Annotated in this window: 43 protein-coding genes, 2 tRNA genes and 1 pseudogene; 30 read left to right on the top strand and 16 right to left on the bottom strand. The window is 69.9% G+C overall.

Translation table 11 applies throughout. From position 1 onward, the window contains the following. Positions 1–654, bottom strand: a 654-nt coding sequence (locus tag Q0480_RS03550; RefSeq protein ID WP_299130894.1) for a hypothetical protein, incomplete at its 3' end; no start/stop codon positions are given. A 127-nt stretch (positions 655–781) separates the two neighbouring features. Then, positions 782–1,093 (bottom strand): annotated as a pseudogene (locus Q0480_RS03555) (hypothetical protein); the annotation flags it as partial. 406 nt (positions 1,094–1,499) lie between these two features. On the opposite strand from Q0480_RS03555, the gene Q0480_RS03560 reads away from it, so the two are divergent. The 4 genes from Q0480_RS03560 (at position 1,500) to Q0480_RS03575 (ending at position 4,639) form a co-directional block, all read left to right on the top strand. Beyond that, positions 1,500–2,807 carry an AAA family ATPase gene (locus tag Q0480_RS03560; protein WP_299130791.1) on the top strand — a complete coding sequence of 436 codons (1,308 nt, stop codon included), beginning with the start codon at positions 1,500–1,502 and terminating at the stop codon, positions 2,805–2,807. Then, a complete protein-coding gene (locus Q0480_RS03565; protein ID WP_299130794.1) occupies positions 2,804–3,949 on the top strand; it encodes a ParB N-terminal domain-containing protein in 1,146 nt (381 codons plus the stop codon). Before Q0480_RS03560 ends, Q0480_RS03565 begins: the two co-directional genes overlap by 4 nt. Before the next feature lie 154 nt (positions 3,950–4,103). After that, positions 4,104–4,343, top strand: a complete 240-nt coding sequence (locus Q0480_RS03570) for a type II toxin-antitoxin system CcdA family antitoxin (protein ID WP_299130797.1) — start codon at positions 4,104–4,106, stop codon at positions 4,341–4,343. Then, positions 4,343–4,639 (top strand): CcdB family protein, encoded by a 297-nt coding sequence (locus Q0480_RS03575; RefSeq protein ID WP_299130800.1) that lies wholly within the window; start codon positions 4,343–4,345, stop codon positions 4,637–4,639. Before Q0480_RS03570 ends, Q0480_RS03575 begins: the two co-directional genes overlap by 1 nt. A 284-nt stretch (positions 4,640–4,923) precedes the next feature. Here the strand turns inward: Q0480_RS03575 and Q0480_RS03580 are convergent, their stop codons facing one another. Beyond that, positions 4,924–6,045, bottom strand: coding sequence for a hypothetical protein (locus tag Q0480_RS03580; protein WP_299130802.1), 1,122 nt, complete (start codon positions 6,043–6,045; stop codon positions 4,924–4,926). A 16-nt stretch (positions 6,046–6,061) separates the two neighbouring features. Continuing rightward, positions 6,062–6,532, bottom strand: coding sequence for a transcription elongation factor GreA (greA, locus tag Q0480_RS03585; RefSeq protein WP_299130805.1), 471 nt, complete (start codon positions 6,530–6,532; stop codon positions 6,062–6,064). Between the two features lie 223 nt (positions 6,533–6,755). On the opposite strand from greA, the gene Q0480_RS03590 reads away from it, so the two are divergent. The 3 genes from Q0480_RS03590 (at position 6,756) to Q0480_RS03600 (ending at position 11,092) form a co-directional block, all read left to right on the top strand. Continuing rightward, positions 6,756–8,411 (top strand): electron transfer flavoprotein-ubiquinone oxidoreductase, encoded by a 1,656-nt coding sequence (locus Q0480_RS03590; RefSeq protein WP_299130808.1) that lies wholly within the window; start codon positions 6,756–6,758, stop codon positions 8,409–8,411. 132 nt (positions 8,412–8,543) lie between these two features. Further along, positions 8,544–10,238: a tetratricopeptide repeat protein gene (locus Q0480_RS03595; protein WP_299130811.1), complete on the top strand. Its 1,695-nt coding sequence runs from the start codon at positions 8,544–8,546 to the stop codon at positions 10,236–10,238. Between the two features lie 5 nt (positions 10,239–10,243). Then, positions 10,244–11,092 (top strand): 4-(cytidine 5'-diphospho)-2-C-methyl-D-erythritol kinase, encoded by an 849-nt coding sequence (locus tag Q0480_RS03600; protein ID WP_299130814.1) that lies wholly within the window; start codon positions 10,244–10,246, stop codon positions 11,090–11,092. Positions 11,093–11,116: 24 nt separating this feature from the next. Here the strand turns inward: Q0480_RS03600 and Q0480_RS03605 are convergent, their stop codons facing one another. Next, complete coding sequence (locus tag Q0480_RS03605) at positions 11,117–11,266, bottom strand: hypothetical protein (protein WP_299130817.1); 150 nt, start codon at positions 11,264–11,266, stop codon at positions 11,117–11,119. Between the two features lie 109 nt (positions 11,267–11,375). After that, entirely contained in the window at positions 11,376–12,377 is a 1,002-nt protein-coding gene (locus Q0480_RS03610; protein WP_299130819.1) for a polyprenyl synthetase family protein, read from the bottom strand. Between the two features lie 48 nt (positions 12,378–12,425). Between Q0480_RS03610 and Q0480_RS03615 the strand changes: the two genes are divergently transcribed. The 3 genes from Q0480_RS03615 (at position 12,426) to Q0480_RS03625 (ending at position 13,749) form a co-directional block, all read left to right on the top strand. Then, on the top strand, positions 12,426–12,647 hold the full coding sequence (locus tag Q0480_RS03615) for a DUF2007 domain-containing protein (protein ID WP_299130822.1): 222 nt from the start codon (positions 12,426–12,428) through the stop codon (positions 12,645–12,647). 55 nt (positions 12,648–12,702) lie between these two features. Beyond that, complete coding sequence (locus Q0480_RS03620; protein ID WP_299130884.1) at positions 12,703–13,491, top strand: methyltransferase; 789 nt, start codon at positions 12,703–12,705, stop codon at positions 13,489–13,491. A gap of 87 nt (positions 13,492–13,578) precedes the next feature. After that, positions 13,579–13,749 (top strand): DUF465 domain-containing protein, encoded by a 171-nt coding sequence (locus Q0480_RS03625; RefSeq protein ID WP_299130825.1) that lies wholly within the window; start codon positions 13,579–13,581, stop codon positions 13,747–13,749. A gap of 76 nt (positions 13,750–13,825) precedes the next feature. Here the strand turns inward: Q0480_RS03625 and Q0480_RS03630 are convergent, their stop codons facing one another. Further along, positions 13,826–14,566 carry an alpha/beta hydrolase gene (locus Q0480_RS03630; RefSeq protein WP_299130828.1) on the bottom strand — a complete coding sequence of 247 codons (741 nt, stop codon included), beginning with the start codon at positions 14,564–14,566 and terminating at the stop codon, positions 13,826–13,828. Between the two features lie 258 nt (positions 14,567–14,824). Here Q0480_RS03630 and thrS point away from each other — a divergent pair, with 258 nt between their 5' ends. The 3 genes from thrS (at position 14,825) to Q0480_RS03645 (ending at position 19,592) form a co-directional block, all read left to right on the top strand. Then, the gene (thrS, locus tag Q0480_RS03635) at positions 14,825–16,780 is read left to right on the top strand and encodes a threonine--tRNA ligase (RefSeq protein ID WP_299130886.1); all 1,956 of its coding nucleotides are present in this window, start codon (positions 14,825–14,827) and stop codon (positions 16,778–16,780) included. A 134-nt stretch (positions 16,781–16,914) separates the two neighbouring features. Further along, on the top strand, positions 16,915–17,742 hold the full coding sequence (locus Q0480_RS03640; RefSeq protein ID WP_299130831.1) for an HAD-IC family P-type ATPase: 828 nt from the start codon (positions 16,915–16,917) through the stop codon (positions 17,740–17,742). Beyond that, positions 17,742–19,592 carry an HAD-IC family P-type ATPase gene (locus Q0480_RS03645; RefSeq protein ID WP_299130888.1) on the top strand — a complete coding sequence of 617 codons (1,851 nt, stop codon included), beginning with the start codon at positions 17,742–17,744 and terminating at the stop codon, positions 19,590–19,592. The genes Q0480_RS03640 and Q0480_RS03645 overlap by 1 nt, the downstream gene beginning before the upstream one ends. A gap of 30 nt (positions 19,593–19,622) precedes the next feature. Here the strand turns inward: Q0480_RS03645 and lipB are convergent, their stop codons facing one another. Then, positions 19,623–20,330 (bottom strand): lipoyl(octanoyl) transferase LipB, encoded by a 708-nt coding sequence (gene lipB / locus Q0480_RS03650; protein ID WP_299130834.1) that lies wholly within the window; start codon positions 20,328–20,330, stop codon positions 19,623–19,625. Positions 20,331–20,606: 276 nt separating this feature from the next. On the opposite strand from lipB, the gene Q0480_RS03655 reads away from it, so the two are divergent. Together Q0480_RS03655 and Q0480_RS03660 are read left to right on the top strand one after the other, a co-directional pair. Then, positions 20,607–20,693 (top strand) — tRNA-Leu (locus Q0480_RS03655). A gap of 303 nt (positions 20,694–20,996) precedes the next feature. Next, complete coding sequence (locus Q0480_RS03660) at positions 20,997–22,229, top strand: FAD-dependent oxidoreductase (RefSeq protein WP_299130837.1); 1,233 nt, start codon at positions 20,997–20,999, stop codon at positions 22,227–22,229. A 166-nt stretch (positions 22,230–22,395) separates the two neighbouring features. On the opposite strand, the gene Q0480_RS03665 is transcribed toward Q0480_RS03660, so the two are convergent. Next, the gene (locus Q0480_RS03665; RefSeq protein ID WP_299130840.1) at positions 22,396–22,716 is read right to left on the bottom strand and encodes an antibiotic biosynthesis monooxygenase; all 321 of its coding nucleotides are present in this window, start codon (positions 22,714–22,716) and stop codon (positions 22,396–22,398) included. Between the two features lie 12 nt (positions 22,717–22,728). Next, entirely contained in the window at positions 22,729–23,814 is a 1,086-nt protein-coding gene (locus tag Q0480_RS03670) for a class I SAM-dependent methyltransferase (RefSeq protein ID WP_299130843.1), read from the bottom strand. A gap of 207 nt (positions 23,815–24,021) precedes the next feature. Between Q0480_RS03670 and Q0480_RS03675 the strand changes: the two genes are divergently transcribed. From Q0480_RS03675 to aroQ, 8 genes are all read left to right on the top strand, one after another. Beyond that, complete coding sequence (locus tag Q0480_RS03675; protein ID WP_299130845.1) at positions 24,022–27,849, top strand: BTAD domain-containing putative transcriptional regulator; 3,828 nt, start codon at positions 24,022–24,024, stop codon at positions 27,847–27,849. 174 nt (positions 27,850–28,023) lie between these two features. Beyond that, positions 28,024–28,674, top strand: a complete 651-nt coding sequence (locus tag Q0480_RS03680) for an XRE family transcriptional regulator (RefSeq protein WP_299130848.1) — start codon at positions 28,024–28,026, stop codon at positions 28,672–28,674. Between the two features lie 89 nt (positions 28,675–28,763). Continuing rightward, a complete protein-coding gene (locus tag Q0480_RS03685; RefSeq protein ID WP_299130851.1) occupies positions 28,764–29,666 on the top strand; it encodes a glutamine amidotransferase family protein in 903 nt (300 codons plus the stop codon). A gap of 24 nt (positions 29,667–29,690) precedes the next feature. After that, positions 29,691–30,374, top strand: a complete 684-nt coding sequence (locus Q0480_RS03690) for a GXGXG domain-containing protein (protein ID WP_299130853.1) — start codon at positions 29,691–29,693, stop codon at positions 30,372–30,374. Positions 30,375–30,384: 10 nt separating this feature from the next. Continuing rightward, positions 30,385–31,713 carry an FMN-binding glutamate synthase family protein gene (locus tag Q0480_RS03695; protein WP_299130855.1) on the top strand — a complete coding sequence of 443 codons (1,329 nt, stop codon included), beginning with the start codon at positions 30,385–30,387 and terminating at the stop codon, positions 31,711–31,713. A 68-nt stretch (positions 31,714–31,781) separates the two neighbouring features. Then, a complete protein-coding gene (gene glnT, locus Q0480_RS03700; RefSeq protein ID WP_299130857.1) occupies positions 31,782–33,089 on the top strand; it encodes a type III glutamate--ammonia ligase in 1,308 nt (435 codons plus the stop codon). 150 nt (positions 33,090–33,239) lie between these two features. Then, positions 33,240–34,124: a formyltetrahydrofolate deformylase gene (gene purU / locus Q0480_RS03705; RefSeq protein WP_299130859.1), complete on the top strand. Its 885-nt coding sequence runs from the start codon at positions 33,240–33,242 to the stop codon at positions 34,122–34,124. Between the two features lie 229 nt (positions 34,125–34,353). Beyond that, positions 34,354–34,797, top strand: a complete 444-nt coding sequence (gene aroQ / locus Q0480_RS03710) for a type II 3-dehydroquinate dehydratase (protein WP_299130863.1) — start codon at positions 34,354–34,356, stop codon at positions 34,795–34,797. Between the two features lie 183 nt (positions 34,798–34,980). Here the strand turns inward: aroQ and Q0480_RS03715 are convergent, their stop codons facing one another. Next, complete coding sequence (locus tag Q0480_RS03715; RefSeq protein WP_299130865.1) at positions 34,981–37,788, bottom strand: [protein-PII] uridylyltransferase; 2,808 nt, start codon at positions 37,786–37,788, stop codon at positions 34,981–34,983. Further along, on the bottom strand, positions 37,769–38,959 hold the full coding sequence (locus Q0480_RS03720; protein WP_299130867.1) for a penicillin-binding protein activator: 1,191 nt from the start codon (positions 38,957–38,959) through the stop codon (positions 37,769–37,771). Before Q0480_RS03720 ends, Q0480_RS03715 begins: the two co-directional genes overlap by 20 nt. Before the next feature lie 126 nt (positions 38,960–39,085). Between Q0480_RS03720 and rsmI the strand changes: the two genes are divergently transcribed. Both rsmI and Q0480_RS03730 read left to right on the top strand, forming a co-directional pair. After that, positions 39,086–39,958, top strand: a complete 873-nt coding sequence (gene rsmI / locus Q0480_RS03725) for a 16S rRNA (cytidine(1402)-2'-O)-methyltransferase (protein WP_299130890.1) — start codon at positions 39,086–39,088, stop codon at positions 39,956–39,958. Further along, positions 39,948–40,328, top strand: coding sequence for a YraN family protein (locus tag Q0480_RS03730; RefSeq protein WP_299130869.1), 381 nt, complete (start codon positions 39,948–39,950; stop codon positions 40,326–40,328). The genes rsmI and Q0480_RS03730 overlap by 11 nt, the downstream gene beginning before the upstream one ends. 362 nt (positions 40,329–40,690) lie before the next feature. On the opposite strand, the gene Q0480_RS03735 is transcribed toward Q0480_RS03730, so the two are convergent. The 3 genes from Q0480_RS03735 to Q0480_RS03745 form a co-directional block, all read right to left on the bottom strand. Then, entirely contained in the window at positions 40,691–41,479 is a 789-nt protein-coding gene (locus Q0480_RS03735; RefSeq protein WP_299130871.1) for a VOC family protein, read from the bottom strand. 59 nt (positions 41,480–41,538) lie between these two features. Further along, complete coding sequence (locus Q0480_RS03740; RefSeq protein WP_299130873.1) at positions 41,539–44,070, bottom strand: FAD-dependent oxidoreductase; 2,532 nt, start codon at positions 44,068–44,070, stop codon at positions 41,539–41,541. Between the two features lie 214 nt (positions 44,071–44,284). Further along, positions 44,285–44,521, bottom strand: a complete 237-nt coding sequence (locus tag Q0480_RS03745; RefSeq protein WP_299130875.1) for an Lrp/AsnC ligand binding domain-containing protein — start codon at positions 44,519–44,521, stop codon at positions 44,285–44,287. Positions 44,522–44,651: 130 nt separating this feature from the next. On the opposite strand from Q0480_RS03745, the gene hisB reads away from it, so the two are divergent. From hisB to Q0480_RS17965, 5 genes are all read left to right on the top strand, one after another. After that, complete coding sequence (gene hisB, locus Q0480_RS03750) at positions 44,652–45,242, top strand: imidazoleglycerol-phosphate dehydratase HisB (RefSeq protein WP_299130892.1); 591 nt, start codon at positions 44,652–44,654, stop codon at positions 45,240–45,242. A gap of 7 nt (positions 45,243–45,249) precedes the next feature. Further along, positions 45,250–45,885, top strand: coding sequence for an imidazole glycerol phosphate synthase subunit HisH (gene hisH, locus Q0480_RS03755; RefSeq protein WP_299130877.1), 636 nt, complete (start codon positions 45,250–45,252; stop codon positions 45,883–45,885). Between the two features lie 55 nt (positions 45,886–45,940). Further along, entirely contained in the window at positions 45,941–46,720 is a 780-nt protein-coding gene (locus tag Q0480_RS03760; RefSeq protein ID WP_299130880.1) for an alpha/beta fold hydrolase, read from the top strand. Between the two features lie 40 nt (positions 46,721–46,760). Then, a tRNA-Thr gene (locus Q0480_RS03765) sits at positions 46,761–46,836 on the top strand. Between the two features lie 166 nt (positions 46,837–47,002). Then, complete coding sequence (locus tag Q0480_RS17965; protein ID WP_366940815.1) at positions 47,003–47,233, top strand: Arm DNA-binding domain-containing protein; 231 nt, start codon at positions 47,003–47,005, stop codon at positions 47,231–47,233. A 319-nt stretch (positions 47,234–47,552) separates the two neighbouring features. On the opposite strand, the gene Q0480_RS03770 is transcribed toward Q0480_RS17965, so the two are convergent. Further along, positions 47,553–48,411, bottom strand: an 859-nt coding sequence (locus Q0480_RS03770) for a TonB-dependent siderophore receptor (protein WP_299130882.1), incomplete at its 5' end; no start/stop codon positions are given.

Raw genomic sequence — 48,411 nt, forward strand, 5'->3', positions numbered from 1 at the left:
GTCGGCGCCCCCACCGATACGGAGGGTGCCCTTCTCGACGTGGCTGGCCGAGTCGACGTCGTAGATGCCGACTCCGGTGAGCTCGCTGGTGAGCAGGAGTTGCCCGTCCCCGCCGATCGCGGGCGCGGGCTCCTCCGCCGGGGCCTGCCCGTCGAGGACGAGCCCGACCACGGAGTCGACGCCCACGTACGTCCGCTCTGGGCTCGCCCCCTCCCGCACGTGGGAGAAGCGATGACCTGCTCGCGGTCCAGCGCCGACGAAGATGTTGCCGCCGGTCGGGTGGAAGAGGACCGGGACGAAGAGGTCGAGCGACGGGATCACGGCGCCGTCTTCGGGAGAGCTCCGGCCGACGCGCGTGGTCGACTGTAGGGAGAGCGACGCGCGCGGCCAGACGCTCACGCTGCCGCCGACGTTGACGGCGGCGCCCACGAACAGAGTGCCGCCGAGCGACCACTCTCGCTCGGTCGTGATCGTCGTTCCGCTCTCTTCGAGCGTCTTGGTGTGGGTGTAGGTGAACGCCGGCTGGAAGCCAACCGACACGCGGTCGAAGACGAACCAGTGCGCCGAGGGAGCCACCACGACCCACGAGGCGCGCACGGAGGAGCCCTCGTAGCCACGCGTGCCAGCTCCCATGCGGAAGCTGTCCGTGATCACCACCTGACCTTGGTCCCCGAAGCGGCGCACAGGGGGTGGTTCGGTCGATGGAGCGTCGGCCACCGTCGACGGCGCTCCCGTCGAGATCGGCGGAGCAGGCGTCGCGGGTGGCGGCGCGGATCGCGGTGAGGTCAAGCGCGTAGCTCGCCACCCTGCCCCGCCGCGCCGGGCTTTCGAGCGTCAGCCAGCCGAGCGCCCGCAGCTTCGCCATCTCGCGCTTCACGGTGCGTTCATCGACCGACCAGAGCCGCGCGATCTCGCGCTGGCCGACATGGAGGATGCCCCGCCGCCAGTCGTAGCGGGCGGTGACCAGCGTGGTGAAGCGGAGGGCGAGACGCTGGAGACCGGGGGGACCGCCGAGGGCATGGCAGCCGATGGCGGTCAGGATGTCGTATTTCTGGCTGGCGGCCTCCGGTCCGGCAAGTTTCTTCGCCTGCATGTCTCTCGTCCTCGGGTGGCCGGGTTGACCCGGTCCGGTTCCTGCTCGATCGGTCGTCCGTTTCGCAACGCTGTTCGGCAACCGTGGCTGATTAGCGTCCGGTTGGCCGATTCTGTCAAGCCATTGATGGACAAGGGCCTCGTCTGGGCGGCTATCCTTCCGTCCCTCATGAAACAAGGGTATCCAAGGTATAGGGGGCCGTCCAGTCTGTCCCCCTGTCGTTCCGCTTTGTCCCCCAATCCGTGGCGGAGTCGCTTTTGGTGACCCCCCATATCTTGTCGACCGTGCCGTGCGAAGCGAATCGGCCGCCGCCGCCCGGTGGAAGTGTTTGCAATGATATGGGGTTCGGCGTATTTCTGCGATCGGCGGGAAATAGCGTCCTGAAAGAAACGCGAGGCAGGCAAGGATGTATACACACAGCGACCTGGCGGCGCTGCAGGCGCAGTCGCTCAGGATGCAGGGCTGGATCCGGCGGCAGACCTTCAGCCCCGAGCTGGAGAAGACCCTCCGGCGGTTCTCGAGCTGGGAGGTGGCGGAGCTGGTGTTCAAGGTGAACCAGTCGACCTTTCGCGGGCGGCTGGCGTCGGACCCCGCCCTTCCCGCCGGGGAAGTCGAGGAAGACGGGCGGCAGCGGTGGTTCAGCCTCGACGAGATCAACGACCTCCGCCGCCGGATGAAGGTGAACCGCCAGAGCCTGATGCCGCCCCGGCCGAAGGGCAAGCGGGCGCTCAGGGCGGCGATCGCCAATTTCAAGGGTGGCGCGGGCAAGTCGACCGTGGCGCTGCATTTCGCGCACGCGGCGGCGCTCGACGGCTATCGGGTGCTGGTGGTGGATTTCGATCCGCAGGCGACGCTGAGCCATTCGATGGGGCTGACGGACGTGGGCGAGGAGCATACGGTCTGGGGGATCCTCGCCCGGGATCTGATCAACGAGACCGACCGGATGAACGAAGGCCCGAAGGGCGCGGCGAGCGGGAGCGCCCTGCCCCAGCGCCGGCTGCCGGCCTCGATCCGCGACCTTGGCCTCGCCGAGCTTCGGGTCAATGACTTCCTGAAGCCGACGGCCTGGTCGACGATCGACATCATTCCGTCCTGCGCCAACGCCGCCTTCGTTGAGTTCGCCAGCGCCCAGTACCGGCACCTCAACCCGGAATGGTCGTTCTTCGCGGCGGTGTCGCGCTATCTCGACGCGCTGCCGGACGATGCCTATGACCTGATCATCTTCGACTGCCCGCCGGCCATCGGCTATCAGTCGATGAACGCGGTCTTCGCGGCGGACGTGCTCTATATCCCGTCCGGGCCCGGCTACTGGGAGTATGACAGCACGACCAGCTTCATCGGTCAGCTGGCCGAGGCGCTGGAGGATCTGTCGGCGGGGTTCGGCGAAACCTTCCCCGCGGGGAAGATCGCGCTGCCCAAGGCCTTCGCCGACGTCAAGTTCCTGCTGACCCGCTTCGAGCCGGCGAACGACCTGCACAAGGCGATGCTGGAGGCGTTCCGCAAGGTGTTCGGCGACCGGGTGACGGAGAACCCGATCGAGATGACGCGGGCCGTCGAACAGTCCGGGCGGTTCCTGTGCTCGGTCTATGAGATCGACTATCGCGACATGACGCGGGAGACCTGGCGGCGGGCGCGGGGCAGCTTCGATACCGCCTATGGCGAGTTCAAGCAGGTCTGCGTCGCGGCCTGGGACAAGGTGGAGGCACGGGCATGAAAAAGCGCCGGGTCTTTGATCTCGACATGCCGGAGGATGATGGCGCGGCGGCGCCGGCCGGCGCCGTGCCGGCGGAAACCTTCCCCGCGGGGAAGGTCGAGCCGGCGCCGGAAGTGAAGTCGGCGGTTCCACCGCGGCGCGGACCGATGGCGACGGCGGTGCAGGAGAATGCCGAGGCGCTGAAGGCGCGGGCGGCGGCGGAAGCGGCGATCCGCGACGAGAACGACGCGCTGGCGGGCGAGCTGGTCCGGCTGCGCGGCCTCGGGCTGATCGTCGATCTGATCCGGGTCGATGCGATCGACATGACGAAGCTGGTGCGGGACCGGATCAAGGGCGAGGATCTGGAGCTGACCGAGCTCAAGGCGTCGATCCGGGACATCGGCCTGTCGAACCCGATCCGGGTCGAGCCGGCGGGGCAGGGGCGTTACGAGCTCGTTCAGGGGCTGCGGCGGCTGAGCGCCTATCGCGAGCTGCTGGCCGAGACCAAGGACCCGCGCTACGCGCTGATCCCGGCGGGGCTGATGACCGACGCCGGGGGGCTCGACCAGCTCTATCGGCGGATGGTGGACGAGAACCTGGTCCGCAAGGACGTGTCCTTCACCGAGATGGCCTGGCTGGCGCGCGACTATGCCCGCGACCCCAGAACGGAATGCGACGACCCGGACAAGGCGGTGGCGATCCTGTTCCAGAGCGCCGGCTACCAGAAGCGCAGCTATATCAGGGCCTTCATCAGCGTCGTCGACTGGCTGGGCGAGACGCTGCGCTTCCCGCAGGAGATCCCGCGCAACCTCGGGCTCGATCTGCGCCGGCGACTGGAGGTCGAGCCGGAGATCGCCGCGGCGATCAAGGAGGAGTTGAGGGACTGGGACAACCGCTCGGTCGAGGACGAGCTTGGCGTGCTGCGCCGCTGGGCGGGGGCAGGGGAGGGGGGAGAGACCTTCCCCGCGGGGAAGATCCCGACCGCGCCGGCGCGCACCACCCGCAAGGCGAGGGTGACCTTCGACCTGCCGCGGGCCGAGGGGCCGGCCAAATGCACGGCGGCCAATGGCCGGCTGGAGATCCGGTTGCCGCTCGACTTCTCGACGGTCGATCGCCGCAAGCTGGAGGAGGCCGTGCGGCGGATGCTGGATCAGATCGGTTAGAGGTAATATATTGATATTACTGTAATATTTTGCAGAGCCGCGCGATCCGGGCCGGCGGGGCAGGGGGGGCGCCCGCCGCATGTCCGGCGCTCAGGTTCCGGGTTTCGCTGAACACGCGGAATGTGTAAGGTGGATGGCGATGGAGGTGCCCGGGATGTCCGCGACCAGCAAGCGCCGTACGAATGTGTCGATCGATGCCGGCCTGCTCGAAGCGGCGCGGGAGCTTGGCCTGAATGTCTCCTCCATCACCGAGGCGGCGCTGGCCGAGCGGGTTCGCGGCGCGCGCGCGGACGCCTGGAGGGCGGAGAACGCCGAGGCGCTGGCGCAGCGGCGGGCCTGGATCGAGCAGCACGGCGCGCCGCTCGCCAAATGGCAGGTCTGGAAGCCGGATTGATGGCGCAGTTTCACGTCTATCGGCTGCCCGACGGGCTGTTGGTGCTCGACCTGCAATCCGACCTGATCGACACGGGCACCCGCGTCGTCGCGCCGCTTCTGCCCGGCTCGGACCAGCTGAAGCCGATCACCCGGCTTGAGCCCATGCTGGAGGTGGACGGCCAGCCGCTGGCCCTGCGCGCGGCGGAAATGGCCGCCATTCCGGCGCGGTTGCTCAGCGGGGAGGCGGTCGCCGATCTGACAGGCGAGGACTATGCCATCCGCCGCGCGCTCGACATGGTGTTTTCCGGGTTCTGACAGGATTTCTGGTTGAGTGGTCCCTCGTCCCGAAAGGCACCTCGGACCGGATCAGGCGACAGTCCGGTGGACTGTCGACCCGGGACGTTGGCCTTCGACCAGTCGAAGGCCAAGGGGCCATCGGATTTCTCCGAACGATGACAATCAGGCCGCGCCTGCCTGGCTGGCGCGGTAACGCGCCTGCCGGGGGCAGGCAGGCGCGGCCTGATTTGTCGACGGACAAATCAGGAAGAAAACAGCAAGGCTACCCCGAGCGGATCAACCGGCAACAGTCTGAGCGGCGCTCACTCGAAGGCGCCGCTCAGACGTGCGAGCAGGGTGAAGGCGCGGCCGGACCGGGTGTCGGCCAGTTCGATCAGCCGCGCATCGTCCGCGCCCGCGCCGAATTCGGCGAGAACACCGTCGAAGCGGCGCTGGAAATAGAGCGCGGTGTCACGGAAGATCGGGTCGGACTTCGTCAGCGCCCGCGTCAGTTCGAGTGCTCGCGGATCCTCGATCCCGCCGACGCCCGCGACCTCCGGTCCACGGACACCGCCGATGAACCGGCGCCAGGCGTCGGCGCTGGCCGGGGCTGTCGCGATGTCGTCCATGTAGACGCCCTCCTGCGACAGCAGGTTCAGCACATCCTCCGCCGCCTGAAGCATCTGGGCCAGCGACTGGTGGCGCAGCGCGGCCTTCAGCGCGCGAAAGCCCTCCCGGTCGTCGGCGTCGCGCGGAAAATCGAGCGCCCGGATCAGGTCGGCCCATTCCAGTCCGCCCGCCGCTTCCGCCGGGGTCTCCGGCGTCGGCTCCGGCGGGGCGGCGGGACGCGGCGTAGTCACCGCTTTCGGGGTGGGCCGCGCCTTGCGCGTCGGCGCGGGCTCCGGTTCGGGCGCATGGGTCGTGACATGGGGGGAAGGCGCGGTGGCGGACAGCGCGGCGACCGCGGCGCGCAGTTCCGCCTGCCCGGCCAGCAGCCGCTCGATCGGCGCGGAGAGATCGGCCGGGCGCGGCAGGGCGCTCACGGCGCCCTTGACGAGCTGGGCGATCTCGCCGGGCGCGGTGGGGCCGCGGGCGGCGAGCGCGGCGCGGGTCGCCTCCATGCCTTCGATCACCGGCGGCAGCAGTTCGGCCATCGCCCCGATCATCTCGTGCTGACGAGCGAGCGTGTCGGCCAGCCAGGCCGCCAGCCAGACGAGGATCAGCGGCAGGACGAGCACCACGAGGAAGAACAGCCCGTCGATGAAGGCGGTACCGCGCGCGGCGCTGGCATCGCCCAGGAAGGCGATGGCATAGGCGCCGAGCATCACCGTCCAGGCCGCGCTCGCGATCCAGGCCCAGCGCCGCGGCCGGGTGACCGCGCGGAACCCGTCGAAAACGGCCGTGAGCCGCGCGGTCAGCGCGCCGCCGTCCATCGCCGAACCCATGGTTCCGTCCTCGCGCTCATACGAAGTCAACGGCGCGGATCTCGTAGGAGCGGAGCCCGCCCGGGGTGCGGACCTCGACATTGTCGCCGGGCTCCTTGCCGATCAGCGCGCGGGCCAGGGGAGATTTCATGTTGAGCAGGCCGGCCTCGATGTTCGCCTCGGCCTCGCCCACGATCTGGTAGGTCTTTTCCTCGTCGGTATCCTCATCGATGATCACCACCGTCGCGCCGAACTTCACCGGACCGGACAGCCGGCTGATGTCGATCACCTCGCCGCGGCCGATGATGGCCTCGAGTTCCTTGATCCGCCCCTCGATGAAGCTCTGCTTCTCGCGCGCGGCGTGGTACTCGGCGTTCTCGCTCAGATCACCGTGCTCGCGCGCCTCGGAGATGGCGGCGATCACCGCCGGCCGCTCCTGCGACTTCAGTTTCTTCAACTCCGCGTCCAGCTTTGCGAAGCCCTTCGCAGTCAGGGGAATCTTCTCCATGACCTTCTCCGTCGCACCGGTCCGGCGCCGTCCTCTCCAAATACACAATCAGGCCGACGCGCTCTGGCCCCGGCCTGACCCGCGAACCCTCGCGATCCGCTTGCCCGCGAGCATATGGGCGCCAATCTTCCACTGCAAGCGGTGCGAACGGGGCGTCATTGACCGGATTGGGAGGCTGGGCTAGCACCGACGAGGTTTCCGGGTATCAGGAGGAAGAGGCGGCATGGCCGAGATCGAGCGCGAATCCATGGAGTACGACGTGGTGATCGTCGGCGCCGGACCAGCCGGCCTCTCCGCGGCGATCCGGCTGAAGCAGATCGATCCCGAGCTGTCCGTCGTCGTCCTGGAAAAGGGTTCCGAGGTCGGGGCGCATATCCTGTCCGGCGCGGTGCTCGATCCCGTCGGTATCGAGGCGCTGTTGCCCGACTGGAAAGAGCGCGGCGCGCCGATCAGTACCCGGGTCACCGACGACCGGTTCTATTATCTCGGCGCCGGCGGCCAGATCCGCGTTCCGAACTGGCCGATGCCGCCCTTCATGAAGAACCACGGCAACTATATCGTCTCGATGGCGAATGTCTGCCGCTGGCTCGCCACCCAGGCCGAGGAACTGGGCGTCGAGATCTTCGCCGGCATGTCGGCCAGCGCGCTGGTCTGGGGAGAGGCGGGCGAGGTGCGCGGCGTCGTCGCCGGCGAGTTCGGGCTTGAGCCGGACCGGACCCCCGGCCCGAACTATGAGCCCGGCATGGAACTGCTCGGCCGCTACGTTTTCCTCGCCGAGGGCGCGCGCGGCAGCTTGTCGAAGCAGGTGATCGGCCGTTTCGACCTCGCGGCGGGTCGCGAACCGCAGAAATACGGCCTCGGCATGAAGGAAATCTGGGAGGTGAAGCCCGAGAAACACCGCCTCGGCCAGGTCACCCACACCATGGGCTGGCCGCTCGGCGCCAACGCCGGCGGCGGCTCGTTCATCTATCACCTGGAAAACAATCAGGTCTTCGTCGGCTTCGTGGTGCATCTCAACTATGAGAACCCGCACCTCTTTCCTTACATGGAATTCCAGCGCTTCAAGCATCATCCGATGGTCGCCGACCTGCTGGAGGGCGGCAAGCGCGTGGCCTATGGCGCGCGGGCGATCACCGAAGGCGGTTGGCAGTCGATCCCGAAGCTGACCTTTCCCGGCGGCGCGCTGCTCGGCTGCGCCGCCGGCATGGTCAACGTGCCGCGCATCAAGGGCAACCACAATGCCATGCTGTCCGGCATCGCCGCGGCCGAGGCGGCGGCCGCCGCCATCGCCGAAGGCCGCCGGGGGGACGAACTGGAAGCCTATCCCGCCTCGGTCGAAAGTGGACCGATCGCGGCGGATCTGAAGCCGGTGCGCAACGTCAAGCCGCTCTGGTCGCACTATGGCCTCGCGACCTCGCTGCTGCTCGGCGGCGCGGACATGTGGATCAATACGATCACCGGAAACCGCTCGCCGCTCGGCACGATGAAGCACGGCAAGACCGACGCGGCCGCGACCGGGCGGGCCGAACGGTTCGAGAAGATCGACTATCCCAGGCCCGACGGGGTGCTCAGCTTCGACCGGCTGACCAACGTCGCCTTCTCCTTCACCAACCATGCCGAGGATCAGCCCTGCCACCTGACGCTGCGCGATCCCTGTATCCCGATTGAGCTGACCCTGCCGCGCTATGACGAGCCGGCGCAGCGCTATTGCCCGGCCGGCGTCTACGAGGTGCTGCGCGACGAGGCGGGCAAGCCGCGGTTCCAGATCAATTTCCAGAACTGCGTGCACTGCAAGACCTGTGACATCAAGGATCCGCTGCAGAACATCGACTGGACCACGCCGCAGGGTGGGGACGGGCCGAACTATCCCAACATGTGATGCCGGCGCGTCCGGGCCGGGATGTGATGGATATGTGATCGGCGGGAGGCGCCGCCCGCTGATTCGCGCGATTGAATCGCCGCCCCGCGCGACATAGGCTCGACACCGCGCCGCAACCGAGAGATCCGCCCATTGCCGAACCTCATCGCCAAACTGGCCGCCGCCGCCCTGATGGGGCTGGCGTTGTCGGCCCAGGCCCCGGCGTTCGCCGCCTCGTCGCTCTCGGGCGCGTATCTCGCGGCGATGCAGGCGGATTTTCGCGACGATTACGCGGTGTCCGCGGAATATTATGACCGCGCGCTCGCCGAGGATCCCGACAATCTCGCGCTGATCCAGAACGCGCTCGTCGCACGGGTGGCGCTCGGCGACATTCCGGCGGCGCGCGCGCTCGCGGATCGCCTCGCCGTCGTCCAGCCAGAGAATCAGGTCGCCGCGCTGGTCCGCCTCGCCGTCGCGCTGAAATCGGATGATTTCGCGACGGCGACCACCGTCCTTCAGGCCTCGGGCGAGGGGATCAATCCGCTGCTCGCCGGTCTCGTTTCCGGCTGGATCGAGGTCGGCAAGGACGATTTCACCGCCGCGCAGGCGAAGTTCGACGCGATGACCGGCAACGAAGCGCTCGCCGCCTATGGCCAGTTTCACAAGGCGCTGGCGCTCGCGATGGCCGGCGATTTCGTCTCCGCCGAGGCGATCCTCGCAGGCGGCGAGAACGGCCCGCTCCATCTCAACCGCGCCGCGCTGATCGCCCATGCCGAGGTGCTGGCCCAGATCGACCGCGAGGCGGACGCCGCCGCGCTCCTGAACGAGGCGCTCTCGACCGGGATGCCCGACGCCACTCTGGTCGCGCTCCGCGACCGGCTGGTCGCCGGGGAGGAAGTCCCGTTCGACGAGGTGACCGAGGCCCGCGACGGCGCCGCCGAGGCGTTCCTGACCCTGGCCGAGGCGCTCAATACCGAGGATACCGCGCGGGTCGCGCTGATCCATGCCCGGCTCGCCGCCTATGTCAGTCCGGGCATGGTCGAAGCCGATCTTCTCGCCGCGGACATTCTCGAATCCGAAGGGCAGTTCGCGCTGGCGACCGAGGCGCTGACCGAGGTGCCGCGCGACTCGCCCTGGTTCGTCGTCTCCGAAATTCACCGGGCCAATACCCAGCGCATCGCTGGCGACGCGGCGGGCGGCATCGCCACGCTGCGCGCGCTCGCCGCGAGCCACACGGACCAGATCGAGGTGCAGTCCGCCCTCGGCGATGCCTTGCGTAGCGACAACCAGTTCGCCCCCGCCGTCGCCGCCTATACCGCGGCGATCGATCTCATCGACAAGCCGACGGCGGTGCATTGGGTGCTCTATTATACCCGCGGTATCTCGAACGAACGGGCGGGGAACTGGAACGACGCCGAGGCCGATTTCCGCGAGGCGCTGGTCCTGCGCCCGGACCAGCCGGTGGTATTGAACTATCTCGGCTATTCGCTGGTCGAGAAGGGCCAGGATCTCGACGAGGCGCTCGACATGATCCAGCGCGCGGTCAAGGGCCAGCCCGACGACGGCTATATCACCGATTCGCTCGGCTGGGTCTATTACCGGCTCGGTCGCTATCAGGACGCGGTGGCGCCGATGGAGCGCGCGGTCGAGCTGGAACCGGTGGATCCGGTGGTGAACGACCATCTCGGCGACGTGCTCTGGATGGTCGGGCGCAAGCGCGAGGCGGATTTCCAATGGCGCCGCGCGCTGTCCTTCGGTCCCGGCGACGGCGAGGATCTCGACATGGATCGGGTGCGCAAGAAGCTCGAGGTCGGTCTCGATCAGGTGCTGGCCGAGGAAAACGGCTGACGCGCATGATCCCCCCGCTGGCGGAACACGCGCCCGCCAAGATCAATCTCACGCTGCACGTGACCGGCCGTCGGGCCGATGGCTATCACCTGCTCGACAGCCTCGTGGTCTTCGCCGGCGTCGGCGACCTGGTCGAGGCGGAGCCGGCGCGCGGCCTGTCCCTGACGCTCGACGGTCCCTTCGGCCGCGATCTCGGCGCGGGGGCGGACAATCTCGTCCTGCGCGCCGCGCTTGCCTTGCGCCCGGACGGGCAGGGCGCCGCGCTGCGGCTGACGAAGGCGCTGCCGGTGGCGAGCGGCATCGGCGGCGGCTCGGCCGACGCGGCCGCGGCCCTGCGCCTGCTCAGGCGGATGTGGGACGCGCCGCCGCTCCCGCCCGAGGCGGTGCTGGCGCTGGGCGCCGACGTGCCGGTCTGCCTCGACGGCCGGCCGCGGCGCATGTCGGGGATCGGCGAGCGGCTGGCGCCCTTCGCGCCGCCGCCGTTCTGGATGCTGCTGGTCAATCCGGGCGCGCGGGTCTCGACCGGCGCGGTTTTCGCCCGTCTTGCCAGCCGCGACAATCCGCCGATGCCGGAACCGCCGCCCCTGCCCGACGCCGAGGCGCTGTTCGCCTTCCTCGCCGCCCAGCGCAACGACCTGCAGGCGCCGGCCGAGGCCGTCGCGCCGGAGATCGCCGAGACGCTGGCGGCGCTCGCCGCGCAGCGTGATTGCCGGCTGGCGCGGATGTCGGGGTCGGGCGCGACCTGCTTCGGCCTCTTCGCCGACGCCGCGCCGATGCACGCCGCCGCCGACGCGCTGCGCCGCGCCCGGCCCGGCTGGTGGATCGCGGCGACGGATGTCGGCGCGCGGGGCTGAGTCCGAGAGGTCGGAGCCGTCGGGTCAGTTGTTCGCGGGCGCCGCCGGCGCGGGAGTCGTCGCCGCGGGCGGCGGGACCGGCGCGGGCGCCTGCGCGCCGGTCCCGCCGAACAGCAGGAAGGCGAGCGCGATCAGGATCGCGGCGCCTGCGAGGATCATGTTTCTCTGGGCCATCGGTTTCCCCCGGATGAATGGTCCGGCTAGAGATGGGGCACCGCCGGCCTCGCCGCAACCGCCCCGGCGAGCCGCGCCGACGACCTTGCCGGATCGCCGATGACGAACGTCAGTCCAACCGGGCGACGACGAAATCGGCGAGATCGGAGAGGATCGCGCGGATCTGGCCGGCCGGGAGGGGCGCGAGGGCGCGGCGGGCGCGGGCGGCGTGTTCCATCGCGGTTTCCCTCGCGCTCTCGAGGCTGCCGTGGCGGGCCATCAGTTCGAGCGCGGTTTCGAGATCGCCCTCGCGCTGCTGACCCTTCTCGATCGCCCGCACCCAGAAGGCCCGCTCCTCGGCGTTCGCCCCCGCCACCGCGCGGATCACCGGCAGCGACATCTTCCGCTCGCGGAAATCGTCGCCGACATTCTTGCCGAGCGTCGCGCTGATCCCGCCATAGTCGAGCAGATCGTCGGCGATCTGGAAGCTGACCCCGAGTGCGTCGCCATATTCGCGCAGCGCCAGCACCTGCTCCTCCGGTGCCTTGGCAATCACCCCGCCGACCTCGGTCGCCGCCGAGAACAGCGCCGCGGTCTTGCCGCGCACCACCCTGAGATAGATCTCCTCGGTGGTTGCGAGGCTCGCGGCGGCCGTCAGTTGCAGCACCTCGCCCTCGGCGATCACCGCCGCCGCGTTCGACAGGATGTTGAGCGCCCGCAGATCGCCGGTCTCGACCATCAGCTGGAAGGAGCGGGCGAAGAGATAGTCGCCGACCAGCACGCTCGACTTGTTGTCCCAGAGCAGGTTCGCCGTCGGCCGTCCCCGTCGCCGCTCGCTCTCGTCGACCACGTCATCATGCAGCAGCGTCGCGGTATGGATGAACTCGACCGTCGCCGCCAGCCGGGCATGGTCGAACCCCTGATAGCCGCAGAGCCGCGCGGCGGCGAGCGTCAGCAAGGGCCGCAACCGCTTGCCGCCGGCCTCGACCAGATGCGCCGTCACCTCGGGAATGCGCGGCGCGTGCTCGCTTGCCATGCGGGCGCGGATCAGCGCGTTCACCGCCGCCATATCCTCGGCCAGCACCGACTGCAGGGTCTCGATCGGGGTCGCCACGCGCGCGGGGGTGTTCATCGCTGTTCGCTCTCGACCTCGGCAGGCGCGGGATCTAGGTTCGCGGCGATGAAGGAAATCCTGCGCACCACGGACCCCACGATCATCGCCTTTGCCACCGCCTTGCTGCGCGCGGAGGATATAGACTGCTTCGTTCTGGACGTCCATATGAGCGTGCTCGAAGGCGGGATCGGCCTGTTTCCCCAGCGCCTGGTGGCCGCCGACCGCGATGCCTTCCGAGTGCGCGCGATCCTGACCGACAACGGGATCGAGGATCTGTCGCCGGCATGAGCGGGCCGCGGTGACCGAAGAAGGCGTCCCGACCGAGCGGACCGAGGCCGCCGGGCTGGACGCCGGCCTCGGGCCGCTCAGTCGGGACGACTTCCTCGGCGGACGGCTCCGGCTCTGGCAGCCGGTCAATGGCTATCGGGCGGCGATCGATCCGGTGCTGCTCGCCGCCTTCGTCGCGGCGGCGCCGGGGGAGCGGGTTCTGGAACTCGGCTGCGGCGCCGGCATCGCTTCGTTGTGCCTCGCGGCGCGGGTGTCGGGACTGACGCTCCGCGGCCTTGAGCTTCAGCCGGGCTACGCCGCCCTCGCCCGCCGCAACGCCGCCGAGAACGGCCTCGCGCTCGATGTCTGCGAGGGCGACCTGCGACGGCCACCCGCCGCCCTTCGGGCGCTGGGCTTTCATCAGGTGCTGGCCAATCCGCCCTTCCATCCGGCCGGCGCGGTGACCCCGCCGGACGACCCCGGCCGCGACCGCGCGCATCGCGAGGAGGCGACGCTCGCCGACTGGATCGCGTGCGGGCTGCGGCGGCTGCTGCCGGGGGGGCGGCTGACGCTGATCCATCGGGCGGAGCGGTTGGGGGCGATTCTCGCCGCGGTGGAGGGGGCGGCGGGCGCGGTCGAGATTCTGCCGGTCGCGCCCAGATCCGGCGCGGCGGCGGCCCGGGTTCTGGTCCGTTGCCGCAAGGGGAGCGCCGCGCCGCTGACCCTGCTGCCGCCGCTCATCCTGCACCGGGGCGCGTCGCACGCCGAGGATGATGGCGCCTACGCCGCCGAACCGGAGGCGATTCTGCGCGAGGGCGCGGCCTTGTCGCGCGGCGCGGGGCCGGCCGACCGCTCGTTCTTGTGAAGCTGGTCGGGGCTTCGGTTTTGGTGACAGGCGGCTCAATCCATGGTTTACTGATCCGGTTGGAAACAGCCGCGTAGGAGGATAAGCATGAGCCTGGGTTCTCACCTGACGGAGCTCCGCAAGAAGCATCAGGCGCTGTCCGAGGTCATCGAAGCCGAGCAGAGGATGCCGGCGTCGGACGACATGAACATCAAGCAACTCAAGCTCAAGAAGCTGTATCTGAAGGAAGAGATCGAACGGCTGTCGACTCAGGTCTGACGGCGACCCCGTGTCTCCCGAAAATTCGCGGCCGCTCCGTCATCGGAGCGGCCGCTCTGGTTCTCCGGGATCCGGCCTAGAGAATCTCCTCAAGGGTTCGGGCGGTCAGTTCGAGGTTCTCCGGCGCGCTGAATCGATGATCGGCGCCCTTGACGAGCGTCAGGCGCAGATCCTCCGCCGTCGCGTGCGCGAGGATGCGCAGTGCGACGGAGGTATCGACGTCCTCGTCCGCGGTGCCATGCAGCAGGCGAACCGGGAAGGGCAGGTCAAGCGGGTCGCGCAGGACGAGATTGCGGCGCCCATCCTCGATCAGACGCCGCGTGATGACGTAAGGCTCGTCCGAATAGTCGGAGGGCACCGCGAGCGCGCCCTCGGAGGACAGCCGCCGGCGCTGGTCCTCGGAAAAGTTCGCCCACATCGAATCCTCGGTGAAGTCCGGCGCCGCCGCGATTCCGACAAGGCCGCGCAGCCGGCCCGGTAATCGCGTGGCGAGCAGGAGTGCGATCCAACCGCCCATGCTGGAGCCGACGAGGATCTGCGGGCCCTCGGTCAGGTGGGTGAGCGCGTCGGCCGCGTCGCGCGCCCAGTCGCCGACGCAGCCGTCGCGGAACAGCCCCGACGAGGCGCCATGGCCGGTGTAGTCGAAGCGCAGGAAGCCGAGGCCCCGCGCCCTGGCCCAGGCTTCGAGGAACTGCGCCTTGGTGCCGGTCATGTCCGAGCGGAAGCCGCCGAGAAAGACGACGCCCGGACCGCGGCCACGGGTCCGATGATAGGCGAGGGCGCGGCCGTCGGGCAGGGTCAGGGTTTCATGGGTCATGGCGCTGTCCTAAGAGCGATATCCAACCGGACGGAATCGTCCGGTGATCAGGATATCGCGTCACATCAAGAATCCAGAGCGGACCACCCGGCTCCATCGGGTCGGACCCCGCTCTAGCAATCGGGGGCCGGTCGCGTCACGCGGATTCCATTTGACAGCCGCGAGGGCGCGGACCTATCGGTCAGGCTCCCTGAGACCCGGGCGTGCCGTGGGCGCCGAACCCGAAGGAGAACGACGATGACCGATGCGACGGCGGACTTGCGCGACGTGGCCATCACCCTGCCGGACGGCGCGGTCCGTCACTACCCCCAGGGCGTTACCGGGACGGAGATCGCAGGCGATCTCTCGAAATCGCTCGGCAAGGCGGCGATCGCGGTCAGTATCGACGGGCGCCTGAGCGACCTCAGCCAGCCGATCCGCCAGGATGCGCGGATCGCGATCCACACGATCAAGGACGAGCCGGCGCTGGAGCTGATCCGGCACGACGCGGCGCATATCATGGCGCGCGCCGTGCAGGAGCTGTGGCCGGACACCAGGGTCACCATCGGTCCGGTGATCGAAAACGGCTGGTACTACGATTTCGACCGGGCGGAGCCTTTCACGCCGGAGGATCTCGGCCTGATCGAGGCGCGGATGCGCGCGATCATCGCGGCGCGCGATCCGGTGCGGACCGAGGTCTGGGAGCGCGACCGGGCGATGCGCCACTACGAGGCGCTGAACGAACCCTACAAGGTCGAGCTGGTCGAGGCGATCCCCGGCGCCGATCCGATCCGCATGTATTGGCACGGGCACTGGCAGGATCTGTGCCGCGGGCCGCATCTCGCCCATACCGGGCAGGTGCCGGCCGACGCTTTCAAGCTCACCTCGATCGCCGGCGCCTATTGGCGTGGCGACAGCGCCCGCGCGCAGTTGCAGCGGATCTATGGCGTCGCCTTCCGGACCAGGGCCGATCTCGAAGCCTATCTCCACCGGCTGGAGGAGGCGGCGAAGCGCGACCATCGCAAGCTTGCGCGCGAGATGGATCTCTTCCACCTGCAGGAAGAGGCGCCGGGCATGGTGTTCTGGCATCCCGACGGCTGGACCGTCTGGCGCGCGCTCGAGGACTACATGCGCCGGCGGTTGCGCGTCGCGGGCTACAAGGAAATCCGCACGCCGCAGGTGGTCGATCGCGTGCTCTGGGAACGCTCGGGCCATTGGGAGGCCTACCAGCACAACATGTTCATCGCCGAGGTGGAGGAGGAGCATGCCAAGGAAAAGCGCGTCAACGCGCTGAAGCCGATGAACTGCCCCTGCCATGTCCAGGTCTACAATCAGGGCCTGAAATCCTATCGCGACCTGCCGCTGCGGCTGGCGGAATTCGGCGCCTGCCACCGCTACGAGCCCTCCGGCTCGATGCACGGGCTGATGCGGGTGCGGGGCTTCACCCAGGACGACGCGCATATCTTCTGCACCGAGCAGCAGATCGAGGGCGAATGCGCGGCCTTCATCGAGCTGCTGTCTTCGGTCTATTCCGACCTCGGCTTCGATAGTTTCGACATCAAGCTCTCGACCCGGCCGGATGTGCGCATCGGCTCGGATGAGGATTGGGACAAGGTCGAGACCGCGCTGGAGAACGCGATCCAGAAGGTCGGCCGGCACTATGTCATCGATCCCGGCGAGGGCGCCTTCTACGGCCCGAAGCTCGATTTCAAGCTGACCGACGCGATCGGGCGCGAATGGCAATGCGGCACTTTCCAGGTGGATCCGAACCTGCCGACCCGGCTCGACGCCGAATATGTCGGCGAGGACGGGGCGCGGCACCGGCCTTTCATGCTGCACCGGGCGATCCTCGGCTCGTTCGAGCGGTTTCTCGGCGTGCTGATCGAACATTATGCCGGCAAGCTGCCGTTCTGGCTGGCGCCCCGGCAGGTGGTGGTGGCGCCGATCGTATCGGACGCCAATGCCTATGCCGAGGAGGTGGTCGCGGCGCTGGCGGCGTCGGGGCTGCGCGCCGAGGCCGATCTTCGCAACGAGAAGATCAACTACAAGGTCCGCGAGCACAGCCTGGCCAAGGTCCCGGTGATCCTCGCCGTCGGCAATCGCGAGGTCGCCGACCGCACGGTCTCGCTGCGCCGGCTCGGCGAGACCGCGACGCGGACGGCCGCGCTCGGCGCGGCGGTCGCGGAGCTGGCCGCGGAGGCGCTTCCCCCCGACCTGCGCGCGCCGGCCGCCTGATCCTCGACCTCGCCGGCGAACTGACCGGAGCGCATGGCGGGATTGCGTCCGCGGGGCCCGGCGCCCGACCTCACGGTATTCAAACCGAACGCGTCTTCCCCTAGGGAGGGGCGGGCGACCACGAGGGCGGCGGGATGCAGGCGGAACGGAACGAGGATTGGCACGCCCTGAGCGGCGCCGAGGCGCTGGCGCGCCTCGAGACGGTTCCGGAGGGTCTCGACGCGGCGGAGGCGGCGCGGCGGCTCGCGGAGGCCGGCCCGAACGCGCTCCCCGTCGCGCCGCCGCCGCATCCGCTCCTGCGCTTCCTCGCGCAGTTCAACAACACGCTCATCTACGTGATGCTCGCGGGCGCGGGCGCCGCGGCGATTCTCGGGCACCTGATCGACGCCGCGGTCATCCTCGTCGTCGTCCTCGTCAATGCCATCGTCGGCTTCGCGCAGGAGGGACGCGCCGAGGAATCGCTCCGCGCGATCCGCGGCCTGCTCGCGCCCCACGCGGTGGCGCTGCGTGACGGGGCGCGGCGGACGATCGGGGTGGGGGAGATCGTCCCCGGCGACGTCGTGCTCATCGAGGCCGGCGAGCGCGTGCCGGCCGACCTGCGGCTCCTGCGCGCCCGCGGCCTCAGCATCGACGAGGCGCTGCTGACGGGCGAGTCCGTCACCGCCGCCAAGCGCGAGACCGCCGTGGCGGCCGAGGCGCCGCTCGGCGACCGGCAGGGCATGGCCTTCTCGGGCACGCTCGTCGCCACCGGGCAGGGCACGGGCGTCGTCGTCGAGACCGGTCCGCGCACCGAGATCGGCCGGATCAGCCGGATGATCCAGGGCGTCGAGCAGATGGAGACGCCGCTCCTGAAGCAGATCGACCGCTTCGCCGCGACCTTCACCCGGTTCGTGCTGGCGGGGGCGTCGCGCTCGTTCTCTTCTCCGTCCTCGCCCGCGGCTTCGGCTGGGCGGATGCGCTGATCGCCGTCGTCGCGCTCGTCGTCGGCGTCGTGCCGGAGGGCCTGCCGGCGGTGCTGACCATCACCATGGCGATCGGCGTGCGGCGCATGGCGGCGCGCAGGGCGGTCGTGCGCAAGCTCCCCGCGGTCGAGACGCTCGGCGCGGTCTCGGTCATCTGCACCGACAAGACCGGGACGCTGACCCGCAACGAGATGACCGTGTGCCACGTCCTCGTCGAGGGCCACGATGTCGCGGTCTCCGGCGCGGGTTATGCGCCCGAGGGCGCGCTGACCGCGGAGAACCACGACGACGACGCGACCGCCCTCGCCGCGCTGCCCCCGATCCTCGCCTGCGGGCTGATGTGCAACGACGCGAGCCTGCGCCGCGACGATCAGGGCTGGAGCGCGGCCGGCGACCCGATGGAGGCGGCGCTCGTCGCGCTGGCGATGAAGGCGGGGCTCGACCCCGCCCATGCCCGGGGCGAATGGCCGCGCCGCGACGAGATCCCCTTCGACGCGGCGCATCGCTATATGGCGACGCTGCACGAGGGTCCGAACGGCGAGGGGCTCATCCTCGTCAAGGGCGCGCCCGAGGTCGTCCTCGGCCTCGCAGGCGCCGGCGGCGGCCGCTGGGAGGCGCGGGTCCACGCCCTCGCCGCCGGGGGCGAGCGGGTGCTCGGCTTCGCCGCCAGGCGGCTCCCCGCCGCGCCGGAGCGGCTCACGCCCGCCGATATCGAGGCAGGGGTCGGTTTTCTCGGCCTGATGGGTTTCCTCGACCCGCCGCGGCCAGAGGCGGTGGCCGCGGTCGCCGAATGCCGCGGCGCCGGCGTCGCGGTGAAAATGATCACCGGCGACCATGTCGACACCGCCGCCGCCATCGGCCGGCAGCTCGGGCTCGACGAGCGGCCGCGGACCATGACCGGGGCCGAGGTCGACGCCCTCGACGACGCGGCCCTAGCCGCCGCCGCGCCGGAGATCTCGGTCTTCGCCCGCGCGAGCCCGGAGCACAAGCTCCGCATCGTGCGCGCGCTTCAGGCCGACGGCGGCATCGTCGCCATGACCGGGGACGGCGTGAACGACGCGCCGGCGCTGAAACAGGCGGATGTCGGCGTCGCCATGGGCCACAAGGGCACCGAGGCCGCGCGCGAGGCTTCGGAGATGGTGCTCCTCGACGACAACTTCGCCTCGATCGTCGCCGCCGTCGCCGAGGGGCGCACCGTCTACGACAACATCCGCAAGGTAATCTCCTGGACGCTGCCGACGAATGGCGGCGAGGCGCTCGCCGTCGTCGTCGCCATCCTCGCGGGCTTCGCCCTGCCGATGAGCCCGACCCAGATCCTCTGGGTGAACCTCGTCCTCACCGTGACGCTCGGCCTCGTCCTCGCCTTCGAGCCGCCCGAGCCCGGGGTGATGGACCGTCCGCCCCGCGACGCCCGCGCGCCGCTGCTCTCGCCCTTCCTCGTCTGGCGGGTGATCGTCGTCTCCTGCCTCATGGCCGCGGCGGCGCTTTTCGTCTTCTGGCTCTCGCAGGGGCGGGGGGACGAGATCGCCTATGCCCGGACGCTGGTGGTGAACATGGTCGTGACGGCCGAGATCTTCTACCTCTTCAACGTGCGCTACCTGCGCATGCGCTCGCTGACCTGGCGGGGCGCGCTCGGCACGCCGGCGGTGCTCGCGGCGGTCGCGTGCGTGGTCGCGGCGCAGATCGCCTTCACCTATGCTCCGGTCATGCAGGCGCTCTTCGACACGCGGCCGGTGGCCCTGGCCGACGGGGCGATGGTCCTCGCCATCGGCGCCGGGCTCATGCTGCTCCTCGAGGTCGAGAAGCTCGCCATGCGCCGCTTCGGCCTCTTCCGCGAGTTGCGGGCATGAACGCGGCGCCGCCCGATCGCCTCGGGCGGATCAGCGCGGCGGCCGCCCGACGACCCCGTCGAAAGCCTCGTCGAAGGTGGCGCGCAGCGCCACGTCGAGATCGGCCATCGTCACCGGCAGGCCGAGATCGACCAGGCTGGTGACGCCATAGCCGCGGATGCCGCAGGGCACGATGCCGGCGAAATGGCCGAGATCGGGCTCCACATTGATCGCGATGCCGTGGAAGGTCACCCAGCGCCGGATGCGCACGCCGATCGCCGCGATCTTGTCCTCGGCGGGCGATCCGTCCGGCAACGGCGGCTTTTCCGGCCGTCGCACCCAGACGCCGACCCGGCCCTGGCGCCGCTCGCCGGTCACGTTGAACTCGGCGAGGGCGCGGATCACCCATTCTTCGAGATGCCAGACATAGGCTCGCACGTCGCGGCCCCGCGCGTTGAGGTCGAGCATGGCATAGGCGACCCGCTGGCCCGGCCCGTGATAGGTATATTCGCCGCCGCGCCGCGCCGGATAGACCGGGAACCGGTCGGGTTCGAGCAGGTCCGCCGGATCGGCCGAGGTCCCGGCCGTATAGAGCGGCGGATGCTCCAGCAGCCAGACAAGCTCCGGCGCCCGCCCCGCGAGAATATCGCCGACCCGCGCTTCCATTGTCGCGAGTGCCTCGGGATAGGGGACGAGCGCGTCGGTAACGCGCCATTCGACGGGGTGGAGCAGGGGAGCGGAGGCGAGGGTTTCGGTCATTCCGGATGGTCGTCCCTGGTGTCGTTTCCTCCAGATAGCAGCTTTCCGCCGGGCAACAATCAGGGTCACTCCGGCATGTCTCGGCCGCGCGCGGGCCGGGAGGACGCATCGCCTCGCAACAAGCTGAAATCGGGTCGTTTTCCGTCAGGCTTGCTTCAGCGCGGTCTCGGATCCGCGTCCGGCTTCGCGGTGTCCGCCGCCGCGCCGCGCGAGACGCGGCTTTCGTCGTTTCCGCCCTTCACAACCCCTCGGGCCTTTGCTAGAAGCCGCGCCAGTGCGGTCGTGGCGGAATTGGTAGACGCGCAGCGTTGAGGTCGCTGTGGGGTAACTCCCGTGGAAGTTCGAGTCTTCTCGACCGCACCATTTGTCAAGCTTTGCATTGATATGTCGTTGTTTTTCGGCCGTTTTGGCCCACGCGTCGTTGATGCGCGCCGTCGGTGGGACATTTTTCCCGGATCAACGCGACCCCGCCGGCTCGATGGTCCGCGGCATCTGGCACTACCCTGTCGCCGACGCCGGGGCCGGGAAGACCGGGCCGCGGAGCGAGGGCGACTTGCTCGGCCGCGCGGCCTCTGAAACAAGAATGACGAGCCGGCTCCCGCGCCGGATCAAGATGAAGCCTGGGCGCGACGGCCTCGTCGTCCACCTGCCGGAGTCACAATTGTGATGGATCGGATCGTCATCATCGGCACCGGCCAGGGGGGCTTCCAGGCCGCCGCGAGCCTCCGCCAGGAAGGCTTCGAGGGCGAGATCACCCTGATCGGCGACGAGCCGGGCCTGCCCTACCAACGCCCGCCGCTCTCGAAGGCCTACATGGCCGATGGCGTGGCCGAGCGGCTGCTCCTGAGGCCCGCGTCCTTCTATGAGCGTTCGTCCCTGACGCTCCGCGACGGCGCGCGCGCCACCGTGATCGACCGGACCCGCCGCGTCGTCACCACCGCCGACGGGGACGAGTATCCCTACGACCACCTGATCCTCGCGACCGGCGCCCGCGCCTTTCGTCCACCGATCCCGGGGCAGGACGCGGACGGTGTGGAGGAGCTGCGGACGCTCGATGACGCATCGCGGCTGCGCGCGCGCCTGCCCGGCACCCGGCAGGCGATCGTCATCGGCGGCGGCTTCATCGGCCTTGAATTCGCCGCGATGGCCCGCGCCGCCGGCGTCGCCGTCAAGGTGTACGAAGCCACGCCGCGGCTGATGAGCCGGGCGCTTTCGCCCGGCATGTCCGCCTGGTTTCTCGAGGCGCACCGCGCCATGGGGACGGATGTCCATCTCGGGGCGAGCGCGCGGCGCATCGAGTCGGCGGACGGCAGGGTCACCGGCGTCGATACCTCCGATCTCGAGGTGATCCCGGGCGACCTCGTGCTGATCGCGACCGGCGTCCGCCCGAACGTCGAGCTCGCCGAGGCCGCCGGTCTCGCCATCGACAATGGAATCGTCGTCGATGGCGCGCTCCTCACCGCCGACCCGGCGATCTCGGCCCTGGGCGACTGCTGCTCCTTCCCGCTGCCGGGCGGCGAGCGGGTGCGGCTCGAATCGGTGCAGGCCGCCGTCGACCACGCCCGCCACATCGCCCGCCGGCTGGTGAACGGGACGACCGACGCCTACGCGGCGGTGCCGTGGTTCTGGAGCGACCAGGGCAAGCACAAGCTCCAGATCGCCGGCCTCGGCACCGCCGCCGACGAGGTGGTCCGGGCGCCGGGCTCCGAGGAGCACCCGGTCTTCCTGCTTTTCCGCGAGGGTCATCTCGTCGCGGTGGAGACCGTGAACGCGCCCGCCGAGCATATGTCCGCCCGGCGGATGATCGGCACCCCGAAGCCGGTGCTCGAGGCGGCCGGCTACGTTCTCAGGAAGGCGATGAGCGCCGGCAAGGAAGCGGCCCGAGCCACTGAATTGTGAGCTGGGATTTCGCGGTCCGATCACCGGCGGGGCGGCGAAGTCGCCGGCCGGCGCCGCGGGCTGACGACATGCTTCGCACCCCCCGCGCGGGACCAATTTGGCCCGGATCCCCGGGGCGCCGCCCTCCCTGCCGACCAGCGCGCTCCTGTCGGCGCGGATTCCAGCCTCAGGCGGGCGCTTTCGCGCGCCCTTGCCTGATCTCGACGACCGCCAGGCCCGAGACCGGATCGGTCAGCCCGAGGCCGTCGCCGAGATCCTCGAGCAGCGGGCGGAAGGTATCGAGGATCGCGAGCATCGCCGGGCGGGCGCCCGCGATGCTCTCCATGTCGTCCCACTCGCCGACGAAGCAGAAGCGGCGGTCGCCCGTGGCAACGATCGCGGCCTTGCGCAGGCCGGGGGCATCGAGCACCGCCCGCTCGTGAGCCTCGATGAAGGCCTTCTCCTGGCCGGGTCTGACGCGGAAGCGGACGACGTTATAGGCGGTCATGGCGGTTCTCCTTCAGGGACGGGCTTCGAAAACGATGTTGAACGGGGTCTCGGCCGCGCGACGGAACGAGCCGAACCCGCCGGCGGTGACGACCTGGCGCAGGCGCGACTCGCCCGCCTGGGCGCCGAGGCCGAGCCCGACCTCCTGCGCCAGAGAGGCCGGGGTGCAGACCATTGTCGAGGCGGCGTAGTAGATGCGGCCGACCGGGTTGAGGTTGTCCGCCAGCCTGTCGCCGGCGAAGGGCTCGACGATCATCCAGGTGCCGTCGGGTGCCAGCCGCTCGCGGACATGCGCGGCCGCGCCGACCGGGTCGCCCATGTCGTGCAGGCAGTCGAAGAAGGCGACTAGGTCGTAGGTGCCGGTGAAGCTCTTGGCCGGGGCCACCTCGAAGCGGGTGTTGTCGGCGACGCCGGCCTCGGCCGCCGCCGCGCGCGCCCGTTCGATCGAGGCCTCGTGGTAGTCGAAGCCGGTGAATTGCGAGCGCGGAAAGGCCTTAGCCATGACGATCGTCGAGGCGCCGTGCCCGCAGCCGACGTCGGCGACGCGCGCGCCGGCCTCGAGCCTCGCGACGACGCCGTCGAGGGCCGGGAGCCAGCCATCGACGAGATTGACGTTGTAGCCGGGCCGGAAGAACCGCTCGGTGCCGCTGAACAGGCACTTGCTGTGGTCGTGCCAGGCGACGCCGTGGCCGGAGCGGAAGGCCTCGGCCACCTTGGGCTCGTCGAGCCACAGGCTCGACAGCACCTCGAAGGCGCCGGCCATCGCCGCGGGGCTGTCCTCGTCGGCGAAGACCGCGACCTGCTCGGGGGTGAGCGAGAAGAGGTTGCTCGCCGCGTCGTAGCTCACATAGCCGGCGGCGGCCTGAGCGGAAAGCCACTCGCGGACGTAGCGCTCGCGGGTGCCGGTGCGACGGGCGAGCTCGGCCGGGCTCAGTTTCTCGCCGGACCTCATCGCCCGATAGAGCCCGAGCCGGTCGCCGAGGATGACGAGCGCGCCGCTGGCGATGGCGCCGAGGTCGCCGACCATCTGGCCGAGGAGCAGGTTGAGCTTGTCGGTGTCGGGCGGGGGGGACTGCGTGGTCAGGGTGTCGGTCTGCATGGGCTTCTCCTTTCGCATGGGCTCGGGCGCGCGGTAGGCCCTCGGTCCGCCATCGGTTGTGCGCCCCGGGCGTCAGCGGGGTCGTGACGCGACCGTCAAGGATGCGTCAAAACGCTGACCCGACGCCGTCCGCCGGGCGAAGGGCGGTTTGCAGCCGGGCCGTTTCGGTGCTTCAATGGCGCCGGGTGCGTACCGCGGGGGAGCGCCGTGGCGGACGTGCGTATCGTCACGCTGGGCGGCATCGAGATCGGGTCGGTTTCCGGCCGCCCCGTCCCCATTCCGGCGCGCAAGGCGCAGGCGCTGCTCGTCTATCTCGCTCTCGGCGCCGGCCGACCCCAGCCCCGCGGCAAGCTCGCCGCGATGTTCTGGCGGGAGAGCGACGAGGCGCAGGCACGCGGCAGCCTGCGCCAGGCGCTGACCGGCCTGCGCCACGCGACCGGCTTCGATGCCGGGGCATTGGCGGCGGGGCCGGACCAGGTGACGCTCGCCGCGGGGGCGGTGGAGATCGATGTCGCGACCTTCGAGCGGGCGGCGGACGGCACGTCCCTTGCCGAGCTCGAGGCCGCGGCGGCCGGCTACCGCGGCGACTTTCTCGAGGGTTTCGACGCGCGGGCGCCGGGTTTCGACGACTGGATGCTGGCCGAGCGCTATCGCCTGAGCGCCCGCGCCGGCGACGTCCTCCGGCGGCTGCGCGACGCGTACGACGCGGCGGGCGATGCCGAACGGGCGGTCACCGCCGCGCACCGGCTCCTCGCCCTCGATCCGCTGGAGGAAGAGGCGCACCGGGCGCTGATGGGCCTGCTGGCCCGACAGGGGCGCGCCGAGGCTGCGCTGCGCCAGTTCCAGGCCTGCCGCGATCTTCTTGCCCGCGAACTCGGTGTCGAGCCGCGGCCCGAGACCGAGGCGCTCTACCGCGCGATCCGCGACCGCCGCCGCGCCCGGCCAGCGGCGCCCGCCGCCGGCGTCGCGGCGGCCACACCCGCCGGTGTGGAGGCCGGTCCCGGGGTCGGACCGCCGGAGGCCGAGATCCGGCAGGTGGCGGTACTCGCCTGCGAATATGCCGACGCGCCGGACTGTACCGATCCGGAGGAGCTGCATCGCCGCTCGAACCGCCTGCACCGGGCGATCCGCGCGATCGCCGAGCGCCACGGCGGCACGGTCGAGCGGCTTCACGACGACGGTGCCATCCTGTTGTTCGGTCGCTCCCGCGCCCATACCGACGATATCGAGCGGGCCCTGCGCACCGCGCTGGAGCTTCGCGACGGCACCGGCTGGCAGGAAGCCGTCCCGCCGCTGCCGGTCCGCGCCGGGATCGCCGGGGGGCGCGTGCTGCTGCTGCCGGAGGGCGATACGGGTGGAGCCCTCGCGAGCGGGCAGGCGCTGAAGCGCGCGATCGCCCTCGCCAGCCACGCCGCGCCGGGCGAGATCCTCGTCGCCGCCGACAGCTGGGGGCCGGATCTCGCCGCCCGCGGCGTGGCAGCCCCGCGCGCCTTCGCCGGCGCCGCCGGCGACCCGCTTCGCGCCCATGCCGTCGCGGGCCTCGCCGATGGCGTGACGCGGCGAACCCCTTTCGTCGGCCGCGACGGCGAGCTCGCCCAGTTCGCCGGGGTCGTCCGCGGCGTTAGCGGCTTCGGGCGCGGCCTCGTGCGCGGCCAGATCGTGCTCGTCCGCGGCGAGGCCGGCATCGGCAAGACCCGACTCGTCGAGGAGTTCGCCCGCGTCGCCGAGGGGGAGGGCTTCGCGCGCCACCTCGGCCTCGTCCTCGACTTCGGCGAGGCCCGCGGCGCGGCGGCCGTCCCGGCCGTCGTCGGCGGTCTGCTCCGGCAGGCGGCCGGCGGCACCACGCCGGCCATCGCCGCGGAGCGGGCGGTCGCCGCCGGTCTCGTCCCGGCGGACCGGGAAGCGGCGCTCCTGCACCTGATCGAGGCGGCGTTGCCGGATCGCCTGTCCGCGACCTTCGCCGCGTTCGATGCGGAGGCGCGCCAGCGCCTGGCCCTCGATGCGCTGGCGGGGGTTGTGCGCGCCGCCGCCGCCGTCCGGCCGCTGCTCGTCGTCGTCGAGGACCTGCACTGGGCGCCCCCGGCGACGCTCGCCCTCGTCGGCGCCCTCGGCGCCGCGGTCGTCGCCGTCGGCGGTCTGTTCGTCGCGACGACCCGCGGCCTCGCCGACGGCCCGGCCGCCGCGCTGCGCGGCGCGGGCGGGTCGGTGCTCACCATGGACCTCGGGCCGCTTTATCACGAGGACGCGACGCGGCTCGCGGAACGGATCGCCGGGGGAATCACGCCACGCGTCCTTGGCAGTGTCGAGCGCGCGGGCGGCAACCCGCTCTTTCTCGAACATCTGCTGAGCCGGGAGGTCGGCGCCGCGGACGAGTTGCCCGGTTCGGTGCACGGCGTCGTCCAGGCGCGGATGGACGAACTCGACGAAGAAAGCCGCCGGGTTGCGAAGGCGGCCTCGGTGCTCGGCCAGGTCGTGGCGGCGGCGGCGCTCGAGGCGGTTCTCGGGCGGCCCGCGGCCTGCGGGCCGCTGGTGCGGGCGGGGCTTTTCCGTCCGGTTCCCGAGGGCCATCTCTTCTCGCACGCCGTGGTCGCCGAGAGCGCGTACCTCTCGCTGCCGAAGGCCGAGCGGGCGGCGCTGCACCGCCGGGCCGCCGCGTGGTTCGGTCCGCGCGACCCGGCATTGCGCGCGGCGCATCTCGATCGGGCCGAGGATCCGGGCGCCGCGAACGCCTATCTCGACGCGGCGAGGGCCGAGGCCGCGGCCTGGCGCCACGACGCCGCGATCGCCCTCGCGGAGCGGGGGCTCGCCGTCGCGCGGGAAGCGGGCGAGCGCTACCTCCTCGCCCGCCACCGCGCCGAGTGGCTGCTGGAGAAGGGCGCGGCGCCGGACGCCGGCGCGGCCTTCGCGGCGCTGCTCGCCATCGCGCCGGGTGACGGCGAGCGGGCGGAGGCGCTGCTCGGCGCGGCGTCGGTCAAGCGCCTCACCGACGACCTCGACGGCGCCCTCGCCGACCTGGACCGGGCCGGCGAGCTCGCCGGCCGCGCGGAGATCGCTGCCCGCGTCCACATCTTGCGGGGCAACCTGCTCTTTCCGCGCAACGACCTCGCCGGCTGTCTGCGCGAGCACAGGCGCGGGCTGGCGCTGGCACGGGAGGCCGGCGACGGGGCGTCCGAGATCGCCGCGCTCGGCGGGCTCGGCGACGCCGAATACATGCGCGGCCGGCTCGGAAGCGCGCGCGACCGCTTCGCGACCTGCGTCGAGCTCGCCGCGCGCGACGGCCTGCTCAGGGTCGCGGCGGCGAACCGGCCGATGCTGGCGCTGACGCACATCTTCTGCGGAAACACGCGACGCGGCCTCGCCGAGGCGCTGGCCGCGATCGCGGATGCAAGGCGCATCGGCCACCTGCGGGCCGAGGTGATCGCGCGGCACGGCGCCTGTCTCGCCCACCACGCGCTGACGGAGTTCGAGCCGGCGATGGCGCAGGCCGACGCCGCGCTCGACCTCGCCCGCCGGCTCGGCGCCGCGCGCTTCGAGGCGGAGGCGCTCGGCTTCCGCGCAGAGCTCCACCGGCTGCTCGGGCGCCCCGCCGCGGCGCTGGCCGACATCGAGCAGGCCCTCGCCCTGGCCCGGCGAACCGGTATGGCCTATTTCGGCCCGGCCCTGCTCGGCACGCTGGCGCGGGTGATCGACGCGCCGACCGCCCGCGCCGCCGCGCTCGCCGGGATGGATGCGCTGCTCGCGGTGAACCACCTCGCCCACAACCACCTGCTCGGACGGCGGGACGCCATCGAGGCCTGCCTCGAAGCGGGTGACTGCGATGGCGTCGGGCATCACGCGGACGCCCTGGAGCGATTCTGTCCGGCACAGGTCGTCCTCTGGAGCAGCTTCTTCGCCCGGCGCGGCCGCGCGCTCGCGCGCGCGCGTCGGGACGGGATCGATGGCGACGCCCGCGCGACGTTCCGCGGCCTCGCCGCGGAAGCAGAGTCCTGTGGATATCGCCTGGCATTGCCCGAACTCGTTGCCGCGATGAAATGATGATAAAAATATAAAAAACAATCTATTGAGTTGCAGAACTAACCTTCTTTACGAACCGCGGCGCGAGGCCGACGCGGACGCATGGCGGTGGTTCAAGCCGCGGCGCCGACACTCTTTGGTTGTCGGGTATTCTTCTCGGGAATAAGATTGCGATCCACGGTTGAAGGATCGGAAATGAGCGATGTCTCCGGGGCCGCCAGCGGGGCCGGACAGAACCCGCACGCGGTGCGGGAGCCGAAGGAGAACGACCTCGAGCAGGCGATCGGCCACGAGGTCCGTGTCCTGCGCAAGGCGCTCGGCCTGACCGTTTCGGATATCGCCAGCGCCTCCGGCCTTTCCGTCGGGATGCTGTCGAAGATCGAGAACGGCAATATCTCGCCTTCGCTCACCACGTTGCGGGCGCTCGCGCGCGCGCTCGGCGTACCGCTCACCTCGCTGTTCCAGCATTTCGAGGAGCGCCGCGGCGCGGTGTTCGTGAAAGCGGGCGAGGGGGTGGAACTGGAGCGACGGGGTACGCGCGCCGGCCATCAATACAACCTGCTCGGTCATCTCGCCGCGACTTCGAGCGGGGTCCAGGTCGAGCCCTACCTCATCACGCTCACCACCGAGTCGGATGTGTTCCCGACGTTCCAGCACGAGGGGCTGGAGTTCCTCTACATGCTCGAAGGCGAAGTGGTGTATCGCCATGGCGAGCAGCTTTTCACCATGCGGCCGGGCGACAGCCTCTATTTCGACGCCGACGCGCCGCACGGGCCGGACAAGCTCGTCACGCTGCCCGCCCGGTACCTGTCGATCATCGCCTATCGCCGCTCGCTAGCCGAATAAACGCCCTTTACAAGAAAAAAATATTCCCCGAAGTTTAGCCTTCGGATTCTCCATCCCATACCGCCTCTCGCCAGCGGAGGAATCGTGCCATGTGCGGAATTGTCGGATTGTTCCTGAAGGACAAGGCGCTGGAGCCGCGGCTCGGCGCGCTCCTCGCGGACATGCTGGTCACCATGACCGACCGCGGCCCGGACAGCGCCGGGATCGCGATCTACGGCGGCGGCGAGAAGGGCCGGGCCAGGATCACCGCGCAGTCGGCCGCCCCGGAGACGGAGTTTCCGGGCCTCGCCGACGCGCTGAGGGCCGCGGGCATCGAGGCCGACGTGACGGTGAAGAGCACGCACGCGGTCGTCGAGGTCGCGGCGGGCAAGCTCGACGCGGCGCGGGCCGCGATCGCGGCCCGGCCGGGGCTTCGGGTGATGAGCGCGGGCGAGAGCGTCGAGATCTACAAGGAGGTCGGCCTGCCGAAGGACGTGCTGGCGCGCTTCGACATCGCGAAGATGGCCGGCACGCACGGCATCGGCCACACGCGGATGGCGACCGAGTCGGCGGTGACGACGCTGGGCGCGCACCCGTTCTCGACCGGCGCCGACCAGTGCCTCGTCCACAACGGCTCGCTCTCGAACCACAACAACATCCGGCGCGAGCTGGTGAAGAAGGGGATGACCTTCGAGACCCAGAACGACACCGAGGTCGCAGCCGCCTACATCTCGAACGAGATGGCCGAGGGCAGGGATCTGGGAGAGGCGCTGACCGGCGCGCTCGACGATCTCGACGGGTTCTTCACCTTCGTCGTCGGCACGAAATCCGGCTTCGGCGTGGTGCGCGACCCGATCGCCTGCAAGCCGGCGGTAATGGCCGAGACCGACCAGTATATCGCCTTCGGCTCGGAATATCGCGCGCTGGTCAACCTGCCCGGTATCGAGACCGCCCGCGTCTGGGAGCCGGAGCCCGCCACCGTCTATTTCTGGGACCACGAGAAGGCCGCCTGAGCCCTTCCATCCGAGGAGCCGCGAATGCCGACCTTCGATCTCTCCACCACCCCGCTGCGCGACGTCAACGCCGCGCTCCACGCCGTCGGTTCGGGCGACAACGACACTGCCTTCGAGGTGGTGAACCCGCGCGGCGCACACGCGCTGGCCGTCGGTATCGACAAGCCGCTGACCGTCGATGTGCGCGGCTCGGTCGGCTACTACTGCGCCGGGATGAACGATGGCGGCGGCGTCACGGTGCACGGCTCGGCCGGTCCGGGCGTCGCCGAGAACATGATGGGCGGCAGCGTCACCGTGGAGGGCGACGCCAGCCAGTACGCCGGCGCCACGGGGCGCGGTGGTCTCCTCGTCATCAAGGGCAACGCCGCCTCGCGCTGCGGCATCTCGATGAAGGGGATCGACATCGTGGTGCACGGCAATATCGGCCACATGTCGGCCTTCATGGCACAGTCGGGCAACCTCGTCGTCCTCGGCGACGCCGGCGACGCGCTCGGGGATTCGCTCTACGAGGCGCGGCTCTTCGTGCGGGGCAACGTCAGGAGCCTCGGCGCCGACTGCGTCGAGAAGGAGGTGCGGCCGGAGCATCTGGAGATCCTCGCGGGCCTGCTGGCCAGGGCCGGGGCGGATGCGAAGCCGGAGGAGTTCCGCCGCTATGGCTCGGCCCGCAAGCTCTACAATTTCAACATCGACAACGCCGACGCGTACTGAGGGGCGACAGATGAGCTACCACAACCCCCAGACCCCGCCGCGCCGGTCGGCGACCTTCGACGACTATACGATGGCCGAGATCCGGCGCGCGGCCGCGACCGGGATCTACGACATCCGCGGCGGCGGGGCGAAGCGCAAGGTGCCGCATTTCGACGACCTGCTGTTCCTCGGCGCCTCGATCTCGCGCTATCCGCTCGAAGGCTACCGCGAGAAATGCGACACGACGGTCGTGCTCGGCGCCCGCCATGCGAAGAAGCCGATCACGCTCAAGACCCCGGTCACGATCGCCGGCATGAGCTTCGGCGCGCTCTCCGGCCCCGCCAAGGAGGCGCTCGGCCGCGGCGCGACGCTGGCCGGCACCTCGACGACGACTGGCGACGGCGGCATGACCGACGAGGAGCGCGGGCACAGCCAGACGCTGGTCTACCAGTACCTCCCCTCGCGCTACGGCATGAACCCGCGCGACCTGCGCCGCGCCGACGCGATCGAGATCGTGGTGGGACAGGGCGCCAAGCCCGGCGGCGGCGGGATGCTGCTCGGCCAGAAGATTTCCGACCGGGTGGCCGAGATGCGCACGCTGCCCAAGGGCATCGACCAGCGCAGCGCCTGCCGGCACCCGGACTGGACCGGGCCGGACGACCTCGAGATCAAGATCCTCGAGCTGCGCGAGATCACCGGATGGGAAAAGCCGATCTACGTGAAGATCGGCGGCGCCCGGCCCTACTACGACACCGCGCTGGCGGTGAAGGCGGGCGCCGACGTGGTGGTGCTCGACGGGATGCAGGGCGGCACGGCGGCGACGCAGGACGTGTTCATCGAGAATGTGGGCATGCCGATCCTCGCCTGCATCCGCCCGGCGGCGCAGGCGCTCCAGGATCTCGGGATGCACCGCGAGGTGCAGCTGATCGTCTCCGGCGGCATCCGCTCCGGCGCCGACACGGCCAAGGCGCTGGCGCTCGGGGCGGACGCCGTGGCGATCGGCACCGCGGCGCTGATCGCGCTTGGCGACAATGATCCGCACTGGGAGGACGAGTACCGGAAGCTCGGGACCACGGCCGGCTGCTATGACGACTGGCACGAGGGCCGCGACCCGGCCGGCATCACCACGCAGGATCCCGAGCTGGCGAAGCGGTTGGACCCGGAGCTCGCCGGGCGGCGCCTCGCGAACTTCCTCAAGGTGATGACGCTCGAGGCCCAGACCATCGCGCGGGCCTGCGGCCACAACCACCTGCGCAACCTCGAGCCCGAGGATCTCGTCGCGCTGACCATGGAAGCGGCGGCGATGGCGAAGGTGCCGCTCGCCGGCACCGACTGGTATCCGGGAAAACCCGGCCTCTGACGACCAAGCCGGCGCGCGGAGGGAGCGCGTGCCGGTCCTCGAAACTCCCGTCCGACAGGAACAGCCCCGTGACCAACGACCTCGCCGCCTTTGCCGCCGAGCGCGGCGTGAAGTACTTCATGATCTCCTACACCGATCTCTTCGGCGGCCAGCGGGCAAAGCTGGTGCCGGCACAGGCGATCGCCGAGACGCAGACGGGCGGCGCGGGCTTCGCCGGCTTTGCCACATGGCTCGACCTGACGCCGGCCCATCCCGACGTCTTCGCCATCCCTGATCCGACCTCGGTGATCCAGCTGCCGTGGAAAAGGGACGTGGCCTGGGTCGCGGCGGATTGCGTTATGGAAAAGGCGCCGATCGCGCAGGCGCCGCGCGTGGTATTGAGGCGGCTGGTCTCCGAGGCGGCGGAGGCGGGCCTCCGGGTCAAGACCGGCGTCGAGGCGGAATTCTTCCTCATCACCCCCGACGGCCGCGCCATCTCGGACCCGGCCGACACCGCCGAGAAGCCCTGCTACGACCAGCAGGCGGTCATGCGCCGCTATGACGTGATCGCCGAGATCTGCGACGCGATGCTGGAACTCGGCTGGAAGCCCTATCAGAACGACCACGAGGACGCGAACGGCCAGTTCGAGATGAACTGGGAATTCGACGACGCGCTTGCCACGGCTGACAAGCATTCGTTCTTCAAGTTCCTCGTCAAGTCGATCGCCGAGAAGCACGGGCTGCGCGCGACCTTCATGCCGAAGCCCTTCAAGGGCCTGACCGGCAACGGCTGCCACGCGCATGTCTCGGTCTGGGACCTCGATGGCGCGGTGAACGTCTTCGCCGACAAGGCCAAGCCCTTCGGTCTTTCCGACCGGGGCAGGACGTTCCTCGGCGGCATCATGAAGCATGCCTCGGCGCTCGCCGCGGTGACCAACCCGACCGTGAATTCCTACAAGCGGATCAACGCGCCCCGCACCGTCTCAGGGGCGACCTGGGCGCCGAACAGCGTCACTTGGACCGGCAACAACCGTACCCACATGGTCCGCGTTCCCGGCCCGGGGCGTTTCGAGCTGCGCCTGCCCGACGGGGCGGTGAACCCGTACCTGCTGCAGGCGATCATCATCGCCGCCGGGCTTTCGGGGATGCGGAGCAAGGCGGATCCCGGACCCCATTCGGACATCAACATGTACGAGGAGGGACACAGGATCACCGACACGCCGAAGCTGCCGCTCAATCTTCTCGACGCGCTTCGCGCCTATGAGGCGGACGGGGAGTTGATGGCGGCGATGGGCCCGGATTTCTCCGCGGCGTTTCTGAAGATGAAGCGTCGTGAATGGGACAGCTACTGCGCCCAGTTCACCGCATGGGAACACGAGACCACCCTCGACATCTGAGCCGGCGACAGGTCGGAGCGCGGCGGTGGTCGTCCGATGAACGTCGTCGGCGAGCCGATGCCCCCGCCGGCGCGGTCCGCCGGCCGGGGATGATCCGGCGATAGGGTGAAGCCGGCTGTCGGGGTGGAAATGGTCGAACGAGGAAAGCCGATGTCGAGATACACCCTGACGGTGGCCTGCCCGACGCGACGCGGGATCGTCGCCGCCCTGGCCACGTTCCTGACCGAGAACGGCTGCAACATCACGGACAGCTCGCAGTTCGACGATACCGAGACGGCCCGGTTCTTTACCCGGGTCAGCTTCGTCTCGGAGGAGGGCGCGGATCTCGCGACGCTGCGCGCGGGCTGCGCCGTGGTCGCGGAGCCGTTCGGGATGACCTGGGCGATCCATGACGAGACCACGCGGATGAAGGTCGTGATCATGGTCTCGCGGTTCGGCCATTGCCTCAACGACCTGCTCTATCGCTGGCGGATCGGCGCGCTGCCGATCGACGTCGTGGCGGTGATCTCGAACCATCTCGACTATCAGAAGGTCGTCGTGAACCACGACATCCCGTTCCACTATGTCAAGGTGACCAGGGAGAACAAGCCCGAGGCCGAGGCGCGCCAGATGGCAATCGTCCGCGAGTCGGGAGCGGAGCTGATCGTGCTCGCGCGATACATGCAGGTGCTGTCCGACGAGATGTGCAAGGAAATGTCGGGGCGCATCATCAATATCCACCATTCCTTCCTGCCGAGCTTCAAGGGCGCCAACCCCTACAAGCAGGCGTTCCAGCGCGGCGTGAAGCTGATCGGGGCGACCTCGCACTATGTCACCGCCGACCTCGACGAGGGTCCGATCATCGAGCAGGACACGGTCCGGGTGACGCATTCCCAGAGCCCGGAGGACTATGTCAGCCTCGGCCGGGACGTGGAGAGCCAGGTTCTCGCCCGGGCGATCCACGCGCATATCCACCGCCGGGTGTTCCTGAACGGGAACAAGACGGTGGTCTTCCCGGCATCGCCCGGCTCCTATGCCTCCGAGCGGATGGGGTAGGGCGCGCGGCGCCGCGCTCCATGACGGCGCGGGATCCCGCTGAACGAGGAGGACGGGAACGAGGCGCTGAATGTCTTCCTCGCCGATTTCATCAAAACGGGCTATTGAGCGGCGATCTATCGGAAGCGGATGAAGCTTGACCCGCCCTGCGTCCCCTTCATCGTGACCGCCACCAACTGATCAACCGGGCGGACCCGACCGCGGGTCAGCCCCATGACGCGAGAAAGCGATGCAGAAGCTCGTCTATGTGCTGAACGGCCCGAACCTGAACCTGCTCGGCAAGCGCCAGCCGCGGATCTACGGCCACGAGACGCTCGCGGACGTGGAGCGCGACTGTTCGGCGCTCGCCGCCGAGCTCGGGCTGGAAGTGCGCTTCCTGCAGTCCAACTGGGAGGGTCAGATCGTCGACTGGGTCCACGAGGCGCGGGAGACCGCGGTCGGGATCGTGATCAACCCCGGCGCCTTCACCCATACCTCGGTCGCGATCCTCGACGCGCTCAACGCCTTCGAAGGTTCGGTGATCGAGGTCCATATCTCCAACGTCCACAAGCGCGAGAGCTTCCGGCACCATTCCTATATCTCGCTCCGCGCGGACGGGATCATCGTCGGCTGTGGCACGCAGGGCTACCAGTTGGGCCTGCGGCGGGTCGCGGCGCTGGCGACGGTGGAGTGACCGGCACGTCGATGGCGCATCTCTTCGGTGGTGGCCGCGCCGCTGATACCGCCCAATTCCGGCGGACCAGCGGGCATCGGCCTCGCCAACGATGTTCTCTCCGCCCCCCTGATCGACCCCGCCGTCGCCCGCGTCATCGACCGAGCGGTCAGCCGCTGCTGATCTCGGAAAGACCTTTGGGGGTCAGCGCATCTCGCCGTCGATGGCGGAGATGGCGGCGCGCAGGCGGGTCTCCAGGGCGCGGCGCCGGGATTCGGCGTGCAGCTTCAGTCCGAACAGGTCCTTCACGTAGAAGACGTCGATCACCTGCTTGCCATAGGTGGCGATGATCGCCGAGGCGATCGAGACATTGTTCGCCGTCAGCGTCCGCGCGAGGTCGTAGAGCAGGCCCGGGCGGTCGCGGGTCTCGACCTCGATGATCGTGTAGATGTCCGAGCCGAGATTGTCGAAGCGGATCCGGGTCGGCACGATGAAGTCGCGCTCGCGCCGCTTGATCCGGTCGCGGTCGCGCAGCGCCTCGCGGGTGCGGATCTCGCCCTTGAGCGTGCGGGCGACGCTGGCGCGGAGCCGCGTCAGCCGCGACCGCTCGTAGGGCTTGCCCTCGAGATCCTGGATCCAGAAGGCCGCCGTGGCGATGCCGTCGGTCGAGGTGTATGTCCGGGCATCGACCACGTTCGCCCCGGCGAGCGCCAGCGCCCCGGCGAGCCGGGCGAAGATGCCGGGATGGTCGGCCATGGCGAAGCAGGCCTGGGTGGCGTCGCGCTCGAAATCGAGCTCGAAATGGATCGCGGGCTCGCCCTTCGGCAGTTTGCGCACGAGATTGGCGAAGATCGCATGGGTGCGGGTGTCGAAGCCGATCCAGTAGGGCGGATAGTGCCGGGCCGTCTCCGCGCGCAGCCGGTCCTCCGGCCAGCCGCCGAGCGCCGCGGCCATCGCCTCCTTGGCCGCCGCCTCGCGCTCCGGCCGGCCGAGGGCCTGGCCTCCACCGCTGAGATGCACCAGCGTGTCGTGATAGAGGCCGCGCAGCAGCATCGCCTTCCAGTTGTTCCAGATGCCGGGCCCGACGCCCATGATGTCGCACACGGTCAGCACGGTCAGCAGCTTCAGCCGGGTCGCGCTCTGCACCGCCTTGGCGAAGTCGCGCACCGTTCGCGGCTCGTTGAGGTCGCGTTTCTGCGCCACGTCGGACATCAGCAGATGGTGTTTCACCAGCCAGACGACGAGCTCGGTCTCCTCCTCGTCGAGGCCGAGGCGGGGGCAGACGGTCTGGGCGATCTCCGCGCCGACCGTGGAATGATCGCGGCCCGACCCCTTGCCAATATCGTGCAGCAGCAGCGCGGCATAGATCACGCGGCGATTGACGCCCTTTTCCAGGATCTCGGTGGTGATCGGCAGCGCTTCGATCAACTCGCCGCGCTCGATCTTGCTGAGCGTCGAGATCGTTTGAATGATATGCTCGTCCACCGTGTAGTGGTGGTACATGTTGAACTGCATCATCGCCACGACGCGGCCGAATTCGGGGATGAAGGCGCCGAGCACGCCGACCTCGTTCATCAACCGCAGCGCGCCTTCGGGATTGCTGTGGCTGAGCAAGAGGTCGAGGAACAGCCGGTTCGCCTCGGGGCTGGCGCGCAGGTCGTCGTCGATCAGGTGCAGGTTGGCGGTGACGAGCCGCAGCGCGTCGGGGTGGATGGGGATGCCTGTGACATGCTCCTCCTGGAACAGCTTCAGGATATTGATCGGCTTTTCAAGGAAGGCGTCGTAGTCGGCGAGGTCGAGCCGGCCGTGGCGCAGCCGATAGCCCTGCGCGGCGGCGTCGCGGCCGAAGGAGAAGACGTTGCGGAACGCCTGACCGAGCGTCGGGCGCGACTTCACATGTTGCGCCTCGAGTGCTGCGAGGAAGATGCGGGTCAGGTCGCCGACATGTTTCGCATTGGTGAAATAGTCCTGCATGAACCGCTCGACCGCGCGCTGGCCGGCGGTGGCGTGGTAGCCGAGCGTCGCGGCGATCTCGACCTGGGTGTCGAAGGTCAGTTGCTCGATCGCCCGGCCGCTCAGCAGGTGCAGATGCACCCGGGTCATCCACAGGAAATCCTCGGCGTCGGCGAAGACCCGGTATTCGGCCGGCGTGAAGACCCCCATCCGCACCAGATCGCCGGGTCGCACGGCCCGGTTGAGATATTTGGCGATCCAGAACAGCGTCTGCAGGTCGCGCAGGCCGCCCTTGCTCTCCTTGACATTCGGTTCCAGCAGGTACCTCGAACTGCCCTGCCGGCGGTGGCGCTCGGCGCGCTCGGCGAGCTTCATCTCGACGAATTCGGGGCCGCTGTTCTTGAAGACCTCGTTCCAGAGCCGGTCGCCGACCGTGCGCGACAGCGCCTCGTCGCCCCAGAGATAGCGGTGCTCCAGCAGGCTGGTGCGGATGGTGACGTCGGAGCGGGCGAGACGCAGGCAGTCGTCCACGGTCCGTACCGCGTGCCCGACCTTCAGCCGCAAGTCCCAGAGGCAATAGAGCAGGCTCTCGATCAGGCTTTCGCCCCAGGCGGTCTGTTTGTAGGGCGTGACGAACAGCAGATCGACGTCCGAGAAGGGCGCCATCTCGGCCCGGCCGTAGCCGCCGACCGCGAGGGCTGTGATGCGTTCGGAGGCGGTCGGATTGGGTTTCGGATGCAACCAGCGCGCCGCGAGGCCAATGGCGATGATCACCACCTGGTCGGTCAGCCAGGCATAGTCGTGGATCGACCGGGCGGCCTCGCGCGGGCGGGCGGAGATCTCCGCCGCGATGGTGGCGCGGCCGGCGGCGTAGGCGGCGCGCAGCACCGGCATCGCCGCCGCGCGGATCTCGGCCCGCGTCGGCGCCGCCCTGGCGGCCGCGTCGATGTCGGCGCGCACCTTCTCGGGATCGAAGATCGCGTGGGGCGAGCCGACGAGCCCGCCCCAGTCGGGCCGCGGCGCGGGCCCGAGACTGCGCTCAGAAACCGGTTGCGTCAAAGGTCCGCGCCGCCGGCTGGGCCACCGATGCACCGCCACCCTGGACCTGGAGGATCGCAAGGGTACGTTGGTTGCCGCCGCTTGGGGTGAAGCGGAACGGGCCGCTCGCTCCGGCGAAGCCCGAGCTCTGGGTCAGTCGCTCGGTCGAGAAGGGCGAGCCGCCGTTCGCCCGCGCCTCGGCGATCAGCGCGCCGACCGCGGCGACCCCGTCGAAGGCGAGGCTCGCGAGTTCGTGCGGAGGTTCGCCGAACGCGGTCTGGTAGCGGCCGTTGAACGCCGCGAGCAGGCCCGGGTCGGGCGCGGCGAAGGCGCCGCCCTGCAACGCGGGCTCGGCCAGCGCCTCGGCGGAGACGTCCCAGCGCTGCATGCCGAGGAACTGGGAGAAATCGTAGGAAAGCCCGTTGTCGCGCAGGCCCCGCGCCATCAGGCCGAGGCCGCCCGTCGGCCCGTCGGTCAGGATCACGGCGTTGGCGCCACTGCCCTGGAGCGCGGCCGAGATCGCGGGCGCCGCCGCCTTGATGCTGTCCACCGAGAGATTGTAGCTCTCGGACGCCACGACCGTGGCACCGCGCGCCTGCGCCGCCTGGGCGACGGCGTTGCGCGCCATCTCGCCTTCGAGCCCGTTCGGATAGACGACCGCGAAGCTGTTCAGGCCCCGCGACTGGGCATAGGCGACCAGCCGGTCGGCGGTGTTCTGGAAGGTGTTGCCAAGGATATAGACATTATCGCCCGCGACGTCGGTATTGTTGCTGAAGCTGAGCATGGTCAGGCCCGCCTGTCGCGCCACCGGCTGGGCGCCGGCCGTCGCCGTGCTGAAGAGCGGGCCGACGATGATCTGCGCGCCTTCGGCCACCGCCCGTTGCGCCGCCGCCGCGCCGCCGTTCGCGGTGCCCTGATCGGGATAGACGACGAGGTCGATCGTGGCGTTCCGCACGTCGCCCTGGGCGAGCTTCGCCGCGTTGACGAGGCTGTTGCCGATACGCTCCCGGCCCGGATCGCCGGAGCCGAGCGGCACGAGCAGGGCGACCTTCACCGGCTGGTTCGGATCGACCGTGAGCCCCGAATCCACTCCGGCGCTCCGCTGCGGCGCGCAGGCTGAAAGCGCCGCCATCGCCGCGCAGAGGGCACCGACGCGCAGCGCGCGCCCGAAGGAAATACGGGTTGACAGCATGTTTCCTCGCTGTGACCTATTGCGTCACGTGTTCCAGGTTCCCGCCGGGCCGAGCCCCGCGACGCTAAGGCGTAGCCTCCCAAAAGTAAACGAGCAATGGACGAGGAAGCCATTCCGCCGTCGGATATGCCCGAGACCATCACCGAGGGCGGCGGATCGCTGGCGCCCGGTCTCTATCTCGTGGCGACGCCGATCGGCGCGGCGCGCGACATCACCTTGCGGGCGCTCGATATCCTCGCCGCCGCCGAGGTGCTGGCCGCGGAGGATACGCGGCGGGCGCGCAAGCTGCTCGATATCCATGGCGTACGGCTCGGCGGGCGGCGGATCCTGCCCTATCACGACCACAACGGCGCGGCGCAGCGGCCGCGGCTGCTGGCGTCCCTGGCCGAGGGGCGGTCGGTGGCGCTGGTCTCGGACGCGGGTACGCCGCTCGTCGCCGACCCCGGCTATCGGCTGGTGGTGGAGGCGGTCGCCGCCGGCCATCCGGTGATCGCCGCGCCCGGCGCTTCCGCCGTGCTCGCCGCGCTGTCGGTGGCTGGCCTGCCGACGGACCGCTTTCTCTTCGCCGGTTTTCCGCCACCGCGCGCGGCGGCGCGGCGCCGGGCGCTGGCCGAACTCGCCGCCGTCCCGGCGACGCTTGTCTTCTACGAGTCACCGCATCGGCTGGCCGAGGCGCTGGCGGGCATGGCCGAGGTGTTCGGCGACCGGCCGGCCGCCGTCTGCCGCGAGCTGACCAAGCGGTTCGAGGAGACCCGGCGCGGCACGCTGGCGGCGCTGGCCGCCGCCTATGCCGATGCGCCGGAGCCGAAGGGCGAGATCGTCGTGGTGGTCGGCCCGCCCGCGCCGGCCGTGGTCACCGAGGACGCACTCGACGAAGCGCTCGGCGCCGCGCTGGCGCGGCTCACGGTCAAGGACGCGGCGGCGGAGGTGGCCGAGGCGCTCGACCTGCCGCGGCGGCGGGTCTATGCCCGCGCGCTGGAGCTCTCGGGTGAGCGGTGAGAGCGGGCGGGCCCGGGCCGGGCGCATCGCCAACCTCACCGGCCGCGCCGCCGAGGAGATCGCGGCGCGGCTCTACCTCGCCGAAGGCGCGACGCTGGCCGCGACCCGCTGGCGCTGCGCCGAGGGCGAGATCGACCTCGTCTTCGCGCGTCCGGGCGAGATCATCTTCGTCGAGGTGAAGGCCCGGCGCGGGCGCGACGCGGCGGCCGGGGCGATCAGTCCCGCGCAATGGCGGCGGCTCGGCGCGGCCGCCAGCCGCTATCTCGCCGAGGTGGCGGGCGATGTCGCCTGCCGCTTCGACGTGGTGCTGGTCGATGGCGCCGGCCGGGCGGAGCGGATCGAGAACGCCTATTTCTTCGACGAGAACTGATAGCAGATCCGTTTGATTGCTTCGCCCTTCCCGGCCCGGACCTCGCGTAGCCGCCAAGGCGGCGCCCCTGTCGATTTCCCCGCCGCACGCCAGCAATGTCCGAGCGATGCGCGGCGTCCAAGCCTCCACTGCACGATCTCGACCGTCGGCGAGATCGTGACGGGCATGCCCTGCGGGGGGCATGACCGTTTTCAACGGTCAAGCCGGGCATGCCCATCACGATATCAAAGCTCCCGGGGAAATCCGCACCCCTCGCGCCCTCCGCGGGCTTGCTCCGGGCCCGCGGACCGCGGGGGCGCCACTGGCGCCCCCTAAGGGCGGTCCGCGGGAAGCATCTCAATCCGACCCAACCAGGCGACGCCCTATCGCCCTTCCTTCGGGCCGACGACGGCGAACCAGGCGCCTTGCGGATCCTGCGCGACGGCGATGAAGGCGCCGCCGGGCACCTCGACCGGACCATGCGCGAGGCGCCCGCCCGCGGCGGCGATCCGCGCGATCGCGGCCTCGACGCCGGTCACGCCGAAATAGGGCAACCAGGCCGGCACCGGTGAATTGCCGAGCCCCATCACGCCGCCGATCTGCGCGCCATCGTGGGCGAAGACCTGGTAGGTTCCCATCGGCCCCATATCGACCGCCTGCGCCTTCTCCCAGCCGAAGAGGTCCGAATAGAAGGCGAAGCCGGCGTCCGGGTCACTGGTCATCAGTTCGTTCCAGTTGCCATGGCCCGACTTGCCCTGGTCGAAAGCGCCGCCCGCGCCCTCCTTCCCCGGCATCGGCTCCGGCTGAAGAATGCCGAAGCCGGCGCCCTGTGGATCGCCGGCGATCGCGAACCGCCCGGTTCCCGGAATATCGGCCGGTGCGCGGTGGATGCGCCCGCCCGCCGCCTCGATCCGCGCAGCGGCCGCGTCGGCCTCGTCGACCGCGAAATAGATCATCCAGAATGGCGGCATCTCGCCGATCTCGGCCGGCATCGCCATCAGCCCGGCCACCATGTCGCCGCCCGCGCTGGCAAGATGATAGTCGAACCCCTCCATCCCCGCGCCCTGGCAGGTCCATCCCAGAACCTCGCCATAGAACGTCTCGGCCGCGCCAAGACTACCCTCGCTGGTCGCAAGCTCGTACCAGCAGGGCGTTCCTTGAAGTTTCGCCATCAGCTTTCCTCCCGTTCCGCCGTGGTGAAGCCGGTGATCTAGCACGGCGGCGGGACGAATCACGCCCGCATTCGCGTGCCGTCGGGATCGAAGGGAGGCTCGACGAGGATGCGGGCCGGTCGGCGCACGCCAAGGATCTCCACCTCGAAAAGCCCGGTCTCCTCGCGCTCGGCCAGCGCCGCGGGCAGATAGCCCTGCGCCAGCGACAGGCGGACGCCGTGGCCGTAGCCGCCGGACGTGACCCAGCCGACGACGCGCCAGTCGCCGTCGCGCCGGGCGTCGATCTTGGCCACCGCGCGACCCTCGGCATCGAACCGCTCGGCGCCGAGACCATGGGCCGGCGCGACCGAGCCGTAGTCGCGATCGACCCGCGCCCAGATCGGTTCGTCGCCCATCACGTCGGCGTCGGCCGCCTCGATCGCGAGACCGACCCGCCGCAGCCTTGGCCCCGCCTCCGCCTCGCGCGCCGCCGCCTCGCGGCCGATGAAGTCCTTGCCGAGCCGGACGAACCGCTCCATTCCGCCCTCGGCCGCGCCATATATGGGGCGCAACTCGGCGAACCAGGTGGGGAAGTTCTTCTCCAGCCGCGTCGAGAGCAGCGCCCGCATGCCGAAATCGCTGGCGCCCTCGGCCTTCACCGCGCGATAGAGCGCGCGGAGATAGCAGGGCTCGACCCAGATCTCATAGCCGAGATCCCCGGTATAGCTCAGCCGGTTCACCATTCCCGGCACCCCCGCCACGTCCATCGTGCGATGGTCCATGAAACGAAACGCGGCGTTCGAAACGTCGTGGTCGCTCAGCGCCGCCAGCACCTCCCGCGATCGCGGCCCGGCGAGCATCAGCCCCATCAGCTTCATGCCGAGCCGCTCGACCCTGATCGAGCCGTCCGCCGGCAGATGCGCCTCGAACCAGCGCATGTGATAGATCTGCGCGGCGGAGGAGCCCCAGAGATGGAAGCGCCCGTCCGTCCCGTGCGCCACGGTGAAATCGCCGATCAGCTTGCCGGCCGGGTTCAGCATCGGCGACAGCGCGATCCGGCCCGGTCGCGGCACCGCGCCGGCGAGCAGATGGTCGAGCCAGCCCTCCGCCCCGGGCCCGGTCACCACGTATTTCGCGAAATTGGCGATCTCCGTGACGCCGACGCCCTCGCGCACGGCCCGAACTTCGGCGCCGACACTATTGAAATCATTGGAGCGATGGAAGGAGAGCTCGTCCCGCGCCGGCGTGCCTTCCGGCGCGAACCAGAGCGGCACCTCGAGGCCCCAGGTCACGCCCATCACCGCGTTCCGCTCGGTCGTCATGATGTCGTAGAGCGGCGTTGTCTGCGTTGGCCGCGCGGCGCTCAGTTCCTCGTTCGGAAAGCGCAGCGAGAACCGACGGGCATAGTTCTCGCGCACCTTGGCGCTGGTGTAGCGCGGGGTCGCCCATTCGCCGAAGCGCGCGACATCCATGCCGAAGACATCGTGGCCGGGGTCGCCCTCCGTCATCCAGTTCGCGAGCACGAGGCCGACGCCACCACCCTGGCTGAAGCCCGCCATCACTCCGCAGGCCACCCAGTAGTTGGTCAGTCCCTGAACCGGCCCGACCAGCGGATTGCCGTCCGGCGCGAAGGTGAAAGGCCCGTTGATCACCTGCTTGATGCCGGCGTTCCCGAGCGCCGGGAAGTGCTGGAAGCCCACCTCGAGCGAAGGCGCGATGCGGTCGAGATCGGGCACCAGCAGCTCCTGCCCGAAATCCCAGGGCGTCGTCTTCGGCGACCAGGGCCGGCACTCCTTCTCGTAGGTGCCGAGCAGCACGCCGCCCCGCTCTTGCCGCGTGTAGATCTCGCCTGGCAAGTCGATGACGCCCACCATCTCGCGCCCGGTTCGCGCGTTGAACTCCGCGATCTCGGGCATCGGCTCGGTCAGGAAATACATGTGCTCCATGGCGAGCACCGGCAGTTCCAGCCCGACCATTCGGCCGACCTCGCGCGCCCAGAGCCCGCCGCAATTCACCACATGCTCGGCCTCGATGGTGCCGTGCTCGGTGACGACGTTCCAGGCGCCGCCCGGCTCCTGCGTCAGTTCCACCACACGGTTGCGCAGGACGATCGTCGCGCCGAGCTTCCGCGCCGCCTTGGCATAGGCATGGGTGGTGCCGGAGGGATCGAGATGGCCCTCGACCGGATCCCAGAGCGCGCCGATGAAATGCGACGGATCCATCAGCGGATACATCGCCGCCGCCTCGTTCGGGGTGATGATCTCGGTATCCATGCCGAGATAGCGGCCCTTGGCATGGGCGAGCCGCAGGTAATCCATCCGCTCCGGGCTGTTGGCCATCATCACGCCGCCGGTCAGATGCAGGCCGCAGGATTGGCCCGACAGCTCCTCGAGCTCGCGATAGAGCGAAACGGTATAGGCCTGCAGCTTGGCGACGTTCGGATCGCCGTTCAGCGTGTGAAACCCGCCCGCCGCGTGCCAGGACGAACCCGACGTGAGCTCGGAGCGCTCGATCAGGATGGCGTCGGTCCAGCCGGCCTTGGCGAGGTGATAGAGCACGGAGCAGCCAACGACCCCGCCGCCGATCACCACGACCCTCGCATGCTCCCGCATCACCGCCTCCGCGCTCCGCGCCCGGATCAGGCGCCGGGCAATGCCTCTGCCAGGCCCGAATCGGGACCGGTCAGTCCGTCGATCACATCGAAACGCCGAAGGCGCGGCGCGGCCGTCTGCGACATCTCCGCCCCCGGTCGCGTCCGGGTGCCGGCGAGACGCCCAGGAAACCGGCCGGAGGCCCCCCACGGCTGGCGATGCGCGGAGCGCCTTGTCAGAACGCCTTGAAGGTCAGCGTCGTCAGGCTGCGGGCGATATGCGGGATGTCGAGGATCCTGTCGTTGATATAGCGGCCGATATCCTCGCCGTCGGGGATATAGACCTTCATGATCAGGTCGTATTCGCCGCTGGTCGAATAGAGCTCCGAGGCGAATTCCCGGTCATAGATCGCGTCGGCCACCTCGTAGGTACGGCCCGGCGCGCAGCGCAGCTGGATGAAGACGCAATTCATGGATGGTTCCCTCCGGCGTCAGAGTGGCGGCTCGCCCGCCGCGATGCAATCGGGAACTCACCCCCGCGCCGGCCTTGGAACCGCGCGGCCGCGCGGTTATAAGCGGCGCGGCAAACCTGAGGACAGCATGATGCGCAAGGCGGACGTGAGCCGCGAGACCAGCGAGACCCGGCTTTCGGTGCGGATCGATCTCGACGGCACCGGCGCGCATTCCTGCCAGACCGGCGTTGGCTTCTTCGATCATATGCTCGACCAGTTGGCGCGCCACTCGCTCATCGACATCGAGGTCCGGGCGACCGGCGACCTGCATATCGACGACCATCACACGGTCGAGGATGTCGGTATCGCGCTTGGCCGCGCGCTGGCCCAAGCGCTCGGCGACAAGAGCGGCGTCCGCCGCTACGGCTCCTGCCATCTCGCGATGGACGAGGCGCTGGTGCGCGCCGCGCTCGATCTCTCCGGTCGGCCGTTCCTGGTCTGGAAGGTCGATTTCCCGAGCCCGAAGATCGGCGGTTTCGACACCGAGCTGGTCCGCGAGTTTTTCACCGCCTTCGCCATGAATGCGCGGATGACCCTCAATGTTTCGCTGCTCGATGGCGAGAATAGCCACCACATCGCCGAGGCCGCCTTCAAGGCCGTCGCCCAGGCCTTGCGCGCCGCCGTCGAACCCGATCCGAGGGCGCGTGGCGTGCCCTCGACCAAGGGCACGCTCGACGGATGACCCGGGCATGACCTGCGCGATCATCGACTACGAAAGCGGCAATCTGCATTCCGCCGAGAAGAGCTTTCGCCGCATGGCCGCGGAGGCCGGCGCCGGCGAGGTCGTGGTGACCTCCGACCCCGAGACCGTGGCGCGGGCGGAGCGCATCGTGCTGCCCGGCGTCGGGGCCTTCGCCGATTGCCGCGCCGGGCTCATGGGCCGCGCCGGGCTCTGGGAGGCGATCTCGGCCCGGGTGGTGGCCGGCGCGCCCTTCCTCGGCATCTGCGTCGGCATGCAGCTGATGGCCGACATGGGCCGCGAGCATGGCGACACCCCGGGCTTCGGCTGGATCCCGGGCGAGGTCGTCCCTATCCGGCCGGCGGATCCCGCTCTGAAGATCCCGCATATGGGCTGGAACAATCTCTTCGGCCTCCGGCCGCATCCGCTGCTCGAAGGGATCGGCGAGGGCGACCACGCCTATTTCGTCCATTCCTACCATCTCGCGGCGACGCATCCCGACGAGGTGCTGGCGCGGGTCGATCATGGCGGTCCGGTGACCGCGATGGTCGGGCGCGACAATGTCGCCGGCACCCAGTTCCACCCCGAGAAGAGCCAGGCCACCGGGCTGCGGCTGATCGGCAATTTCCTGCGCTGGCGACCCTGAGCCAAGCGCCCCCAACGAGCGAGGCGGATGTGAGAACAAGACCCGGAGGCACGGCGTGAGCGGCGCGGTGGCGCTCGCCACGATCACCCACGGCACGCCGACCGAGCGGCCGCCGCTCGTCATCGCGCACGGCCTCTTCGGGTCGGGTCGCAACTGGGGGGTGATCGCCAAGCGCCTGTCGCACGACCGGCTGGTGGTCGCCGTCGACATGCGCAACCACGGCGACAGCCCGCGCAACCCTTCGCACGGCTACGAGGAAATGGCGACCGACCTCGCAGCGGTGGTAGAGGGCCTCGGCGGGCGCGCCGCGGTGCTCGGCCATTCGATGGGCGGCAAGGCGTCGATGATGCTCGCCATCACCCGGCCCGATCTCGTTGAACGGCTGGTGATCGCCGATATCGCGCCGATCGCCTACGACCACGACCAGCTGGTCTATGTCCGCGCGATGCGCGGGGTCGATCTCGCGGGCGTCACCCGAAGGTCGGAGGTCGATGCGCGCCTCGCCGAAACCGTGGACGATGCCGCGCTTCGCGCCTTCTTCCTGCAGAGCGTCGCCTTCGCCGAGGAGGGCGCGCGCTGGAAGCTCGATCTCGAGACGCTGGGGCGGGAGATGCCCCGGATCATGGCCTTCCCGCCGGTGAGCGGCCGCTTCGAGGGCCCCGCGCTTTTCGTCACCGGCGCGCATTCGAGCTATGTCCGGCCCGAGCACTGGCAACGGATCGCGACGCTGTTTCCCGCCGCCCAGCGCCGGGTCATCCCGGCCGCCGGCCACTGGCTCCACGCCGAAGCGCCGGGCCCGTTCATCGAGGCGGTGGCGGCTTTCCTGACGAGCTAGGGGTGGACGGGCACCGCGCCCATTGCTAAGGGGAGCGCGCGCCGCAGTAGCTCAGCTGGTAGAGCACGTCATTCGTAATGATGGGGTCGGGGGTTCGAGTCCCTTCTGCGGCACCATCACCCCGTTCGCCAACGCCCTGGACTGGTTGAGAAATCTCTGAGATCGTAATGCAAGTTGGGCTGGCCTGTCCGCCAGCGGCCGCCTTTGTTCCCCCATAGCCGGGTGGACTCGGGGGCCTTCGTGGGGGCCTTCAGGAATGGCCGGAAACGAAAGGCCCCCACAGTGTCGCTCACCGATTCCGCGATCCGTGCGCTCAAACCCCGGGCAAGGTCCCATAAGGTCGCTGACGAGAAGGGCCGTGATCTCCAGGTGACGCAATCTGGCGGGAGATTGTGGCGATTGAAATTTCGCCTGGCTGGAGGCGTCGAGAAGAAACTCTCACTGGGAGCGTATCCAGAAATCTCGCTCAAGGCGGCGCGTGACCTGCGCGATCCGGCGCCGGCTCCACGATGAGTGCCTGAACGAGCATCTGTTCGAAAGCCCGCGCCTGCGCGGACTGAACGGCGCCCGGGACGAGCTCCCGCCGGCCGCCACTGCCCGGAACCTCCGCAAGCTCGCCAGGCTGGCGCCGAGCCCCGCGCGGGGGTCGCGGTCCGGCCATTCGACCGGCCAGGCCAATCGACCAGGCGCGTCCATTCTTCACCGAAATCAGCCTGTCGCGGCCGTTCCGCAAGCTTTCCTGCTCGACCGCGGCGGCCGTCCGCGAGTTTTGCCCCTGCGGGCCCTGGCCATGCGAAATCCCCCTGCGATCGGCGCGCGTCCGGACAGAGGCTCACCACTGGTAGGCGACGGTCAGGCTGGCGAACCGGGTCTCGCCGAAGTCGCAGGCCCAAGGCGAGCAGACGGTGATGCGCTCGTCGGTCAGGTTCGAGACGTTGGCGCTCAGCGTCACCCCGGCCCAGTCCGACCGCAGCCCCCCGAGGTCGTAGCTCGCGGCGAGGTCGAAGAGCGTCTGGCCGTCGTTGCGCACCGTGTTGGCATTGTCGCCCCAGTAGGCGCTCCAATACCGCACACCGCCACCGAGGGTCGCGCCGCGCAGCGGTCCGGCGTCGAAGCCGTAGTTCAGCCAGAGCGAGGCGGTGTGCGGCGGCACGTCGCGGTATTCGTTGCCCTGGTCGCCGGCGTTCGACTTGGTGATCTCGCTGTCGATGTAGGTATAGGCGAGGATCGCCTCGACCGGGCCGACCATGGCGCGGCCTTCGAGCTCGACGCCGCGCATCCGCACCTCACCGGTCTGGATCGTGTAGAATTCATGCTCCGGATCGTCGGTCGGCACGTTGGTGCGGGTCAGGTCGTAGGCGGCAAGCGTCACCAGCGCGTCCAGACCCGGCGGCTGGTATTTCACCCCGACCTCGAACTGCTCGCCCCGCGACGGCTCGAAGGCCGTGCCGTCGAAGGCCGCGCCGGGTTCCGGCCAGAACGACTGGGCATAGCTCGCATAGGGCGCGACGCCGTTGTCGAAGAGATAGAGCAGGCCCGCGTTCAGCGACAGCGCGCCGTCGTCGGTGTCGGTGCGATAGGTCGCGCCGTCGTCGTAATGCGTCGTCGCCCAGTCGTAGCGTCCGCCGATGGTGGCGAACCAGCGGCCCGCCTCGATCTGGTCCTGCAGGTACAGGCCGGCGTTCTCGATC

This window comes from uncultured Amaricoccus sp. (assembly GCF_937891315.1).
Taxonomy (GTDB): domain Bacteria; phylum Pseudomonadota; class Alphaproteobacteria; order Rhodobacterales; family Rhodobacteraceae; genus Amaricoccus.

Coding starts and splice junctions, on each gene's coding strand:
- Q0480_RS03605 (WP_299130817.1), bottom strand. CDS start 11,266: ATGGCCCAGAGAAACATGATCCTCGCAGGCGCCGCGATCCTGATCGCG.
- Q0480_RS03590 (WP_299130808.1), top strand. CDS start 6,756: ATGGCCGAGATCGAGCGCGAATCCATGGAGTACGACGTGGTGATCGTC.
- Q0480_RS03580 (WP_299130802.1), bottom strand. CDS start 6,045: ATGGGTTCGGCGATGGACGGCGGCGCGCTGACCGCGCGGCTCACGGCC.
- rsmI (WP_299130890.1), top strand. CDS start 39,086: ATGCCCGAGACCATCACCGAGGGCGGCGGATCGCTGGCGCCCGGTCTC.
- Q0480_RS03575 (WP_299130800.1), top strand. CDS start 4,343: ATGGCGCAGTTTCACGTCTATCGGCTGCCCGACGGGCTGTTGGTGCTC.
- Q0480_RS03630 (WP_299130828.1), bottom strand. CDS start 14,566: ATGACCCATGAAACCCTGACCCTGCCCGACGGCCGCGCCCTCGCCTAT.
- Q0480_RS03695 (WP_299130855.1), top strand. CDS start 30,385: ATGAGCTACCACAACCCCCAGACCCCGCCGCGCCGGTCGGCGACCTTC.
- Q0480_RS03600 (WP_299130814.1), top strand. CDS start 10,244: ATGATCCCCCCGCTGGCGGAACACGCGCCCGCCAAGATCAATCTCACG.
- hisH (WP_299130877.1), top strand. CDS start 45,250: ATGACCTGCGCGATCATCGACTACGAAAGCGGCAATCTGCATTCCGCC.
- Q0480_RS03570 (WP_299130797.1), top strand. CDS start 4,104: ATGTCCGCGACCAGCAAGCGCCGTACGAATGTGTCGATCGATGCCGGC.
- greA (WP_299130805.1), bottom strand. CDS start 6,532: ATGGAGAAGATTCCCCTGACTGCGAAGGGCTTCGCAAAGCTGGACGCG.
- Q0480_RS03610 (WP_299130819.1), bottom strand. CDS start 12,377: ATGAACACCCCCGCGCGCGTGGCGACCCCGATCGAGACCCTGCAGTCG.
- Q0480_RS03740 (WP_299130873.1), bottom strand. CDS start 44,070: ATGCGGGAGCATGCGAGGGTCGTGGTGATCGGCGGCGGGGTCGTTGGC.
- Q0480_RS03560 (WP_299130791.1), top strand. CDS start 1,500: ATGTATACACACAGCGACCTGGCGGCGCTGCAGGCGCAGTCGCTCAGG.
- lipB (WP_299130834.1), bottom strand. CDS start 20,330: ATGACCGAAACCCTCGCCTCCGCTCCCCTGCTCCACCCCGTCGAATGG.
- Q0480_RS03665 (WP_299130840.1), bottom strand. CDS start 22,716: ATGACCGCCTATAACGTCGTCCGCTTCCGCGTCAGACCCGGCCAGGAG.
- aroQ (WP_299130863.1), top strand. CDS start 34,354: ATGCAGAAGCTCGTCTATGTGCTGAACGGCCCGAACCTGAACCTGCTC.
- Q0480_RS03565 (WP_299130794.1), top strand. CDS start 2,804: ATGAAAAAGCGCCGGGTCTTTGATCTCGACATGCCGGAGGATGATGGC.
- Q0480_RS03720 (WP_299130867.1), bottom strand. CDS start 38,959: ATGCTGTCAACCCGTATTTCCTTCGGGCGCGCGCTGCGCGTCGGTGCC.
- Q0480_RS03745 (WP_299130875.1), bottom strand. CDS start 44,521: ATGAATTGCGTCTTCATCCAGCTGCGCTGCGCGCCGGGCCGTACCTAC.
- Q0480_RS03685 (WP_299130851.1), top strand. CDS start 28,764: ATGTGCGGAATTGTCGGATTGTTCCTGAAGGACAAGGCGCTGGAGCCG.
- Q0480_RS03625 (WP_299130825.1), top strand. CDS start 13,579: ATGAGCCTGGGTTCTCACCTGACGGAGCTCCGCAAGAAGCATCAGGCG.
- Q0480_RS03640 (WP_299130831.1), top strand. CDS start 16,915: ATGCAGGCGGAACGGAACGAGGATTGGCACGCCCTGAGCGGCGCCGAG.
- Q0480_RS03670 (WP_299130843.1), bottom strand. CDS start 23,814: ATGCAGACCGACACCCTGACCACGCAGTCCCCCCCGCCCGACACCGAC.
- Q0480_RS03680 (WP_299130848.1), top strand. CDS start 28,024: ATGAGCGATGTCTCCGGGGCCGCCAGCGGGGCCGGACAGAACCCGCAC.
- Q0480_RS03615 (WP_299130822.1), top strand. CDS start 12,426: ATGAAGGAAATCCTGCGCACCACGGACCCCACGATCATCGCCTTTGCC.
- Q0480_RS03660 (WP_299130837.1), top strand. CDS start 20,997: ATGGATCGGATCGTCATCATCGGCACCGGCCAGGGGGGCTTCCAGGCC.
- Q0480_RS03735 (WP_299130871.1), bottom strand. CDS start 41,479: ATGGCGAAACTTCAAGGAACGCCCTGCTGGTACGAGCTTGCGACCAGC.
- Q0480_RS03690 (WP_299130853.1), top strand. CDS start 29,691: ATGCCGACCTTCGATCTCTCCACCACCCCGCTGCGCGACGTCAACGCC.
- purU (WP_299130859.1), top strand. CDS start 33,240: ATGTCGAGATACACCCTGACGGTGGCCTGCCCGACGCGACGCGGGATC.
- hisB (WP_299130892.1), top strand. CDS start 44,652: ATGCGCAAGGCGGACGTGAGCCGCGAGACCAGCGAGACCCGGCTTTCG.